A 51,257-nucleotide genomic window follows, 5' to 3' on the forward strand; every position below is an offset into this window, starting at 1 on the left:
CCCGCGGCGATCGACGCCCCGGCCGGGATATCCGCGACGGCCTCCGCCGCGGTCATGATCTTGCTGGACATACACTCACTCCTTGCTCAGGGGTGTCAAGAACGGTTGCGGGCCTGTCAGGCCAGCCCGAGGATCTCGATCGCGGTCTCACGCATGTCGACCTTGCGGACCTTGCCGGTGACCGTCATGGGGAACTCGTCCACGACGTGGACGAACTTCGGGATCTTGTGGCGGGCGAGCTTGCCGGTGGCGAACTCACGGACCTCGTCGGCGGTCAGATCGTCCCGACCCGGCTTGAGCCGGACCCACGCCATGAGCTCCTCGCCGTACTTGGGGTCGGGAACGCCGATCACCTGGGCGTCGAGGATGGCCGGGTGGGTGTAGAGGAACTCCTCCACCTCGCGCGGGTAGATGTTCTCGCCGCCGCGGATGACCATGTCCTTGATCCGGCCGGTGATCCTGACGTACCCGTCGTCGTCCATCTCCCCGATGTCACCGGTGCGCATCCATCCGGCCTCGTCGATCGCCTCGGCGGTCTTGTCCGGCTGGTCCCAGTAGCCCAGCATGACGCTGTAGCCCTTGGTGCAGAACTCGCCGGCCTCGCCGCGCGGGAGGGTCTCGCCGGTGCCCGGATCGATGATCTTGATCTCCAGGTGCGGGCCGACCCGACCCACGGTGGAGACGCGGCGGTCGAGCGAGTCGTCGGACCGGGTCTGCGTCGAGACCGGCGAGGTCTCGGTCATGCCGTAGCAGATCGACACCTCCTCCATGTGCATCTTCTCGATCACCTGACGCATGGTCGACTCGGGGCACGGCGAGCCCGCCATGATCCCGGTGCGCAACGTCGACAGGTCGTAGGAGTCGAAGTCCTTCAGTGCGAGCTCGGCGATGAACATCGTGGGCACCCCGTAGAGGCTGGTGCACTTCTCCTCCACCACCGCGCGCAGCGACGCGACCGGGTCGAATGCCGGGCCGGGGATCACCATGGCGGAGCCGTGCGTGGTGCACGCCAGGTTGCCCATCACCATGCCGAAGCAGTGGTAGAAGGGCACCGGGATGCACACCCGGTCGACCTCCGAGTAGTTGACCAGCTCGCCCACGAAGAACCCGTTGTTGAGGATGTTCGAGTGCGAGAGCGTCGCGCCCTTGGGAAAGCCCGTGGTGCCCGAGGTGTACTGGATGTTGATCGGGTCCGACGACGACAACCCCGCCCGGATCTCCGCCAGCTCCTCGGCGTGGGTCGGCCCGGACATCATGGACTCCCACTCCTCGTCACCGAAGAGGACGACGAACTCCAGGTCCGGGCAGTTCGGCTGCACCTGGGCCAGCATGCCCGTGTAGTCGGAGTCCTTGAACTGGGGCGCCGCGACAACGGCCTTGAGCGCCGCCTGCTTCAGCACGAACTCCAGTTCGTGGACCCGGTAGGACGGGTTGATGTTGACCAGCACGGCGCCGAGCTCGGCGGTGGCGTACTGGATCATCACCCACTCCCAGCGGTTGGGCGACCAGATACCCACGCGGTCGCCCACCCGGATCCCCAGTCGGTGCAGACCGGACGCCAGCCGGCGCACGTCGGCGAGGAACTCGGCATAGGTCCACCGGCGACCGGCCTGCACGTCGACCAGGGCGTCCCGATCCCCGAACCGCTCGACCGTGGCCGCGAGATTGTCGGGGATCGTCTGCGTGAGCAGGGGGATGTCTGTCTCCCCGCGCGTGTGGGACACCGCGGGATCGAGTGGGGTGGAATCGAGACTTGAGGTGGTCATCTCGGTGCTCCTCGGGGGCGGGGCCGGATCAGGCCCGGGGGGTTGTCACTTCGGTGGCGGCGGCCGCGCGACGCATCGTCGCCTCGGCCTGGCGGAAGACCGGACCGTCGACCATGCGACCGTCCAGCTGGAACACGCCCTGGTTGTGTTCCGCAGCGGCGAGGACCTTGCGGGCCCAGGCCACCTCGTCGTCGTCGGGCGCGTAGGCCTCGCGCACCACCGCCACCTGGGACGGATGGATGCACGCCGTGCCCACATATCCCTGGGCGACGGCGTCGAGCGCCTCGGCACGCTGACCTTCGACGTCGGCGATGTCGAGGTGGACCGAGTCCACCGCCCACCGCCCGAACGCGGCCGCGGCGAGCGCGACCCGGGCGCGGGCGTGGCGGGGGACGTCACGGTACTCCCCCGCCACCCGCGGCCCGCCCTCCTCGGCGACGGAGAACCGGCTGGTCGACCCGCCCATCGCGGCGAGCAGATCCTCGGCTCCCCACATCAACCCGGCGCAGCCCGGCGCAGAGGCGATCTCCTCCGCGCGGACCACGCCGAGCGGGGTCTCCACCAGCGCCAACACCGCGGCGCCGGTCGCCGAGTACAGGTCGGTGACCTGCGCTGCGGACTCGGCCTTCGCGAGCATCACGCACCGGTAGCCGGTGGCGGTGAAGGCCTCCAGGTCCGCAGCGTGGTCGGAGGTGTCGACCGGATTGACGCGCACGATCGTGCGGTCGGGATCCAGGTCCGAGGACCGCAGCGCATCACGCGCGGCGGCCCGGTTCGCCGGCGCGACGGCGTCCTCGAGGTCCACGGTCACCACGTCCGCCCGCTCGGCGGCCTTGGCGTACCGCTCCGGGCGGTCCGCCGGGCAGAACAACACCGCCGGGCCGGGCGGGATCCATGCGGGCGCGCCGCTCATGCCGATCCCTCCCCGGTGGGGCGCTTGCGGACCAGCGTCTTGCGAACAGCCTTGGCGACGATGTCGCCGTGCTGGTTGCGACCGATGTGCTCGAGGGTGACGATGCCCTCGCCCGGCCGCGACCTCGACTCGCGCTTGTCGGTGCAGATGGTCTCCGCGTACAGCGTGTCCCCGTGTAGGACCGGCTTGGGGAAGTTGACCTCGGAGAATCCGAGATTCGCCACGATCGTGCCCTGGGTCAGCTGGGCGACCGACAGGCCGACCAGCGTGGACAGGGTGTGCATCGAGTTCATGAGACGCTCGCCGCCGAAGCCCGGCTGCTCGGCCGACCACGCCGCGTCCAGGTGCAGGGCCTGCGTGTTCATGGTGAGCGTGGTGAACAGGACGTTGTCCGCCTCGGTCATCGTCCGGCCGGGCCGGTGGAGGTAGGCGGTGCCCACCTCGTACTCCTCGAACCACAGGCCGCGCTGGACGACCTCCTTGCGCTGCTGCGCAGTGTTGTCCGACATGATTACAGCCCCAGTCCGCGCGCGATGAGCATGAGCTGTACCTCGGTGGTGCCCTCACCGATCTCGAGGATCTTCGAGTCGCGGTAGTGGCGGGCGACCGGGTACTCGTTCATGAAGCCGTAGCCGCCGTGGACCTGCGTGGCGTCGCGGGCGTTGTCCATCGCGGCCTCGGAGGCGACCATCTTGGCGATCGCGGCCTCCTTCTTGAACGGCTTGCCGGCCAACATGAGCCGCGCGGCCTCGTAGTAGGCACAGCGCGCGGTGTGGGCGCGGGCCTCCATACGGGCGATCTTGAACGCGATCGACTGGAACGAGCCGATCTTCTGGCCCATGGATTCGCGCTCGCGCGCGTACTTGACCGACTCGTCCACGCAGCCCTGCGCGGCACCCGTGGCCACGGCGGCGATGGCGATCCGGCCCTCGTCGAGGATCGACAGGAAGTTCGCGTAGCCGCGCCCCTCCTCGCCCAGCAGGTTCTCCACCGGCACCCGAGCGTCGGCGAAGGTCAGCGGGTGGGTGTCGGACGAGTTCCAGCCGACCTTGTCGTACGCCGGCTCGGCAATGAAGCCGGGAGTCTCGGACGGGACGATGATCGTCGAGATGGCCTTCTTGCCGTTCTCGCGCGTCCCCGTGACGGCGGTGACGGTGACCAGCGAGGTGATCTCGGTGCCCGAGTTGGTGATGAACTGCTTGTTGCCGTTGATCACCCATTGGTCGCCGTCCCGCTTGGCGGTGGTCTTGGTGGCACCGGCATCCGAGCCGGCACCGGGCTCGGTGAGCCCGAAGCCCGCGAGCTTGCGTCCCGCGGCCAGGTCCGGTAGCCACTTCTGCTTCTGCTCTTCGTTTCCGAAGTGGAAGATCGGCATCGCACCCAGGCCGACACCGGCCTCGAGGGTCATCGCGGTGGACTGGTCGACACGACCGAGCTCCTCGAGTGCCAGCGAGAGGGCGAAGTAGTCGCCGCCCATGCCGCCGTACTCCTCCGGGAAGGGCAGACCGAACAGGCCCATCTGACCCATCTGGGCCACGACCTCGTAGGGGAAGGTGTGATCGCGGTCGTGTTCCGCCGAGGCCGGGGCGACCACCTTGTCGGCGAAGTCGGCGACCGTCGACTTGAGATCTGCGTAGTGCTCTTCCAACTCAGGCATCGGATTCTCCTTCGGATTCCTCGGTGGAGGGGTGGGGCTCGACGGTCGCGAGCAGATGATCGGCGGGCACCTGCTCGCCTTGGCGGACGTGGACGCGGGCCACGCCGTCGATCGGCGCGGTGAGCGAGTGCTCCATCTTCATGGCCTCGACGGCCAGGATGTTCTGGCCGGCGGTGACCTCGGCCCCGTCCTCCACGAAGCAGGCGATCACCGAACCCGGCATGGGGCTGAGGATCTGACCGTCGGCGGCGCCGGCGTCGTGGATCCGGGAGTCGATGAGCGGCAGCAGGCGCAGGTCCCAGGTCCCGCCGTCGCCCGCCACCCAGTACGTGTCGGGGCTCTTGGGATCCGTGGACCGCACGATCGTCCAGCGCTGCTGGGTGCTGTCGACGGTGAGCCGGAGCGAGGCCCCGTCCCGGGCGACCCGCGCCCGGTGGCGCGACGAGACCGTAGGCTCCTCGGCGGAGCCGATCGTCGCGTCGGTGATGGTCACCTCGGCGTCGTCGGGCGTCCCCTTGAGTCCGACCGTGACCGGATCGGTCCCCGGCCCGGTGTCCAGCCGCGTCCACACCTCGGCGCGGCCTCCGACCCGCCAGCCGTTGGGCACGTCCCACGGACCTCGGCGGTCGGCGGGCACCCTGGCCCAGCGCTCCTCGGTGCGGTGCATGGCCACGGCCACCAGCGCGCCCTCCGGCGCGGGGGCGGCGGAGTAGTCGTCGACACTACGGTCGAGCAGCCCGGTGTCCAGGTCACCGGCCACGACCTCGGGGCGGGAGAGCAGGAAGCGGCAGAAGTCGACGTTGGTGCGCAGGCCCAGCACGTGGGTGCCGGCCAACGCCGCGTCGAGTCGTGCCAGCGCCTCGGCGCGGTCGGCGCCGTGGGCGATGACCTTGCCGAGCATGGGGTCGTAGTCACTGCCGACGACGGTGCCCACGCGCAGACCGGAGTCCACGCGGATCCCGCTGCCCGACGGCTCCTCGAGGCCGAGCACGGTGCCGCCGGTGGGCAGGAAGCCCTTGGCCGGGTCCTCGGCGTAGACCCGGGCCTCGATCGCGTGGCCTGTGAGGGTGATGTCCTCCTGGCGCAGCGTCAACTCCTCGCCCGCGGCGATGCGGACCTGCCAGTCGACCAGATCCACGCCGGTGACCATTTCGGTGACCGGGTGCTCCACCTGCAGGCGGGTGTTCATCTCCATGAAGAAGAACTCGTCCGGGGCGTGAGCGGAGACGATGAACTCGACCGTGCCGGCGCCGACGTAGCCGACCGAGCGGGCCGCGTCGCAGGCCGCCTGACCGATGCGCTGGCGGGTGGCCTCGTCGAGCAGCGCGCTGGGCGCCTCCTCGATGACCTTCTGGTGGCGCCGCTGGAGCGAGCACTCGCGCTCTCCCAGGTGGACGATGTTGCCGTGGGTATCGGCCAGGACCTGCACCTCGATGTGGCGAGGGGTGTCCACGAACCGCTCGAGGAACAGCGTGTCGTCGCCGAACGCGTTAGCCGACTCGCGCCGCGCCGAGTCCAGGGCCGCAGGCAGGTCAGCCGGGTCCTCGACCCGCCGCATGCCTTTACCTCCGCCGCCGGCGGACGGCTTGACGAGAACGGGGTAGCCGACCTCGGCCGCGCCGGCGACCAGCTCGTCGTCGGTCAGTCCCGGCCGGGAGATGCCGGGCACGGTGGGCACGTCGCGGGCGGTCACCGCGGCCTTGGCGGTGATCTTGTCACCCATCGTCTCGATCGCCGAGGCGGGCGGTCCGACGAAGATCAGACCCGCCTCCTCCAGCGCGCGGGCGAACTTCGCGTTCTCCGACAGGAAGCCGTAACCAGGGTGAACGGCCTGCGCGCCGGTCTCGCGGCACGCGGCGATGACCTTGTCGATGTCGAGGTAGGACTGCGACGCCTGCGCCGGGCCCAGCCGGACCGCGGCATCCGCCATGCGCACGTGCAGCGCGTCGGCGTCGGCATCGGAGTACACGGCGACCGAGCGGATACCCGCGGCGCGGAGTGAACGGATCACGCGGCACGCGATCTCACCGCGGTTGGCCACCAGGACGGTGTCGAGCTTCTGAGGCAGTTTTTCTGACATTGGTCTGCTCACATCCTGAAGACGCCGTTGTTGACCGGCTCGAGGGGGGCGTTGGCGGCCGCGGCGAGCGACAGGCCGAGGACGGTTCGGGTGTCGGCGGGGTCGATGATCCCGTCGTCCCAGAGGCGGGCCGTGGAGTAGTACGCGGTGGACTGCTCCTCGAACTGCTCGCGGATCGGGGCCGTGAACTCCGTCTGTTGCTCGTCGGTCCACTCCCCTCCCGACTTGGTGACCTGTGCCGCGCGCACCGAGGCCAGGGTGTCGGCCGCCTGCGGACCACCCATCACGGCGATCTTCGCGTTGGGCCACATCCACAGGAAGCGAGGCGAGTAGGCGCGGCCGCACATCGAGTAGTTGCCGGCGCCGAACGAGCCGCCCACGACGATCGTGAACTTGGGCACCCGGGCGCACGCCACGGCGGTGACCATCTTGGCGCCGTTCTTGGCGATCCCGCCCGCCTCGTACTGGCGGCCCACCATGAAGCCGGTGATGTTCTGCAGGAAGACCAGCGGGATCTTGCGACGATCGCACAGCTCGATGAAGTGCGCCCCCTTGAGGGCGGACTCGGAGAAGATCACGCCGTTGTTGCCGATGATCCCGACCGGGTGACCGTGGATCCGCGCGAACGCCGTGACCATCGAGCTGCCGTAGTTCTCCTTGAACTCGGTGTACTCGCCGCCGTCCACGATCGTTCCGATGATGTCGCGCACGTCGTACGGGGTGCGCGAGTCGGTCGGGACGAGGTCGTAGAGGTCCGTCTGCGGGCGGGCCGGCTCACGCGGCTCGAGGACGTCCCAGTCCGGGGCGGGCGCGGGTGGGCAGGTCGCGACGATCTCCCGGACTTTCATGAGCGCGTCGTAGTCGTCGTCGGCCAGGTGGTCCACCACACCGGAGGTCTTGGCGTGGAGATCGCCGCCACCCAGCTCCTCGGCGGTGACCTCCTCTCCCGTCGCGGCCTTGACCAGCGGCGGGCCGGCCAGGAAGATCGTGCCCTGATTGCGCACGATCACGGCCTCATCACTCATCGCCGGCACGTACGCGCCACCGGCGGTGCACGAGCCCATGACCGCCGCGATCTGCGGGATGCCCTTGGCGGACATCGTGGCCTGGTTGTAGAAGATGCGGCCGAAATGGTCGCGGTCCGGGAAGACCTCGTCCTGCTGGAGCAGCATCGCGCCGCCCGAGTCCACGAGGTAGATGCACGGCAGGTTGTTGGCCAGCGCCACCTCCTGGCCGCGCAGGTGCTTCTTCACCGTCATGGGGTAATAGGTGCCGCCCGAGACCGTCGCGTCGTTGGCGATGATCAGGCACTCGCGGCCGGAGACCCGGCCGATGCCGGCCACGACACCCGCGGCGGGGGCCTTGCCGCCGTACATCTCCTCCGCCGCGAGCGGCGAGAGCTCGAGGAACGGACTGCCGGGGTCGAGTAGGACGTCGACACGCTGACGGGCGAGGAGCTTGCCCCGCTCGAGGTGTCGGGCCCGGGCCTTCTCGCCACCGCCGAGCGCGGCGCGGTCGAGGCGGGCACGCAGGTCGGAGAGGAGCTCCTCGTGCGCCTGGCGATTGGTGGTCGCGGAAGTCATCTGCGCCGCTCCCTTTCAGTTAAGTCGGATTAACTGAAAACGACGATAGTGCCGCGCCTCACAAATGTCCAGAGCGGATTCGCACACACCGCCCGCCGGACCGCGGTGAACCCCTCGACGAATTCGAGCCGGACCGGGGGCGGCCGGACCCCGACGATGCCGTTCCCGCAGGCCAGAAGCTTAGGCTTGGCTCACATAGCACAGCCTTACTTTGGTTGCAAGTCGGACCGATCCGGTGTTGACTCTGATCCACACATCCGACGCGACGCGAGGAGCGATCGTCATGGCCACTCTCACCGGAATCAGCACCTGCACCGTGACCGCGTGCTCGTTCAACAGCGAGCAGAACTGCAACGCGGGAGCCATCACGGTCGCCGGCGCGCCCGATCACGCCGAATGCGGCACCTTCATCTCGCTGGACGTCCGCGGTGGTCTTCCCACCGCCGCCGCCCACGTGGGCGCCTGCCAGCGGGTCGAGTGCGCGCACAACAAGGACCTGCTCTGCTCCGCCGAGTCGGTCACCATCGGCTCCGGCGCCGACACGGCCGACTGCCTCACCTACACCCCGGCCTGACCGGCGCGGCGCGTCCGGCCCCCCGGCCCCTCCACCCACGAAACCGGCTCCCGACCTCGCGAGGTCGGGAGCCGGTCGTGCGTGTGCCGTCGGAAACCGACGACGACGAGCGCCGCGTCAGCTGGCGCGAGCGACGTACTGTCCCATCTCCCGGACCACGTCCCCCGCATTCTCCGCACGGGCCAGGAACGGGAGGTGGATGACGTCGGCGTCAACGCCCAGAGCGGTGATCAGGTGGAGCCCTTCGGCGTCCACCCCGAGCACGTAGGGCGGGCTGTCCGGATCGCCGGCGCCGGCGAGGGCGGCCAGCTCGCCGCCGAAACGAGCCCGGATCTCATCCGCCAGGCCGGCCGATTCGACCGCGAGCGGATCGGACGGCACCGCGTCGAGCAGCCGCGCGTCGACCGTGCCCGCGTGGCCGAGGCGCTTCACGTCCACGTCACCGAGCTGGATCTCGATCTCCACCACCCAGCCCTCTCCCTGGCGCGCCGCCCGGGCGATGCCGAAGGCGTAGAGGCTGGCGACGTGAACCCTGGCCTCGACGATCGGGGCGTACTCGTCGATCATCACCACGACCTCGACGGACTCACCCGGCGCGACCATCAGGCCCGACCAGGGCGCGGGCGTCCCGGTCACGACGATCGCGCCTTCGCCGATCCAACGATGTCCCGCCGAGACCATGACGTCCGAGCGGTTCTTGCTCCCGCGCACGGCGACCGTGGCGATGCCGGTGCCATCCAGGAGTCGGCGCGCGCCCGCGGTGATCGGGCTCGACGTGATCGGGTGCACTGTCATGAATCGTCCTCCACAGCCGGGTCACACCTCACCGTCGATGACGGCGCCGCGGAAGCGCATTAGGTGACCCTCGCCTTACTTAGGTACCCCTAAACTGCCTGATCGACCCTGAGGATGTCAATAGTGAGTTCCCGCACGGCGCACGAGCACCCTTAAGGTGGGGTCGTGATCGACGCCACTGTCAGCGCTTCCGGCAACGACACCTGTCGGGTGCATGCCTTCCACGACGATGCCCTCGGCTACGACGACGCGACCGCCGTGGCCGAGCGGATCCGCACCGGCGAACTCCATCCGGTCGAGGCGATGCAGGCGGCCATCGACCGAATCGACTCCGTGGAGCCCGCCCTCGGCACGCTGGCGTTCAGCGACGTCGGCCGGGCCCTCCAGCGGGCCCGGGCGTTCGGCGAGCACGCGCGTGGCCCAGAGGGGATCCCCCGGCTCGCCGGCGTGCCGAGCGCGTTCAAGGACAACGTCGCTGCCGCCGGGATGCCCACCACCATGGGCTCCGACGCGGTGCGTGCGTCCCCGGCAGACTCGGACGGCCCGGTCGTGCGCGAATTGAGTGCGACCGGGGTGATCCCGGTCGGGATGACCACCACCCCGCCGTTCGGCTGGACGGCGGCGACCGAACGCCAGGGTGGACGCGTCACCCGCAATCCGTGGGATGTCCGTCGCACGCCCGGAGGCTCATCGGGAGGCTCGGCCGCGCTCGTGGCCGCGGGCGCGCTGCCGATCGCGCACGCCAACGACGGGGGCGGTTCCGTGCGGATTCCCGCGGCGGCGACCGGACTGGTCGGATTCAAGCCCAGCCAGGGCCGCCACTCTCACGAGCCCTACTCCAAGAACATGCCCATCCCGATCGTGTCGCAGTCGGTCGTGACGAGATCCGTGCGCGACACGGTGAGCTTCTGGGCCGCGTTCGAGTCCCGGCGGCCGGCGACGAAGGTCGCACCGATGGGGCAGATCGCGCCCGCTCCCGACCGGCGGCTGCGGATAGGGATGGTCGAGCAGAGCCCCGCGGGCGGCCCCACCGACGCCGCCACCCTCACCGTGCTGCGCCTGGCCGCCCAGCGCCTCGAGGAACTCGGACATCGCGTGGACCTGATCGAGGCGCCCGTCCCGTCGACGTTCGAGAACGACTTCAAGGCCTACTGGAGCCTGCTCGCCCTGGCCACGTCCACACAGGGTGCCTCGCTCTTCGGCGAGGGCTTTGACCGCGCCGAACTCGACGCCTTCACCGTGGGTCTCGCGGCCCAGGCGCTCAGGCGTCTGCACCGGATCCCAGGTGTGCTGCTGCGTCTGAACCGGATGCGGCGGCGCCACGACGCGATGTTCGGCGACCGCGACCTGATCCTCAATCCGGTGGTCAACCACGAGACGCCGGAAGTCGGCTACCTGGACGCCGACCAGGATTTCGACCAGCACATGGAACGGGTCGCGAACTGGGTCACGTTCACTCCGGCCCAGAACGTCGCGGGATCACCGGCCATCTCCCTACCTGCCGGGGCCGCGCCGGACGGGATGCCGATCGGCGTGCAGCTCAGCGCCCGTATCGGTCACGATCGCACCCTCCTCGAGATCGCCTCCGAGTACGAGGCCGCCTTCCCGTTCGCCCGGATCTGGGAGTAGCGCTCAGCCCTCGAGCAGCTGGGTCACCCTGGGCCCGACCCGCTGGCGCAGGATCACCTCGGTGCGGGTCCGCAGCACGCCGGGCGTCGAGATGATCGCGCTGAACACCTCTTCGAGGTGCGCGTGGTCGCGCGCGACCACGCGGCAGACGATGTCGAACTCGCCGGCCACGCTCATCACCTCGAGCACCTCACGCACCCGCGCCAGGCCATCACACGTCTCCTGCAGCTTGGCCTGCGCCATCTGGATATGGACGAGCGCGCCGAGCGGATAGCCGAGCGCGGAAGCGTCGAGGGCCGGCGCCCAGGAGGCGAGCACGCCGCGCGACTCGAGCTTGTCGAGCCGAGCCTGTGCGGTGCCGCGGGCCACGCCGAGGCGACGCGAGAACTCGCGTACGCCGACGCGGGGGTCCGCCATGACGATCGAGAGCAGCCGTCGGTCCGTGTCGTCAAGGTTGGGTGAGAGGTCCATGTGTCCAGAGTAGAGGATGAACTACTGGACATGGTGTTCAATCTAATTCTCGTTCGGGCACGCTCGATGTACAGGCTGCCCGGCTACCCGCTGGCCACGTGACGGAGTTCACAAGACGGCCTAGCCTGGAGGCCCTGATCACAAATTCCCAAGGCTAGGTGTGAATCATGACCTCCCTTCTCGGCTCCCCCAACGGCACGCACGACGACCTGCCGCGGACCGGCCAGGCGGACGCCGGCTCCTTCTCCCTCTCGGACCGCTACACCCGCGAGAGCGGTACCGTCTACCTCACCGGGATCCAGGCCCTGGTCCGCACCGTCCGTGACCGCGCGCGCCTGGACCGTAGACAGAACCTGCTCACCGCGAGTCTGGTGAGCGGTTACGAGGGCTCGCCGCTGGCGGGCTACGACCTCGAACTGGCCAGGCGCGGCGCATTCCTCGACCCGTACGACGTCGTGCACCGCCCCGCCCTCAACGAGGAGGCCGGCGCAACCGCGGTGATGGGCTCGCAGATCGCCCGTCGCACCGGCACCCTTCGCTCGACCGCCCACACCGGCGGCGCTCCCCTGGACGGCGTCGTGGGCTACTGGTACGGCAAGTCCCCCGGACTCGACCGCGCCTCGGACGCCATCCGACACGCCAACCTCATCGGCACCGATCCGAACGGCGGTGCCGTCGCCCTGGTCGGCGACGACCCCGGGGCCAAGTCCTCGACCGTCCCGTGCGCCTCCGAACTGGCATTGGCCGACCTCTACCTACCCACGTTGTACCCGGCCGACTCGCAGGACGTCCTGGACTTCGGCGTCCACGCCGCCATCCTCTCCCGGGTCTCCGGCCTGTGGTCCGCCATGAAGATCTCGTCGCACGTCGCGGACGCCTCGTCCACCGCCCTCGTGGACCCGGATCGGATCCTGCCCGTCTACGGCGACCTCGGCGTGAGTCCACACGTCCCGTCCGGCCAGCTGCTCGGTTCGAGCCTGATGGAACTAGAGCAGAACCAGCTCACCATCCGGATCCCCCGCGCCCTCGAGTACGCACGACTCAACAAGCTCAACCGCATAGTGCAGCGCACCGCCGACGACCGGATCGGCATCGTCGCCGCCGGCAAGAGCTACCTCGACGTCCGGGAGTCCCTACGTCGGCTCGGCCTCGATGATTCGGAACTCGCGCGCCGCGGCATCCGGATCCTCAAACTGGGCATGGTCTACCCGGTCGAGCGCACCGTGCTCGACGAGTTCATGACCGGTCTCGACGAGGTGATCGTGGTCGAGGAGAAGCGCGATTTCATCGAGACCATGATCCGCGAGATCCACTTCCGCCGCCCCGACGTCGCCAAAGTCGTGGGCAAGTCCCACGAGGACGGATCCACCCTGTTCAGCCGATTCGGCGAACTCGACGTTGACGCCGTGACCCGGGGCCTGGCACAACGGCTCGGCAAGGTCCACGGCATCGGGTCCGCACAGGCGTGGCTCGACGGCCCGGGCCGCGGCCGCTCGCGCATCACACTGCCACTCGCCACCACCCGGTCCCCCTACTTCTGCTCCGGTTGTCCGCACAACAGCTCCACCAAGGTCGCCGACGGCACCCTGGTCGGCGGCGGCATCGGGTGCCACGCGATGGTGCTGACGATGGACGAGTCGCAGGTCGGCAAGGTCACGGGCGTCACCCAGATGGGCGGCGAGGGCATCCAGTGGACGGGCATGTCACCGTTCCTCGAAGAGCGCCACATGGTGCAGAACGTCGGCGACGGCACGTTCATGCACTCCGGATCGCTCGCTCTGCGCGCGACTGTGGCCGCGGGAGACAACATCACCTACAAGTTGCTCTACAACGGCACGGTCGCCATGACCGGCGGCCAGGACCCGGTCGGCGAGATGTCGCTCCCGGAGATCCTCCGCCTGCTCCAGGCCGAGAAGGTCGCCAAGATCGTCGTGACGACGGACAACGTCAAGGCCACCAGGGCACAGGGCGTCCCGCGAGGCGTCGACGTGCGCGACCGGGTGGACACCCTCGAGATCCAGCAGGAGCTCGCGGCCGTCCCCGGCGTCACGGTGCTGGTCCACGATCAGTACTGCGCCGCCGAGAAGCGTCGCCACCGCAAGCGCGGCGACTACCCCACCCCCGCCGAGAAGGTCGTGATCAACGAGCGCATCTGTGAGGGCTGCGGCGACTGCGGCAAGAAATCCAACTGCCTGTCCGTCCACCCGGTCCAGACCGAGTTCGGCCGCAAGACCCAGATCGACCAGTCCACCTGCAACTTCGACTTCTCTTGTCTACAGGGCGACTGCCCCGCGTTCGTCACCGTCGTGCCGGGCGCCAGGACCGAGCGGGTCGCCACGGCCCCCGCGCTCGGTGCCGGCGACATCCCAGAGCCGGTCCGGTCCGAGGTGGATCCCGACCGTGGATTCTCGCTACGCCTCACCGGGATCGGCGGGACCGGCATCGTCACGGTCTCCGCGGTCCTGGCCACCGCCGCCGTGCTCGACGGGAACTCGGCACGCACTCTCGACATGACCGGGCTCGCCCAGAAGGGCGGCGCCGTGGTCTCCGACGTCCGCGTGAGCCGCACCCCGCTGGAGCAGCCACCCAAGATCGGCGCGGGCGACTGCGACCTCTACCTCTGTTGTGACGGAATCGTCGGCGCGGACAACGCCCACCTCAAGGTCGCGAACCCGGATCGCACCACCGCGGTCGTCTCCACCACGCAGATCCCGACCGGGAAGATGGTCATCGACACCGCGGTGCACTTCCCCACCGATTCGGACATCCAGGCCGTGATCGACCGCGCCTCCCGCCGTGGCCTCTACCTCGACCCCGGCGAACTGACCGAGAAGCTGTTCGGTTCCACGCAGACGTCCAACATGCTCATGGTGGGCGCCGCGTACCAGAGTGGCGCGCTGCCCGTCTCCGCCGAGGCCATCGAGCAGGCCATCGAGCTCAACGGGGTGGCCGTGGAGCAGAACCTGCAGGCGTTCCGCCGTGGCCGTCAGGCCGTCGCGGATCCCGCCGCGGTGTCCGCGCTCGTCGCCGAGCTGCACCAGCCGGTGTCAACGGCGACCGTCGACCGGCACGTGGCCTCCCCCGCCTGCGAGCGTCTACTCGCAGGGCTCGGGGCCGATGCCTCGGACGAACTGCGCGCCGCCGTGACGCTGCGGGTGGACGAGCTCATCGCCTTCCAGGACGAGACCTACGCGGCCGACTATGTGCGACGCGTCGAGCAGATCCGCGCGGCCGAGGCCTTGAAGGATGAGCGCACCGCAGGTGGCCCGCGCGCCGCCGGTGACACGGCGGGTGAGCAGCTCACTCTCGCGGTGGCCAAACACCTCCACAAACTCATGGCCTACAAGGACGAGTACGAGGTCGCCCGCCTCGCCGTGGACCCGGAGTTCGCCCAGCAGATCGCCGAGGACTGGGGCGAGGGCGCGGTGGCCAGGCTCAAGCTGCATCCGCCGACACTGCGCGCGATGGGCATGAAGAAGAAGATCTCGATCGGCCCCAGGGCCATGCCGGCCATGAAGGCGCTCGCGAAGATGAAGCGTCTGCGCGGCACGCCGCTGGATGTGTTCGGCTACGCCGGTGTCCGCCGGGTCGAGCGCGAGCTGCTGGCCGAGTACCGCGGCCTCGTCGACGAGCTCACCGCCGAGCTGCGTCGCGTGGGCCCGGTCGGCAAGGACGCCACGTGGACCGGGACCGCGATCGCGCTCGCCGAGCTGCCGGACATGGTCCGCGGCTACGAGCACGTCAAGCTGGACAACGTGACCCGATACCGGGAGGAGCTCGCCGCCCTGCGCGCGCAGCTCGACGCCTGACGCCCCCTCACGCAGCCCGCGATCCGAGAACCCCTCGGCGCGCGGGCTGCGTCGTCCGCCCAGGGGATTCAGCTCCAGCTGCGATCCGCCCGTCAGTTCCTGGGCAGGACAGCGGCGACGAGCACGGTCGCGACCGCCGTGAGCCCGAGGACCATCCCGACCGTCCCGGCCCACCCCCCAGCCGCGAGGAACGTCCCGCCCAGGAACCCGAAGACCGACGATCCGCCGTAGTAGCCCAGGTTATAGAGCGACGTGGACTGCGCCCGCCCGGCGACCGCCGAGGACCCCGCCCAGCCCGCGGCCACGGCGTGGGACGCGAAGAACCCGGCCGTCAGCACGACGACCCCCGGCACTATCACCCAGAGACTCGGCACGAGGGTCAGTGCCACCCCGCCCGCCATCAGCAGGTTTCCGCCGATGAGCACCGGTTTGCGTCCCAGCCTGGAGGCGAGGACTCCGGCGCGTGGGGACGACACCGTCCCGGCGAGGTAGGCGAGGAAGATCAGGCCGGTGAGCCAGAGGGGCAGCGCGTACGGCGGCGCGGACAGGTGGAACCCCAGGTAGTTGTACATGGCGACGAACCCGCCCATGGTGAGCGTCGCCTGCAGGTAGATCACGATCAGCGCCGGCGAGCGCAGGTTGCCGACGAGCCGGCCGACCGCCTCGCGGACCGTGGCGCGTCGCGGGGTGAAGTTGCGAGCGGGTGGGGCCGTGACGAGGAAGACCGCGACCGCGGCCACGGCGATCGCCAGCACCGCGAGCATGCCGATCTGCCAGCCAAGCCACTCCCCGAGCGGCGCCGCGACGATCCGGCCGGTCAACCCCCCGATGGTCGTCCCGGCGACGTACGTGCCCGCGGCCACCGCCGAGACGCCGGGCCGGATCTCCTCGCTGAGGTACGCCACCGCGAGAGCGGGAACACCGCCGAGCATCGCGCCCTCGAAGAACCTCATGACCAGGATCAAGGGGAAGCTCGGCATGACCAGTGCGAGCACCGCGAACACACAGGCCAGAGTGATCGCGACGAGCATCGCCGGACGCCGGCCGACCGCGTCGCCGACGTATGACCACGGGATGACCCCGACGGCCAGCCCCAGTGTCGCGGCCGAGATCATGAGCGACGCGGCGTCCGCGCTCACCCCCTCGTCGGCGGCGATGAGCGGCAACAGTCCCTGCGGCGAGTACAACTGGGCGAACGTCGCGATCCCGATGCACAGCAGCGCCAGCTGCATCTGCCGGAACGCCGGGCTCCCCGGGGCGATCCCGGATCCGAAGTCACTGGCACTGTCCACCGGCCCACTGTACGACCGGCCGCGTCGTGGCCGGCCCCGGGAGTCAGGCGGGGGTGGACCCACCGGCCGTGTGTGCGACCAGGTCCTCGAGCGTCTCGGCCGCATCGATCACCGCGACAAACCGTTCCTCCTCGCGGTGAGCGCGCTCGCAGAACCCCACGACCTCGGCCACGGCGGCGAACGGGATCACCGCGACGCCATCCCGGTCGGCGGCCACGACGTCGCCCGGCCGCACGGTCACACCGGCGAGGTCGACGGGGCCGTTGAGCTCGGCCACCTCGAGGCGGTACCGCGCAGCCCGCGGGACCGAACCCACGCTCCACACGGGCAGCCGCACCTGCATGATCGACGCGGTGTCGCGCACGGGCCCGTCGACCAGGCAGCCCGCGATCCCGGCCTTGGCAGCCCACTTGGCCGACAGCGCCCCGACGACCGCGGCATCGGTGGAACCGCCGCAGTCCATCACCGCGACGTCCCCGGGCCGCCCGAGTCCGTAGAGGTCGCGGTCGCCGAAGACCCGGCCACGGCCAGCCTCCCGGTTGGTGGAGACGTCGCCGTCGAGCCGGCGGTAGCGGAGGGTGACGACCTGTCCGACGACGACGAGGTCCGGATCCAGTGGTCGGAGGCGTTCGGTCGGGACACACCCACCCACGCCCAGCTCGTCGAGTGCGTCAGCGACGGCGGACGACACATCAGGCACGGACCGGAGCCTCGGCAGAAGATCGGCGGGGGCCCTCGGGATACTCGTCGTCGTCATCAGGGCCTCGTCCAGTCGACCGGTGAGGCGGCGACGCACGTCGGGCACGCCGCTCACGCCCCGATGCGTCGTGCGGTCGGCAGGGTGGGCCTCCGCCGGGCCTCGAACGCGGCGATGTCGGCGGCGTACTGGAGGGTGAGGTCGATGTCGTCGGTGCCGTCGAGCAGGCGCTGCCGATGGGTGGGATCGACGGTGAAGCCGAAGGTGAGATCACCCACGCGCACGAGTTGCTCGCGCAGGTCCACGGTCACCTCGGTGCCGGGACGCTCGTCGATCTCCTTCCAGACCTGCTCGATCTCTCCGCTGCCGAGCTCGACGAGCAGGAGGCCGTTCTTGAACGAGTTGCCGGTGAAGATGTCGCCGAACCGGGGCGCGAGGACCACGCGGAAGCCGTAGGCCTGCAGCGCCCAGACCGCCCACTCCCGGGAGGAGCCGCAGCCGAAGTTCTCACCGGCCACCAGAACAGTAGAACTGGTGAAGCGCTGCTGGTTGAGGACGAACTCGGGACTCTCGCGCCAGTCGGCGAACAGCGCGTCGTCCAGGCCCGACTTGTCGACGCCCGAGCAGAACCGGACGGGGATGATCTGGTCGGTGTCGACGTCGGCGACCTTCATCGGCGCCGCGACACCCGTGTGCTGGTGGAACTGCTCCATTGCCCTAGACCTCCAGGTGGGTCGGTGCGACCAGCCGGCCCGCGACAGCACAGGCGGCGGCGACGGCGGGTGAGACGAGGTGGGTCTTGATGCCGGGGCCTTGACGACCCTCGAAGTTGCGGTTGTTGGTCGAGGCCGTGCGCTTGCGGGGCGCGTACTTGTCCTCGTTGAGACCCACGCACAGCGAGCAACCGGAGTGGCGCAGGCTGACGCCCGCCGAGTGGAACACGGAGTCCAGGCCCTCGTCGATCGCCTGCCGACGCACCTGCTCGGAACCGGGGACCAGCACCACCTCGACCCCCTCGGCGACCGAACGGCCGTCGAACACGGCGGCTGCGGCGCGCAGGTCCTCGATTCGGCCGTTGGTGCAGGAGCCGATAAACACGGTGTCGATCTCGATGTCCGACATCCGGGTTCCCGGCTCGAGCTCCATGTACTCCAGTGCACGCTCGGCGGCCGCGCGCTCAGCGGCGTCCGTGAACTCCGTCGGGTCCGGCACGAGACCGGCCAGCGAGACGGTCTGCGCCGGGGTGGTACCCCAGGACACGCGAGGCACCATCTGTGAGGCGTCGAGGAAGACCTCCTTGTCGAACACCGCGTCCGGGTCGGAGTGGAAGGTCTTCCAGTACCCCACCTCGGCGTCGAACTCCTCGCCCTGCGGGACGTGGGCGCGGCCGCGAAGGTACTCGTACGTCTTCTCGTCGGGCGCGACCAGGCCCGCGCGGGCGCCGGCCTCGATCGTCATGTTGCAGATGGTCATGCGGGACTCCATCGACAGCGCGCGGATGGCCTCCCCCTGGTACTCGATGACGTAACCCTGGCCGCCGGTGGTGCCGATGGCCGCGATGATCTCGAGGATGAGGTCCTTACTGCTGACGCCGGGGGGCAGCTCGCCGTCGACCACGACGCGCATGTTGCGCATCTTCTGCATCCACAGCGTCTGGGTGGCCAGGACGTGCTCGACCTGACTGGTGCCGATACCGAAGGCGAGGACGCCGAACGCGCCGTTCGTGCTGGTGTGGGAGTCGCAGCACACCAGTGTCATCCCCGGCTGGGCCAGGCCGAGCTCGGGGGCGATCACGTGCGCGATCCCGCGCTGCCTGTCGCCCGGCGCATAGAGCTCGATCCCGAAGTCGGCGCAATTGCGCTTCATGTACTCGATCTGGCGCGCACCCTCGACAATCGTGGAGGTGCGGAGCTCGTCGTCGGTCGCGTTCTGGTGGTCGATCGTGCCGAGGCAGAGCTCCGGGCGGCGGACCTCGCGACCCGCGTCGCGCAGGTTCGAGAACGCGACCGGGGTGTTGACCTCGTGGATCAGCTGCATATCCACATAGACCAGATCAGGGCCGTCCTCCGCGGACGCCACCGTGTGCTGTCTCCAGATCTTGTCCGCCAGTGTCTCGGCCATCAGATCTCCCCTTCGCCGTGGTGCTGTGTGACCCAGACCATAGTATGGTTTCTGCCAGGTGATAAGCGGCGGCAGTAGTTTTGCTACCAGTTGCTCAATATTGACGACTTCATCGCGCTCCTGTGCCGCGGGAGCACCAGCCATTCGAAGAGAGAAGTGAACCAATGGCAGACCTCGACAAGCTCGACCTGGACCTGTTGCGTCTCATCATCGAGGAGCCGCGCGCCGGAGTGCGCGAGTACTCCCGCCGGCTGGGAATCGCACGGAACACGGCCACGTCCCGGATCTCCAAGCTCGAGAAGGCGGGCGTGATCGTGGGCTGGCGCCCGCAGATGGACCTCGCCCCCCTCGGCTACGGAGTCACCTCATTCGTCCACGTCCACATCGCGCAGGCGTTCCTCGAGGAGACCCTCGACCGCCTCGCCCTCATCCCGGAGCTGATCGAGGCCAACACGGTCTCCGGAGAGGGCGACCTCCTCTGCCGACTGGTCGCCCGCAACAACTCCCACTTCGAAGAGGTCCTCCAGAAGGTCCAGCGCCTCGAAGGCGTTCGGAGGGTCCGGTCCGAGATCGTCCTCAACCGGCGGATCTGGCCCCGGGTCGTCCCGCTGGTCGACAAGGTCCGCGACGACATGTGACCCACCTGGTACCGAACCGACAACGGACACTGATCCATATGCTCTATCGAGCCCAGCGCCTGCGCCGACATTTGACCAGTTGGTCTCGAATCGCCCGACCCCGCTTGATGGTGTGACCCACAACACTTTAACTGGCTTGCGTGCAGCAGCTCACCGTGCCGAACGCTAAGGAGCCACAATGTCGTTGACCCAGCAGGAAGGGAAGGACAGGTCGATGCCGGAGACCGCTCCCACCGAGACCGCCCCCACGCCTCCGGACTCTCCGCCGACGAATTCCCGGTGGAGCGTCATGGGGATGCCCATGTGGATCTTCCTCCCCCTGTTCCTGGCCCTCACGGTGGCCGTCTACACGGACACCTTCCCCTCCACCCTGGTCAGTGGCTTTGCGCTCGCGACAGCCCTCGGGCTCATGCTCATGTGGATCGGCCAGCAGGTGCCCCTCCTCAAGGACTTCGGGCTCCCGATCATTCTCCCGCTGTTCGTCCCCGCCATCCTGGTGTGGCAGGGATGGATCCCGGAGAGCACGGTCGCCGCGATGGACGCATTCACCGATGAGCAGGGCGCCTGGGACTTCATCCTTGTCGCGATCATCGCCGGGGCGATGCTCGGCATGCCCCGGCAGCTCATCATCAAGGCCGGCGTGCGGTTCGCCGTTCCCGTCATCGGCACTATCCTCGGTGTCCTCGGCGTGGTCGGCGTCATCGGCGCCGCGCTCGGCTACGGGTTCGGCCAGGCCATCTTCTTCGTCGCCGGCCCGGTGATGGCCGGCGGCCTGCCCATCGGCGCCATCCCGATGTCGGAGATGTACGCGGAGGCATCCGGCGGATCCGCAGCCGAGTACCTGACCCTTCTCATCTCCGCCGTCCTCATCGCCAACGTCGTGTGTGTGGTGTTCGCCGCGGTGCTCAACGGCATCGGCAAGCGGTCCACGTCCCTCTGGTTCTCCGGCAACGGTCAGCTCCTGCGCGTCAATGACGCGGAGGCCGAGGACCTCAAGATCCCCGAGAAGCCGTCCGGCTCATCGTTCATCGCGCTCGGGCAGGGCCTGCTCATCGCAGGCACGCTCTACGTGGTGGCGTCCATGCTCAGCACCCTCGTCCCGGGCATCCACACCTACGCCTGGCTCACCATCATCGCCGCCGTCATCAAGATCGCCGGATTCGTGCCGGAGCGGATCGAGGAGGCTGCATCCCAGTGGGGTGACTTCGCCACCCGTACGCTCGTCCCCGCGCTCCTGGCTTCGGTCTCCATTGCCGCGATCGACATCGCGGGCGTCGTCGAGGGCTTCACCGACCCGGTCTTCATCGCACTGATCTTCATCACAGTCGGAGTGTCCGGTGTGATCGCCGGCCTGCTCGGGTACCTCGTGAGGTTTTACGTGGTCGAGTCGGCGATCGTGCCGGGCTTCGTCATGGCGGACACGGGCGGTTCCGGTGACGTGGCTGTGCTCTCCGCCGCCGAGCGGATGCACCTGCTCCCGTTCGCCACCGTCGCGACCCGGCTCGGTGGTGCGTTCCTGCTCATCGTCGTCTCGTTCCTCGTCCCCATCCTCGGGACCGGCGTCTTCTGACCGCACCGCCCACACCCCGGCGCTCACCCGCCGCCGTCGATGAACTCCCGCCGAAGCGCGGGAGTTCCTCGCGCGCAGATCGCGATCGGAAGCTCAGATCGTTCCGCCCCTTCGTCTGAAGTGCATTGCGCGATCCGCTCCTCGAATCCGAATCAAGGGGCGGATCGGCACATCACGAGAACAGGGCAACCACCCGCACCTGCCGGCGCGGGCCCCGGGGCGTCAGGCCCGCAGGGCCGCCGACGCCATCGCCGTCAGGACGCGGCGCAGCTCGGCCTCGGCCATGGCCGGCAGCCGCGGACTGGAGTTGAGCAGACCGAACACCGCGTGGACGTGAGCACGCGCGGCGACCACCGGCAGGCCCGGCCGCAGCCGCACCAGGGCTTCCACCCACATCTCGGCGTACTCACGCTGCAGTCGGCGCACCTCGTGCCGGGGGCCGGCCGGCAGCGAGGCCAGGTCCCGGAACTGCACGCTGATGAGATCGGGTTCGGTGGCCACGAAGTCCACGTGGACCGCGAGCAGCGCGTCGAGCACCTCGGCGGGTGTCCCGCCTCGCTCGACCGCCGCCCGACCCCCGTCTCGCAGACGGACGGAGATGTCCAGCAGCATCTCGGCGAGCACGTCCTCCTTGGAAGAGAAGTACCGGTACATGCCCGGGCCGGAGATGCCCACCTCGGCGCCGATGTCGTCCAGCCGAACGCCGTGGAACCCGCGGCGGGCCATGAGCCGGGCGGCGGCAACGAGGATCTCTGCCCGCCGCCGCACCTTGGCCTGGGCGCGCGGGGTCAACGGAGCAGTGCCGCCCCGCTGATCCCGCGCGCCGGTGCCGGTCATATCAGTGGAAGAAGTGCCGGGCGCCGGTGAAGTACATCGTGATGCCGGCCTTCTCGGCGGCCTCGATCACCTCGGCGTCGCGCACCGAACCACCCGGCTGCACCACGGCGCGCACGCCGGCCTCGGCGAGCACCTCGAGCCCGTCGGCGAACGGGAAGAACGCGTCCGAGGCGGCCACCGCACCCGAGACCCGCTCCCCCGCGCGCTGCACGGCCAGGCGTGCCGAGTCGACGCGGTTGACCTGCCCCATGCCCACGCCGACGGTCGCGCCGGACTGGGCGAGGAGGATGGCGTTGGACTTGACGGCCCGGCAGGCGCGCCACGCGAACAGCAGGTCGCGCAGGGTCTGTTCGTCGGCGTCCCCGCCGCATGCCTTGGTCCAGCCGGACACCACGTCGCCCGGGGCGTCCAGGGAGTCGCGCTGCTGCACGAGCACGCCGCCGGAGATCTGCTTGCGTTCGACCTCGCCCTCGACCGGGGCCTGCGCCTCGAGGATGCGGATGTTCTTCTTGCGCTGCAGGATCTCCACGGCACCGTCCGCGTAGGACGGGGCGATGATCACCTCGGTGAAGATCTCGGCCACCTGCTCGGCCATCTCTACGCTGACCTCGCGATTCGCGGCGATCACGCCACCGAACGCGCTCACGGGGTCGCACTCGTGGGCGGCGCGGTGCGCGGCGGCGATGTCCGCGTCGATCGCGATTCCACACGGGTTGGCGTGCTTGATGATCGCCACACACGGCTCGGCGTGGTCGAATGCCGAGCGCCACGCGGCGTCGCCGTCGACGTAGTTGTTGTAGCTCATCTCCTTGCCGTGCAGCTGACGGGCCTGCGCGAGGCCCGGCGCGGCGGCGGCGTCGGTGTAGAGGGCGGCACTCTGGTGCGGGTTCTCGCCGTAGCGCAGCGTGGCGGCCAGGTCGAGGCTCTGCCCCTGCCAGACCGGGTAGCCGGAATCGGCCTCTTCCCCGGCGTCGGAGGTCTGCTCGGTCATCCAGGTGGCCACCGCGACGTCGTAGGCGCCGGTGTGGCGGAACGCGGCCGCGGCGAGGCTACGACGCTGGGTGAGGCTGAAACCACCGGCGGCGACGGCCTCGAGGGCCTCGCCGTAGCCGGCCGGGTCGACGAGGACGGCCACCGACGGGTGGTTCTTGGCCGCCGCGCGCACCATGGAGGGCCCGCCGATGTCGATCTGCTCGACGCAGGCGTCGTAGTCCGCCCCGGAGGCGACCGTGTCGGTGAAGGGATAAAGGTTGACGACGACGAGTTCGAACGGCTTCACATCCAGGTCCGCGATCTGCTCGAGATGCTCGGGCTTTCTCGTGTCCGCCAAGATGCCGGCATGGACGCGTGGGTGCAGGGTCTTGACCCGGCCCTCGAGACACTCCGGGAACCCGGTCAGCGAGTCGACGGGGGTCACGTCGATGCCGGCATCGGAGATCCGCTGCGCGGTGGACCCGGTGGAGACGATCTCGACGCCCGCGTCCGCCAGACCGCGGGCGAGCTCGGTGAGCCCGGTCTTGTCGTAGACGCTGATGAGGGCGCGGCGTACGGGCCTGCGGGAGTTGTCCGGCTGGGAGGTCACGATATGTACACCTTTCGACCTTCGATATGGAGGCGACCGCGGGCGGCGGCCGTGAGGACATCGACGAGCATCTCGCGCTCGCGGACCTTGATGCGTTCGTGGAGGGTGGTCTCGGTGTCGTCCGGGCGGACGTCGACGGTGCGCTGGTCGATCACAGGACCGGTGTCCACGCCGGCGTCGACCAGGTGAGCGGTGCACCCGGTCACGGACACCCCGTAGGCGAGCGCGTCCCGCACCGCATGGGCTCCGGGGAACGACGGCAGCAGCGCCGGATGGGTGTTGATGACCCGGCCGGTAAACTCGTCGAGGAACGCCTGTCCGAGGATGCGCATGAAGCCGGCGGAGACCACCCAGTCGGGCGTGAAATCCCGCACGGCGTCCGTTAACGCGCGGTTCCAGGCTGCGCGGTCCTCGTGGTCGCCAGGTCTGACGACCGCGGTCGCGAGCCCGGCGGTGGCGGCACGGGCCACCGCCTCGCAGTCGCGGTCGGAGACCAGCGCGGTCACGCGGTAGGCGCAGCTCGGGTGCGCTGCGGAGTCGATCACGCTCTGGGCGAGGGTCCCCGCGCCGGACGCCAACAGCACGACCTCCCCGGGTGGGACGGACTCGCCACTGTCCACGCTCTCCAGCTCCTGCCCGTCGATCAATCCGCCCGGGAGATCGCCCGGGCCACCCGTCGGAGTCTAGTCGCCCGCCTTGGGGCCATCGTCAGGGAGATCGGCAGACCCGGCGTCGGGGACGTCGACGGTCCCCTCGTCGGCGGAGTCGGCGCTGCCCGCTGTCCCCGCGTCCTCCCCGCCCGCCTCGTCCGACGGGTCCGCATCGGCGTCCACGGTGAGGCCACCGTCGGAGGCGGCGTCGTCGTCACTCACGGGGTCGTCGTCGCCCGCGGCGGCGTCATCGTCTGGGCCATCGTCACTTGGTACATCGTCGTCGCGCGCGACGTCGTCGTCGCCCGAGGCATGGTTCTCATCGTCTGCGCCGGCGTCGGCGTCCCCCGAGGCATGGTCCTCATCGCCAGCGCCGGCGTCTTCGGCGGCATGGTCGGCCGCTTCATCGTCGGCTGCCGCGTCGCTGGCTACGGAGTCCTCGTCCACAGGACCGCCGGCGGTCCCGCCGTCCAGATCATCAGCGCGATCGTCGGTGACCTCGTCCGTGGTGACGCCGCCCGTCGCACCCACCCGGCGTCGCCGGCGTGCCAACTCGCTCTCCGCACGCTCGCGGCGCCGGGTCAGACCGGCCAGGGACAACGCGATGGTCGTCGACCCGATGATCCCGAACAGCAGGAGCGCCATGCCGGCCGCGATCAGGGAACCTGTACCCACCGAGCCCAACACGCCGAGGTCCCCGCCCGCCACGACCGGAGTCAGCACGGTCACGACCGCGGCGATCGCCGCCGCCAGCCACGTCGCCTTGACCGCATCGGCCGTGGTCCGGAACCAGTGCGCCACCGACCGCGCCAGCAGAGCGGCCGTGAGGACCGTCACCAGCAGCAGCCCCTGCACGATCCAGTGCGGATTCGTGGTGGGCAGCGCCGCCGCCAAGGGCACCTCCGGCATCGGTCCCCGGGACACCGCGAACACGCTGTACGAGGCCTCCCCCAGATGCGCCTCGCCGCCGACCAGCAGCGCGGCTCCGGCCATCACGACGTTCGGCAGGTACGCGATCGAGATCCCCGTGAGCGCTGCCGTACCGGCCAGCCCCTTGCCGATCCCCATGCTCGCCTCGACCGGCTCCCACGCGAAGAGGATGCCGACCAGCACCAGGAACGCCGAGATCGCCCACATCGCCGCCACGAACGCCGCTCCCAGGTGGACACCCCCGCGCACCCACAGGGGCAGTTCCTCACGCAGATCACGCCGGAAGAACAGCCACACCCCGAGCCCGGAACCGACGATGCCCACCACCGCGGTCCACGTCAGCGCCAGAGGCAGCGACGACTCCCGGACCGCGAAGTCGGACGCCGCCGACCCCACTAGCAACGAGGCCAGTCCGGTCAGAAGCAGGCCCGCCACCGTCGCACCGACGATCGCCGCACCGGCCTCCCGTGCGCCCGGCTGTTCGACATCCGCCAGCACCGCCCGCGTCTGGCGCGCCAACACCACCGCATAGATCAGTGGCGGCAGCAGCGGCAGGAAACCCAACTCCACGGCGTCGATCGTCAGCGGCACCCGGTTGACCACCAGCCACTCCACGGCGACCACCGCGAACAGCGAATCGAACCCCGTGGCGCTGAACAGCAGCACCCCCAACGTGAGCACCACCAGGATGAGGACGGTGACGACAACGGGCAGTGCCGCGGCCGCAGCAGCCCACAGCAGCGACCCGGCCCCTGCCGGGGACCGTCGCACTGCGGGGCGGATGACACGTTGAGGACTCACGCCGTCAACCGTAGATACCCGCCTGCGACAGGACGCCCCCGGCACGCCGCGACCCCCGCCATCCTCTTGGATGACGGGGGTCGTGGTGAGCGCGGAACGCCCTACAACTGCAGGTGATCCACCACCGCGTGTGACCTATCGGATCACAGCGAGTCGAGGAGCTCCTTGGCGAGAGCAGCCGTCTCGGACGGCGTCTTGCCGACCTTCACGCCCGCGGCCTCCAGGGCCTCCTTCTTGGCCTGCGCGGTGCCCGAGGAGCCGGAGACGATGGCGCCGGCGTGGCCCATGGTCTTGCCCTCGGGGGCCGTGAAGCCGGCGACGTAGCCGACGACCGGCTTGGTCACGTTGGCCTTGATGTACTCGGCGGCACGCTCCTCGGCGTCGCCACCGATCTCGCCGATCATCACGATGACCTTGGTCTCCGGGTCGTTCTCGAAGGCCTCGATGCAGTCGATGTGCGTGGTGCCGATAATCGGGTCGCCGCCGATACCGATGGCGGTCGAGAAACCGTAGTCGGACAGCTCGTACATCATCTGGTAGGTCAGGGTGCCCGACTTCGACACGAGGCCGACCGGACCCTTGCCGGTGATGTTGGCCGGGGTGATGCCGACCAGCGACTCGCCCGGCGTGATGATGCCCGGGCAGTTGGGGCCGAGGATCCGGGTCTTGGAGCCCTTGGACACGTTGTAGTTGTGTGCCTCTGCGGTGTCCAGGACCGGGGCGCCCTCGGTGATGACCACGGCGAGCGGGATCTCCGCGTCCACGGCCTCGATCATGGCGTCCTTGGTGAACGGCGGCGGCACGAAGAGGATCGTGACGTCGGCACCGGTGGCCTCCATGGCCTCGGAGACGGTGCCGAAGACCGGCAGCTCGACGTCGTTACCGGAGGCGTCCTTGTGGGACACGGTGGTGCCGGCCTTGCGGGCGTTGACGCCGCCGACGACCTGGGTGCCGGCCGCGAGCATGCGGGCGGTGTGCTTGGAGCCCTCGCCGCCGGTGATGCCCTGGACGATGACCTTGCTGTCCTTGTTGAGGAAGATCGACATATCTTCTGGTTCCTTCTCTTCCTACTTGGAGGCGAGCTCGGCGGCCTTGTCGGCGCCGGAGTCCATGTTGTCGGCCAGGGTCACGAGTGGGTGGTTCGCCTCCGCGAGGATCTTGCGACCCTCCTCGACGTTGTTGCCGTCGAGACGCACGACGAGCGGCTTGTTGGCGTCGTCGCCCAGGATCTCCAGGGCCTTGACGATGCCGTTCGCGACCGCGTCACAGGCTGTGATGCCGCCGAAGACGTTCACGAACACGCTCTTGACCTGCTCGTCACCGAGGATGACGTCGAGACCGTTGGCCATGACCTCGGCCGAGGCACCGCCACCGATGTCGAGGAAGTTGGCGGGCTTGACGCCCCCGTGGTTCTCACCGGCGTAGGCGACGACGTCCAGGGTCGACATGACCAGACCGGCACCGTTACCGATGATGCCGACCTCACCGTCGAGCTTGACGTAGTTGAGGTCGTTCTCGGCGGCCTTCTGCTCGAGCGGATCAGTGGTGCCCGCATCGGCGAAGTCGGCGAAGCTCTCCTTGTGACGGAACTCGGCGTTCGCGTCCAGGGTGACCTTGCCGTCGAGTGCGAGGATCTCGTCGTTCGGGGTGCGCACGAGCGGGTTGACCTCGACCAGCGACGCGTCCTCCTTGACGAAGACCTCGTACAGCTTGGCGATGGTCACCGCCGCGGCGTCCAGCACCTCCTCGGGGAGGTGGCCGGCCTTGGCGATCTCGCGGGCCTTGGCCACATCGACGCCGACTGTGGGGTCGATGTTGATCTTCGCGAGACGGTCCGGCGACTCCTCGGCGACCTGCTCGATCTCGACGCCGCCCTCGACCGAGCACATGGCCAGGTAGTTGCGGTTGGCACGATCGACGAGGAAGGAGATGTAGTACTCCTCCGCGATGTCGCTGGCCTCGGCGACGAGGAGCTTCTTGACGATGTGGCCCTTGATGTCCAGGCCCAGGATGTCCTCGGCCCGGGCGCGGGCCTCCTTGGCATCCTCTGCCAGCTTCACGCCGCCGGCCTTGCCACGGCCACCGACCTTTACCTGTGCCTTGACGACGACAGGCTTGCCGATCTCGGCCGCAACCTTCTCGGCCTCCTCCGCGGTGTCTGCGACGCGCCCCGGGGTGGTGGGCACGTCATGCTTCGCGAAAAGAGCCTTTGCCTGGTATTCAAAGAGATCCATCAGCTCACCATCTTGACGTGTAGATTCGCCCGGCGCTGTTTTAAAGCCGAGTCATCCCTCATCCTAAGCGCCTGGTGTGTCGCCCGTCGCACCCCGGGGGTGACAGAGTGCGGTGGATCACAGGGCCGGGTGCGCCAGCGGCACCCACCGTCGGCCCTCCTTGCCCGTAGACCCATCCGGACCCCACGGGCACCGTGAGTCACAGCTATGTGACTCACCCCTCATCCCCGGGTGCCGGACCACCTTGCGGCACCGTTGCCTATCCGTTACCTTGGACGACGTCTTAATCACGAAACGGTTACGGCGCGAAAACAGTCACGGCACGGCCTGAAGGGAATCAACAACGGTGAACGAGTCGCAACACGGAAAGCAAGCGACTCCTGTCGTCATTTCACCCGCAGGGTCCCGCCGTCCCGGCCGCCACCGTGTGCCTGCTCCCCCGACCGCACTGCGCGGTCGGGCCGCCGTTCTCGCCGTCGCCGCAGGTGCCGCGGTCTCGGCCGCCTCCGCCGGCTCGGCGATGACCACCACCAACACGCACGCCACCGAGGCCGGGGACATCGCCCTCCTGGCCAACGGAGAGCAGGCGCCTGCGACGTCGAGCTCCTCCGCTCCGTCGTCCGCCGCCACGCCGACCCCGTCGGCCCCCGCACCCGTGGTCGTCCCCGCCTCCGCGTCCACCGGCGGCACGGACAACATCCAGTCGGCCATGCTCTTCGCGGGCACCGAGATCAACGCCCAGCGCGAGATCGACGAGGAGATGGCCCGCCGCCCCAAGGTCGTCCTCCCGACCGTCGGCACCTTCACCTCGCCGTTCGCGATGCGCTGGGGCACTCACCACGGGGGCATCGACATCGCCAATTCCCCGGGCACCTCGATCGTGGCGGCCACTGACGGCGTCGTGATCGAATCCGGCCCGGCCCAGGGTTACGGCAACTGGATCCGGATCAAGGCCGACGACGGCACCATCACCACCTACGGACACATGCAGACTCTCGACGTCGCCAAGGGCGAGCGCGTGATGGCTGGCCAAAAGATCGCCGGGATGGGCTCGCTCGGCTTCTCCACCGGTTCGCACCTGCACTTCGAGGTCGAGATCGACGGGCAGAAGGTCGACCCCGTGCCTTGGCTTCTCCAGCACGGTCTCGACGTCATGGGCGGCGCCAGCTCCGAGATGTCACTCGGCTCACTGGGCGGCAACTGAGCAGGCCACCCACACGAGCTCGCACAGGCGCGGGGCCGACCTTCCTGGTCGGCCCCGCGTTCTTCTAGAGCTTCTGCATCGGAACGCCACCGATGAGCATCAGCCTTACCTTGCCGGACGCCCCGAAGTCGATCGTCGCCGTGGCCCGCGGGCCGCTCCCGTCGCACGAGAGGACCTTGCCGAGCCCGTATTTGTCGTGCGTCACCCGGTCACCCGGCGCGAGTTCAAGAGCAGGAGCCGAGGCGCGGGCCCGCGGAATACCGGATGCCCGCTCAGCGGACCGGCCGCTCCGACTTCCGCCGGAGCCGTAGCCGCCTGAGCCGTAGCCACCCGAGCCGTAGCCGCCGGAACCGGAACCGCTGCCGAAGCGACGCCGGGACACCGACGAGTCGTCATCGCCGAAGCCGGTACCGCCGGCGGGCTCCTCGCGTTGCCACTCGATCGCCTCGGAGGGAATCTCCTCGAGGAAGCGCGACCCCGGATTGGTCATGGGCTGCCCCCACGACGAGCGCATCATGGCGCGGGACAGGTACAGCTTCTTGCGCGCGCGGGTGATCCCCACGTAGGCCAGCCGCCGCTCCTCCGACAGCTCCGCCGGGTCGCCGAGCGCCCGCATGTGCGGGAACAGCCCGTCCTCCATGCCGATGAGGAACACCACCGGGAACTCGAGCCCCTTGGCCGTATGGAGCGTCATCAGCGTGACCTGACCTTGCTCGTCGTCGGGGATCTCGTCGGCATCGGCCACCAACGACACCCGCTCGAGGAACGCCGCCAATGAACCGGGCGGGGCGAGCCCCTCGTCCAGCTCGGCGCCGACATCCGCGCCGGCGTCGGGACCGAAACCCTGCTCCCGCGCCGACAACTGCAACGCGGCCTCGGACGAGAACTCGCGGCCCACGCCCACCAGCTCGTTGAGGTTGTCCAGACGCGCGGCGTCCTGCGGGTCGTTGGAGGCCTCCAGCTCCGACCGGTAGCCGGTCTTCGCGAGGACCGTCTCGACGAGCTCGCCCACATCCGGGACCGAACCCTCTCCACCTGCGTGATCCTCACCATCCAGTCGGCCACGCAGCTCGTCGATCAGCGCGACGAAGCCGGCGATCGCCTTGACCGACCGCGTGGGCAGCAGCGACACCCTGCCCTCGGCCGCATCGCGCAGCGCCTCACCGAAGCCGATCCCCCGCTGCTCGGCGTGGACCACCACACAGGCCTCCGCACGGTCGCCGATTCCGCGGCGCGGGGTGTTGAGGATTCGCCGCAGCGCCACCGCATCGTCGGGGTTCGAGATCACCTTGAGGTAGGCGACGATGTCACGCACCTCCTTGCGCTCGTAGAACCGGGTGCCGCCCACGACCTTGTAGGGCAGCCCCAGCCGTACGAACACATCCTCGATGACGCGCGAGGAGTTGTTGGTCCGGTAGAACACGGCCATGTCGGAGTACGAGGCGACGCCCGAATCCACCATCCGGTCGATCTCCCCGGCGATGAACCGGGCCTCGTCGTGCTCGTTGTCCGCGACGTAGCCCACCAGCAGATCGCCCGTACCCTCATCGGTCCACAGGTTCTTCTCGCGGCGGCCCGGGTTACGCGAGATCACCGCGTTGGCGGCCGACAGGATGGTCTGTGTGGACCGGTAATTCTGCTCCAACAGGATCGACCGCGCATCCGGATAGTCGTGCTCGAAATCCTCGATGTTCCGGATGGTCGCCCCGCGGAACGCGTAGATCGACTGGTCCGCATCACCCACGACACAGAGCTCCGCCGGGGGGACGCCCACCTCGTCCGCCTCATCCCCCGCCACTCCACCCACGAGGGTGCGCACCAGGACGTACTGCGCGTGGTTGGTGTCCTGGTACTCGTCCACCATGACGTGCCGGAACCGCCGCCGATAGTACGCGGCCACCTCCGGGTGCGCGCGGAGCAGGGCGACGGTCTCACCGATCAGGTCGTCGAAATCGAACGCGTTGGCCGACTGCAGTCGCGCCTGGTACTCGGTATAGACCGCCGCCACCGTCTGGCCGGTGCGGTCCGAGTCCTCGAGCGCACGGTCCATGGCCTCGGACGGATCGCGCAGCTCGTTCTTGTGGCCCGAGATGACCGACGCCAGCATCCGCGGCGTGAACTTCTTGACCTCGAGCTGCTGCTCCTTGGCGATCATTCCCAGCAGGCGGCGCGAATCATCCGAGTCGTAGATCGTGAAGTTGGAGTTGCGGGTACCCAGCAGCGCCGACTGGGCACGCAGGATCCGCACACAGATCGAGTGGAAGGTCGCCACCCACATGCGCTCCGCATGCGGACCGACCAGCGCGGAGACCCGCTCCCGCATCTCGGCTGCGGCCTTGTTGGTGAACGTGATCGCGAGGATCTGGCCGGGGTGCGCACCGCCCTCCGCGAGGAGATACGCGATGCGCCGGGTGAGCACACTGGTCTTGCCCGATCCGGCACCGGCCACGATCAACAGCGGGCCGCCGCGGTGGGTCACCGCGGCGGCCTGCGGCGGATTGAGGCCGGCCAGGAGGGTCGAGGTGTGCGGGGCGGGAGCAGGTGCGGTGTCGGTCATCGTGGGTCCAATCTACCCACCGGGTCCGACACCCGGTCCGCCCGACGGATCAGGCCCGGCTCAGCCGGCGTTCACCGTTGACCGGCCCCCATGAACTCCTCCACCTGCGCCGCCGTCGCGGTGAGCTTCGGGTCGTTGTCGAGGTAGTAGCGGGTCTCCCGCACGATGAGCCCCGACAGCACCAACAGTCCGATGAGGTTCGGGATCGCCATGAGGCCGTTCATCACGTCGGCGAAGTTCCACACCACCTCGAGCTCGGTGACCGCACCGATGAACACCACGCAGGTGAAGACCAGGCGATACGGGACCACGCCCCGCGCACCGACCAACCGCTCCATGCACCGCTCGCCGTAGTACGACCAGCCGAGGATGGTGGAGAAGGCGAAGAACGCGATGGACACCGCCACCAACTTGTCGCCCTCCGGCATCGCCTGGGAGAAGGCGTCGGCGGTCATGGTGCCGGCGCGATCCCCACCCTGCCGCCACGTTCCCGAGGTGACCAACACGAGGCCGGTGAAGGTGACGACGATGATCGTGTCGATGAACGTCTGCGTCATCGACACCAGTCCCTGCCTGGTGGGGTGGGAGGTCTTGGCCGCGGCGGCCGCGATCGCCGCCGAGCCCATGCCGGACTCGTTGGAGAAGATGCCGCGGGCGACACCCATCTGGATGGCGTACAGGATCGCCGAGCCGGCGAAGCCGCCGACGGCGGAGGTGCCGGTGAAGGCGTCGGAGAAGATCTGCCCGAAGGCGCCGGGGATCTGTTCGGCATTGACGACCAGCACGATCAGGCCGCCGACGATGTACAGCACGATCATCAGCGGCACGAACCCGGCGGTGACCCGGCCGATCGACTTGATACCCCCGAGCAGGACCGCACCGGTGAGGACGAACAGGATGATGCCGGTGGTCACGTGCGGGACCCCGAACGAGTTCTCCATCTGCGTGGCCACGGCGTTGCCCTGCGTCATGTTGCCGATGCCGAAACTGGCCAGCACCGCGAACACCGCGAACACGATCGACATGACGAGCCCGATCCGGCCGCCGGTCCGTCCGAAGACCTCCGTGAATCCCCGGTGCAGGTAGTACTGCGGGCCGCCGGACTGCTCGCCGCGCGCGTCGGTGACGCGGTAGCGCACGCCGAGGAACGCCTCGGAGTACTTGGAGGCCATGCCCAGCAGGGCGGTCACCCACATCCAGAACAGCGCGCCCGGCCCGCCGAGCGCGATGGCCGTGGCCACGCCCACGATGTTGCCCACGCCCACCGTCGCGGCGAGCGCGGTGGTCAGCGCCTGGTACTGGGAGATGTCGCCGGCACCGCCGTCGTCCTTGCGTTTGATCAGGCCCAGCCGAAGCGCGGGTCCGAGCTCGCGGAACTGCAGCATCCGCAACCTGATCGTGAGGAACAGGCCCGTGCCGAGCAACAGCGGGATGAGGACGAAGGGGCCCCAGATCACCGATCCGATGTCGGCGAGGAGCGTACTGAAATTTTCCACGGGGGAACAGTAGACGCCCGCGCACCGGTTCCGGGGCGCAGTGGGATAATTCCTCCCATGAGCACCGACCCCGCCGGGACCGACGATCCCCTGTCCGAGGCCGAGATCCAGGAGCTACGCCTGGAGATCGATCGCCTCGACGCCCTGATCCTCGACTCGATCCAGCGCCGCAGCGAGATCTCCAGGCGCATCGGCCGCACCCGGATGCAGTCGGGCGGCACCAAGCTCGTCCACACGCGCGAACTCAAGGTCTACCAGCGCTTCTCTGCTCTCGGCCAGGAGGGTCAGACTCTCGCGGGGATGCTGCTGCGGCTGGGCCGCGGCCGGCTCGGCCAGTAGCCGGCGCCGGCCCGCGGAACGGCCCGGCCCTCGATCAGGCCGGCCCGCGCCGCCCGGCCGTCGAGGCGAACCCGAGCCACGTGTGGTGGTTGCCCGCCCAGCACCAGCCGACTTTGGGCGCGCCCTTGTTCTCCCGCCCGTCGCGCCCGGTCCCGCCGCTGATCCACAGCGCGGGGGTCCGCGAGTCGAGGCCTCCGGCGGCCTTGCGCTTGCGGGAGCCGATGCACATGAAGCACGCGCCGGGCTCGAGTGTCCCGGGTTGCTGGAGCAGCCAGCTGACGCCCTCGGAGATGGTCAACGGCGTGCGGCCGCGCGCGGTCAGTTCGGGATGCGCGTCAGCCGGGGTCCACCCGAGCATGTCGTCGCCTCGGGTCACGTCGTCGACGAGGTAGAGCGGGGCGTCGGGCAGGGCGATGTCGTCCGTGGGGGTGAAGTCCGCCAGGTCCGACATGTCGACGACGACGAAGCCCGCCTTCCCCTCACGGCGCATGAGTTCGGCGAGCCGGGCGGTCGGAACGAGCGACGGATGGACGGCCAGCACCGTCCGCGCCGCCCGGCCGTCCTGATCGGACCGGTCGCCGGCGTCGAGCAGTCCCGCCGCGTGGGCCCGCAGTTGATCGTCGGAGAGCCCGGCCAGCGTCGGGACGCCCAACTCGATGAGTCTCTCGGTCTGGCCGGTGATCGTGAGAGGGGACGGGGAGACGGCGGGATGAACTATGGGGGGCACGTCTGTGGAACGAGCGGTACGAGGGTGGTATTCCCGACTAGCCTCAGACGTATGACGGACATCAGCACGACCGATCAGTGGACAGCTGTAGAGGAACTCGTCGCCTCCATCGGTGAGGTGTCACTGCGGGAGCTGTTCGCCGAGGATCCGGAGCGTGGTCGCCGGCTGTCGATCACTGCGGGTGACCTGCACATCGATCTGTCCAAGAACCTGGTCACCGACGAGATCCTCACCGCCCTGACGGAGTTGGCCGACGTCGCCCGGTTGCCGGCGCAGCGAGCCGCGATGTTCCGGGGGGACCACATCAACACGACCGAGGACAGGGCGGTCCTGCATACCGCGCTCCGGCTCCCGGCCGGGGCCGACCTCGTCGTCGACGGCCGGGACGTGGTCTCGGACGTCCACGCGGTCCTCGACCGCATGGCCGCCTTCGCCGGTCGCGTGCGCTCCGGCGACTGGCGCGGCCACACCGGCCAGCGCATCGACACGGTCATCAACATCGGCATCGGCGGCTCCGACCTGGGCCCGGTGATGGTCGACAAGGCCCTGCGGCACCTCCAGACCGACGGCATCCGTGCCCACTACGTCTCGAACGTCGACCCGGCCGACCTGTCGGCGACCCTCGCCGTGGTGGACCCCGCCACCACCCTGGTCGTGGTGGCCTCCAAGACCTTCACCACCCAGGAGACCATGGCCAACGCGCACGCCGCGCGGCGGCACTTCGTCGAGGCGCTGGGGTCGGAGGACGCGATCGCCTCGCACTTCGTCGCCGTCTCGACCGCCGCCGACGAGGTCGCGGCGTTCGGGATCGACGCGGGCCACATGTTCGAGTTCTGGGACTGGGTCGGCGGACGATACTCGGTATCGTCAGCGATCGGGCTGTCGGTGATGCTCACGGCGGGGGCGCCGGCGTTCATCGAGCTCCTCGAGGGTTTCCACACCATGGACCTGCATTTCGCCACCGAGGCGCCCGAGCACAACGCGCCGGTCCTCATGGCCCTGCTCGGTATCTGGTACACGTGCTTCCTCGGCGCGCAGTCCAAGGCCGTCATCCCCTACGTGCAGGACCTGGCGCGGTTCCCGGCGTACCTCCAGCAGCTCACCATGGAGTCGCTGGGCAAGTCCGTCCGGCTCGACGGCTCGGACGTGTCGTACCCGACCGGCGAGGTCTACTGGGGCGAGGCGGGCACCAACGGGCAGCACGCCTTCTTCCAGCTGCTGCACCAGGGGACCCAGCTCGTGCCCGTGGACTTCATCGGGGTCGCGATTCCGAGTGAGGATCTGGACGCCTATCCGTCCGGCAGGTCGGGACCGGTCTCGATGCATGACCTGCTGATGGCCAACATGTTCGCGCAGGCACGTGTCCTGGCCTTCGGCAAGACGGAAGAGGAGGCTCTCGCAGACGGCGTCGATCCCACGCTGGCACCGCACAAGGTCATGCCCGGCAACCGGCCCAGCACCACGATCCTCGCGCCGTCGCTCTCCCCCGGCGTCGTGGGTCAGCTCATCGCCCTGTACGAGCACATGGTGTTCTCGCAGGCGGCGATCCTGGGCATCAACGCGTTCGACCAGTGGGGCGTCGAGCTCGGCAAGGAGCAGGCCGGGACGCTGCTGACGGCGTTGACCGCCGAATCACACCCGGACCCGGCATTCGACTCGTCCACGGACTCCCTGGTGGAGATCTATCGCGAGGCGCGCGGGCGACGCTAGGCCGGCGGCCCTCCTCGGCGGCGCCCAGCGCCCGGCGCCCGGCGCCGGGGGTACGCCGTTCTGACAGGCGGCGCGGCGCGGGCCGGTCAGACGAAGCGGCGGCTGATCTTCTCAGGAAGTGCTGTCAGCAGCGGGCCGAGTGCCTTCCACGGCTTGGCCGGCACGAGTGCGCGGACCGGCTCGGCGTCGATGGTCTCGACCAGAGCGTCCACCCCCTCGTCGAACTCGGTCATGAGAGCGGTCTTGACCGAACGGTTGATGTCGGTACGGATGTACCCGGGCAGGATGTCGGACACCGTGATGTGGCTTCCCGCGCTGTCGAGCTCGGCGTACAACCCCTGGGCGAGCGACGACACGAAGGCCTTGGACGCCCCGTAGGTGTTCTGCGCCTTGGGCATCCCCCGGAGGGCGCTCACCGACGAGATGAACACCAGGTGCCCCTCGCCGCGCTGCCGCAACAGCGCCGTGGCCGCCTCGGCCTGGTTGAGCGTGCCGACCACGTTGACCATGGCGGTCTCGCGGTTCGCGTGGGCCTTGCCCGTCCCGATGGACGCCCCTTTGCCCAGGCCGGCGTTGAGGACGAACCGGTCGATGCCACCCAACTCGTCGTCGAGCTCACCGAAGACCCGCTCGACGGCGTCGCCGCCGACCACGTCCAGCTCCCGCACCGCCACGCGGATCGCCGGATTCGCCGCGACCAACTCGGCACGCAGCTCCTCCAGACGGTCCAGGCGCCGAGCGCACAGAGCGAGGTTCTTGCCCCGGGCGGCCCATCGGCGGGCCATGCCCTCGCCGAGTCCGGAACTGGCTCCGGTGATCAGGATGGTGGTGCGATCGGTCACGTGTTCTCCTCCGTCGGGTCAGCGCCCAGTGTGGCACGGCGGGGCTGGCACGACGGACAGCTGTACGCGATGCGATCCAGCGAGTCGGACGGCTCGGCGGGATCCGCGCGACCTCCCAGTCGGTACGTCTCCACGAGCGTCCCGCACCGCCTGCACGGCCGGCCGTCGCGCCCGTACACCCACAGCTCGCGGCCGCGCCTGGTGTCGCCGGTGGTGACCCGGAGCGTGCGATCGGCGTTGGCGACGAGCATCCGCCGCGCGAGGGTGACGACGGCGGGCAGATCCGGCACGGCCCCGACGGGGTCGCGTGGATCGATGCCGCGGAGGAAGCACAACTCGGCGCGGTAGATCGTGCCGATGCCGGCGAGATTGTGCTGGTCGAGCAGCGCCTCGCCGACGGTCCGCGTGGGCCGCTCCTCCAGCCGCCGCACGACCTCGGCGGTGCTCGCGCGCGGATCCCAGTCGTCGCCGAGGAGGTCGGGGCCGAGGTGCGCGATGGCCTCGTCCGCCTCGTCGGGGGTCAACGCACGGAGGAACCCGAGCTCGGTGCCGACCACCTCCACGTCCCCGGCGCGCAGGACGAGCCGGGCGGTGTGTGTGGGGAACCGCCACCGCTCGCCTGCGCGGAGCACGAGCACGCGCCCTTCCATCTTGAGGTGGATGTGGAGGGTCACGGGGTCGCGGCCGGACCGGTCGGGGCCGACGACGACGAAGAGGTGCTTACCCCGGGACCGGACCTCCTGCACGGTGCGGCCGGCCAGATCCATCGCCGCGAATCGCGGTACCCGGAGCTCGGCCCGATCCAGGGTGCGGCCGGCCAGCGCCCGGTGGGCCCCTGCGGCCGCCCGGTGGACGGTGTCGCCTTCAGGCACCGCTCACCAACCCGGCCGACCGCAGGCCACGGCGCCCCGGGCCTCGACCTGAACCGTCACATGCGCGAGACCGTGCCTGTCCCGGAGGATCCGTTGAGCCGACTCGAGCATCCGGGCATGGTCAGCGCCCACGTCCACGACGAGGTGGACGGTGGCGACGTCCATGCCGGAGGTCAGGGTCCACAGGTGGAGGTCGTGGACCTCGACGACGCCGTCGAGGTGGCGGAGGTCGGCATCCACCGCCGCTGGGTCCACGCCGTCCGGGGCGTGTTGCGCGAGCACCGCCAACACCTGCCGACCGAGTGCCACCGCCCGGACGACGATGAACACGGCGATCGCGACCGCCACGACCAGATCCCAGACCGGCGACCCGGTGATCCGGATGAGGATCGCCGCGGCGATCACCCCGACGGACCCCGCCGCATCCGCCAGCACCTCGAGGTAGGCGCCGCGCACGGCCAGACTCTCGGACTGGCCGCTGCGCAGGAGGAAGAGCGAGATGAGGTTGACGACCAGCCCCAGCACGCCGACGAGCAGCATGGTGCCCGTCGCGACGGAGGCTTCCGAGCCGATCCTTCCGACGGCCTCGACCAGCACGTACACGCCCATCCCCAGCATGATGAGCACCGCCAACCCGGACGCGAAGATCTCGACACGGTAATGGCCGAAGGTGCGCCGACCCGTCGAGTCGGGGCGCGCCGCGATGACCGTGGCCACGAGTGCGGCACCCAACGCCACCACGTCGGCACCCATGTGTCCGGCGTCGGAGAGCAGGGCCAACGACCCGGAAACCAGACCCGCGACCAACTCGACCACGAAGAACGTGGCGGTCAGGACGAACGCCAGTCCCAAACGCGCCCGGTGGCGGGCCCCGGCATGTCCGGTTCCGTGTGCATGTCCTGCGCCCATGTCGACCACCTCCTCAGTCCTGGAAACCAGGGAACATATGCATCAATGCGCATACTCTAACGCATGTGGTGGGCGTCCCGCCATGGCGGAGGTCACCGCCGGATGCGCAGCCCCTTGGGGGTGATGCCGAATCCGGCCGACTGAAAGGCCGCCGCATAGGGCGAGACGTGCACCGTGTCACCGCCGAGGGTCGTGATGGTCAGCTGGCCCACTGCCCCGGAACCGACCGAGGCGGCCAGCGCTGTAGCCGCGAGGGGGACCGCGTCGTCGCGGTCGTCGAACACGAGTACCGTTCGACCGCCGCGCTCGACGAACAACACGCACAGGCCGTCGACCAGCACCACGAGCGCGCCCGCCTTCCGGCCCGGCCTGTGACGGGCGGCGGTGGCGGTGGCGGTCCCGGGGTCGGCCCCGGCAGTCGCGCTCACAACGGCGGGCCACGGCAGCGCGGCGCCGTAGGGATTCGCGGGGTCCGTCGCGGCCAACACCCGGACGGCCGGTGCGTCGGTTCCCGAGGGCCAGGTGGTGTCGTCGGCGGTGTCGTCGAGTGTGCGCAGTCGGTCGACGGTATTGCCGGCGGCGAACTGGGCGGCGCCGAGCCCCTCGACGAAGTATCCGCGCCGGCACCGGCCGGCGTCCTCCATCTGCGCGAGCACCTTGTAGACGGCCGCGAACCCGCCCGGGATCTCCTCCGCTTCGACCGCGCCACGGGTCACCACGCCGTGCCGTGCCAGAAGTGTCTCGGCCCACGCGTGGGCCCGCAGGGTGGCGTCGGTGACCGGCTCGGGGACGAGTGACCATCGCCCGGCCAGCGCGGGTGGGGTGCGCATGCCCGCGGACATCCCTCCGGACAGCTGTGCCATCGAGGTCCGGCCCAGCCGAGCCCGACGTGGCCGGGCCGCCGATCGTGACGCACGGTGCGCGGTGCCCGTGCCCGACGGTCCACCGCCGGCCAGCACGGCACGCAGCGGCGCCAGGGTGTCGTTGGTGACCACGCCGTCCCACACCAGGTCCCACAGCGCATCGCGGACGGCCCCCTCGGTCACGGCGACGTCTGTCACCGCGCCCTCGATCGCCGGCCCCTCGGTCGTCGCCGCCCCGCCCTCCTCGTTCGGGGCCCCGGCGGGCGGTGCCGCCGGGTTCTTGACCGCGGCGACAACATCCCGGAAGAAGAGCGCCCCGCCCTGCAGTGCATCGACGACCGCGAGGTGCACCGCCCCTTCCGGCTGAGGTCGGTCCAGAGGCAGAGTGACGCCGGCGGTGTCCGTCGGATGCAGCGAGACCCAGCCGTCGCGGGTGCCCGCCCGACCGCGCCCGCACCAGATGATCTCGCCTCCGGCCAGGAGCTCATCGAGCATCGCCGGAGAATAGTCGCGCACCCGGCGGGCCAGGATCAACGGCTCCAGCGCCGATGCGGGGACGGCCACGCCCTCGAGCTGTTCGATCACCGCGAGTACGCCGTCGACCCCCGACTCGCTGCCCGAGTCGACGTCCGCGCCCGCGTCGGCTCCGCCGCCCGCGCCCATCCCCTGCCAGCCGGGCAGGAACCGGCCCAGCGTCGAGTGGGAGACCGGCTCGATCTGACTCCGCAGCGCCGCCAGGGAGCGACGGCGAACGTGGCGGAGTACCTCGGTGTCGCACCACTCGGGCCCCGATGCACCCGGCCGGAACTCGCCGGCGAGCAGATCGCCGGAGGCCGTCAGGCGATCGAGCACCCCGCGGGCCACGGCCACGCCAAGGCCGAAACGTCCGGCCACCGCATCAGCCGTGAACGGGCCGTGGGTACGCGCATAGCGGCGCACGAGTTCGCCGAGCGGATCCTCGACGTCACCGAGGAACGCCGAGAGGACCCCGGGCGGCGGGGGTACACCGAGGCCGTCGCGGAGGCGGGCCACGTCCTCCACCCCCGCCCACCACGTGCGCCCCGCATGCTCGACGGTCACAGCGCGCCCGGCGGAGGCCAGCGTGTCGATCCAGCCGGGCACGGCGCCCGCGTCCGTCGACCGTGCGGCGATCTCGTCGACGGTGAGAGGGCCGAGCAACCTCAGCAGATCCGCCACCGCCTCGGCGTCCCGCGCGGCCCGCGCGGGCTCGAGATGCTGCAGTCTGCGTTCGACCGCGTCCAGGACCTCCTCGTCGAGCAGTTCCCGCAACTCGACGCGACCGAGCAGTTGGCCGAGCAGCGTGAGATCGATACTCAGCGCTGCGGCCCGCTTCTCGGCCAGCGGGGAGTCGCCCTCGTAGACGAACGCCCCGACGTAGTCGAAGAGCAGGGACTGCGCGAACGGCGACGCCGACGGGGTATCCACCTCGACGATCCGGACGGTCCGAGACGCGATCTCACCGAGCAGCTGCTCCAGCGCCGGCACATCGTAGACGTCCTGCAGGCACTCCCGGACCGCCTCGAGGATCATCGGGAAATCCGGGAACCGGCGGGCCACGTCGAGCAGCTGCGCCGACTTCTGACGCTGCTGCCACAGCGGCGCCCGCCGCACCGGGTCCAGCCTCGGGAACAGCAGGGCGCGGGCCGAGCATTCGCGGAACCGCGAGGCGAACAGCGCCGACCCCCCGACATGCCGCGTCACGAGATCGACCGCCTCCTCGGCGTCGATCGCGAACGTCTCCGCCCCGGGGCGGGCGCCCACCTCGTCGTCGTCACCCATGTCCGGGACCCGCAGGATGATGCCGTCATCGGACACCACCGGTACGGCGTCGAACCCGTGCGCGGCGGACAGCCGCGCACGTACCGCCTCCGCCCACGGCCAGTGCACCCGCGCGCCGAACGGCGAGTGCAGCACCACGCGCCAGTCCCCCACCTCGTCGCGGAAGCGCTCGACCACCAGCGTCGTGTCACTCGGGACGTGCCCGGTGGACTCCCGCTGCTCGGCGAGGTAGCGGCGCAGGTTGGTGGCCGCATTGATGTCCAGCCCCGCGGCGGACAGTCGAGCGGTGACCGCGGAGTCGTCGCCACCGGCGACCTCCCGCAGGAACCCACCCAACGCGCGCCCGAGCTCGGCGGGGCGCCCCTGGTCGTCCCCGAGCCAGAACGGCAGCCGGCCGGTCCCGCCCGGCGCCGGGGAGACCAGCACGCGGTCGTGGGTGATCTCCTCGACCCGCCAGCTGGAGGCGCCGAGCGCGAACACATCACCCACCCGCGACTCGTAGACCATCTCCTCGTCCAGCTCGCCGACGCGGGCGGCCTTCTCCCCCACCATGAACACGCCGAACAGACCGCGATCCGGGATGGTCCCGCCGGAGGTGACCGCCAGGCGCTGGGCTCCGGGCCGCCCGGTGAGCGTCCCCGCGTCGCGGTCCCAGACCAGCCGCGGCCGCAGCTCGGCGAAGTCCGCGGACGGGTACTTGCCGGCCAGCATGTCCAGGGTCGCCTCGAACGCCGACCGCGGCAGGCCCGCGAACGGTGCGGTCCGGCGCACGGCGGAGAACCACTCCTCGACGTCTATCGACTCGAGGGCGCACGCGGCCACGGTCTGCTGCGCCAACACGTCCAGCGGATTGGCGATGACCGACAGTTCCTCGATGGCGCCGGCCAGCATCCGCTCGACCGTCACCGCGCTGTGGACCAGGTCCGCACGGTGTTTGGGGAACACGGCGGCGCGGGAGACCTCACCCACCTGGTGTCCCGCGCGCCCGATGCGCTGCAGCCCCGACGCCACCGACGGCGGCGACTCGACCTGCACCACCAGGTCCACCGCGCCCATGTCGATACCCAGTTCCAGCGACGACGTGGCCACCACCGCGCGCAGCCGCCCCGACTTGAGGGCGTCCTCGATCATCGCGCGGCGCTCCTTGGACACCGACCCGTGGTGCGCCATCGCCAGTTCCGGCGGCGCACCGCGCGTGACCTCGGAGGGCACCATGATCTGCGCCGGCGGCCGCGCGGGTGGTTCCGGCAGCGATCCCGGGTCCGTGTCCTCGGCGTGGATCTCGTTGAGCCGCGCCGTGAGCCGCTCCGCCAGGCGCCGGGAGTTGACGAACACGATCGTCGAACGGTGCGCGGTGACCAGATCCACCACCTGCCGCTCGACATGCGGCCAGATCGACCCCTGACCCGCGGTGCCGGGTGGTGCGGTGACCTCCGGCGCGGCTGCGGACAGGTCCGTCATGTCCTCGACCGGTACACGCACGGTGAGTTCGAAGCGCTTGTCCGACCTCGGCGCGACGACGGTCACCGGCCGCTCTCCGGCGAGGAAGCGCGCGACCTCCTCGTGTGGGCGCACCGTGGCGGACAGCCCCACGCGCTGTGCGGGCGTCTGAAGCAGCTCGTCGAGCCGCTCCAGGCTCAGCGCCAGATGGGCGCCACGCTTAGTCCCGGCCACCGCGTGGATCTCGTCGATGATCACCGTGTCGACCCCTGTCAGGGTCTCGCGGGCGGCCGAGGTGAGCAGCAGGAACAGTGATTCCGGCGTGGTGACCAGCACGTGCGGCGGCCGGGTGCGCTGGCGGCGACGCTCCTCGGGCGGGGTGTCCCCGGTCCGGATCCCGACGGTGATTCCGGCGGTCTCGACGCCTTGTGCGGCGGCCTCGCGGGCGATCCCCGCGAGCGGGGCGCGGAGGTTGCGCTCCACGTCCACCGCGAGGGCCTTCAGCGGCGAGATGTACAGGACGCGCGTGCCGGACGGGCGCCCGTCCCCCGCCGCGTCCGCACCGAGCAACAACCGGTCCAGCGCGGCGAGGAACGCCGAGAGGGTCTTCCCGGAACCGGTGGGAGCGACGACGAGCGTGTGCGAACCACCGCCGAGCGCGGACCACGCCCCCTCCTGCGCGGGGGTGGGCGCGCCGAACACGCCCCGGAACCACGAGGCGGTGGCCGGGTGGAACCGGTCCAGTACGTCGGACATGAACTCATGATGGCGTACGACTACGACACGGGCCTGCCGGCCGCCCTGCTCCGTAGAGTGTGGGCATGCGCGATCTGGACGACAACGACCTCGCCTACTACCTCGCCACCGGTATCGGGGACATCGTCCGGGGCACCCGTGCCGGCGGCCTGTTGCACGGTCGCTCGCTCGCGCGGGTCGCCAACGAGGTCGCCCAGTGCTGGACCGACGAGGTGCTGTCCGTGCACCGACCGGACGACGGCACGCTCTCCGAGGGCGTATCCGATGATCGGTCCCGCCTCGACAAGTCCCGCGTGTGGATCATCGACGTGGTCGACGGGACCAAGGAGTTCTCCACCGGCCGCGCTGACTGGTCGGTGCACGTCGCGCTGGTCGTGGACGGCCAACCGACCCTCGGTTCCGTGGGTCTGCCCGACGGCCGCCGTGTGTTCCGCTCCGACGTGGTCGACCACGTCGACGGCCCCCGGTCCGGAAACATGGTGATCAGCCGGAACAACCCTCCGGCGGGTGTCACCGCGGTCGCCGACTCCCTGGGTCTGACGGTGCGGCCGATGGGGTCGGCCGGCGCCAAGATGTTGTCCGTCCTCCTGGGCGACGCGGACGTCTACCTGCATGCCGGGGGTCAGAACGAGTGGGATCAGGCGGCGCCGGTCGCCGTCGCCCTCGCCTCGGGGCTGCACGCATCCCGCCTCGACGGCACCCCGATCCGGTTCAACAAATCCGACACCTACTCGCCCGACATCCTCGTGTGCCGTCCGGACATGACCGAACAGGTCCTCGCGGCCGCCGCCTCGATGCAGCCCTGAACCGCCGCCCCGAGCAGGTGGCGACAGTGCAGGTCGTGGCCGGATCAGTAGACTGCCCCTCATGACCGTCCCCACCCCGTACGAGGATCTGCTGCGCCTGGTCCTGGAACAGGGAACCCCCAAGTCCGACCGCACGGGCACGGGTACCCGCAGCCTGTTCGGACATCAGCTGCGCTACGACCTCACGCAAGGCTTCCCCCTCATCACCACAAAGCGCGTCCACTTCAAGTCGGTCGCGTATGAACTCCTGTGGTTCCTGCGTGGTGACTCCAACGTCGGCTTCCTGCGGGACAACGGCGTGAGCATCTGGGACGAGTGGGCGGACGCCGAGGGCGATCTCGGCCCGGTCTACGGCGTGCAGTGGCGCTCCTGGCCCACCCCGGACGGGAAGCACATCGACCAGATCACCTCGGCCGTCGACCTCCTGCGCACGGACCCGGACTCGCGGCGCAACATCGTGTCGGCGTGGAACGTCAGCGAGCTCGCGAACATGGCACTGCCGCCGTGCCACCTGCTGTTCCAGTTCTATGTGGCCGACGGCAGGTTGAGCTGCCAGCTCTACCAGCGCAGCGCCGACCTGTTCCTCGGCGTGCCGTTCAACATCGCGTCCTACTCCCTGCTGACCCACATGGTCGCGCAGCAGGTGGGACTCGAGGTCGGCGAGTTCATCTGGACGGGCGGCGACTGTCACATCTATGACAATCACGTCGAGCAGGTCCGCACGCAGCTCTCGCGCGACCCGCTGCCCTACCCGCAGCTCGTCCTGCGCAAGGCGGACTCGATCCTCGACTACCGCTTCGAGAACTTCGAGGTGGTGGGCTACGAGCACCATCCGGGTATCAAGGCCCCGGTCGCGGTCTGACCGCGGCCGCAGCGGGGAGCGACGCGACATGACGGTGCGGATGGTGTGGGCGCAGGCCCGCGGCGGGGTGATCGGCGACGGCCGCGATATGCCGTGGCACATTCCCGAGGACCTGGCCTTCTTCAAGCAGGCCACGCTCGGCCGGCCGGTGGTGATGGGCCGCGCCACGTGGGATTCGCTGCCGGAGCGCTTCCGTCCGCTGCCCGGCCGCCGGAACATCGTGTGCACGCGGGACCCCGCGTGGTCGGCCGAGGGGGCCGAGCGGGCGGGGTCGGTGTCCGAGGCACTGGAGATGGCCGGTCCCGACGCCGCCGTGATGGGCGGCGGCCAGGTCTACGCCGCCGCGCTCGGCTCGGCCGACGAGTGCCTGGTCACCGAGATCGATGCCGACGCCCCCGGCTCCGTACTAGCGCCCGACCTGACCGGCGCGCAGGGCCACAGCGCGTGGGAGCAGGTCGAGGTGGGCGAGTGGGTCACCGATCCACGTAACCGCGTCGACGGGTACGACGACGACAACGCCGAGAACCCCATCCGGCATCGACATACGGTGTGGCGCCGCCAGCGGTCCTGACCCGGCCGTGCGCTAGAACCACTTCCACGCCTTGGGGATTTTCTCCCCCGCGGCGAGGATCTTGATCTTCACCCCTGCCATGAAACCGTTGATCTCGAAATCGAGATGCGGACCACCGTGGATCTCGTATTTGCCCTCATCGATCTTGAGCTCCGACCAGGTGCGGTTACCGGTGATCGAGACCGACACCCCCGGCGGGAGCAGGATCTTCGCGTTGGCACCCCACAGATCCAGTTGGACGTGGGTGCGCGGCCGATCCACGACCGCCTCGCGGGCGTCGAGGTAGATCTCCCCCATCCATGAGGTGAGCCGGTAGTCGTCAGGCAGGAGCCACCGCCCCTCACGCTTGAGGGTGTCGAACACCGAGGTCTTCTTCTTGCTCTCGTCGACGGTGATCGCCGAACCCGGCCGCGTCGCCGGGGGTTGTGTGGACGCGGTGCGCGCCGGAGGCTGCAGGCCGTCGGGGTAGCCCGGCTCGGCGGGCAGGCCGCTGAGCGCGACGTCGAGTTCAGCGGGGCAGGTCGCGGCCCAGATCTTGGCCGCACGGTCCGAGAATTCCGAGAGCGAGAGTTCCCCGCGTCCCACCATCGCCTCGAGGCGGCGCTGCGCCACCGTCCGCGGGTCATGAAAGGAGTCGTCGTGCGCGCGTGAGGTCATGCCCCGACAATAGTGGTGTGATCCGATACCGCGCGTGCGGACACAGGTCAGCCGGTCGGCCGGACCGTCAGGCGAGAGAGAGGAAGAGTTTCTCCAGCTCGTCGAGGGTGACGCCGTTCTCGTCCGGCTCGCCCTCACGGATGACGCACTCCTGGATGTTCTCGCTGATGATCTTGAATCCAGCACGGTCGAGCGCCTTGGACACCGCGGCGAGCTGGGTGACGATGTCCTTGCAGGACTTCTCCTGTTCCACCATGTCGATCACAGCGTTGAGCTGGCCGCGTGCACGCCGCAGTCTGTTGAGTACCTGCTGTCGGGGATCGAGCGTCGCCATTTTCGCACCTCTTCGGAAATTCCGGGCGGCACGGGATCGCCGCCGGTCTCGGGTCGGAGCCGGCGGAGACGCGAGACCCCCGTGGGCCCACCGGCAGGACCAGTGTACCCACGGGGGTATATCTGCGCGACCAGCGCGAGAGGTGTCGCCCGGCCCGGACGGGCCGGTCGCCGGGTCAGTCGTCGTGGACGATGATGCCGCGGACCATCCCGTCGCCGCCGGCCTCCATCATCTCGTAGCCCTCGTTGACCTGGTCGAGGGTGAAGCGGTGGGTGACGAGCTCGTCCAACTTGATCTGCTTCTCGTCCCACAGCCTCAGGAGGTTGGGGATGTCGTAGAACGCGTTGGCGGAGCCGAACAGCGAGCCCTTGATGACCTTCTCGTACTGGGAGACGAACAGGCCGGTCAGGTTGATGGACTGGTTGTCGAGTCCACCCATCGACGTGAGGACCACGACGCCACGCTTGCCCACCATGTCGACGGCGTCGGAGGTGACCTTGGCATCGGCGACACCGATCGTGATGATGGCCTTCTCCGCCATGAGGCCCCACGTCAGGCCGGGGAGCTCGGCCTTGGCCTCGTCCGCGTCGGTGTAGAAATGGGTGGCCCCGAACTCCATCGCCTTGGCCCGCTTCGACTCGTCGGTGTCGATGGCGATGATGAAGCGCGCGCCGGCGTGCTTGGCGCCCTGCACGGCATTGATACCGATGCCGCCGATCCCGAACACGACGACCGTGTCGCCGGCCTTGACCTCGGCCGAGTAGACGGACGAACCCCAGCCCGTGGTGACGCCACAGCCGACCAGGGCGGCCACCTCGAAGGGGATCCAGTCCTGGATCTTGACCACCGAGTTCATATTGGCCACGGTGTACTGCGAGAACGTGCCGAGGGTACACATGGCACCAGCGGTCTCACCGTTGTCGAGTGCGAACGGGTAGCGACCGTCGGCCATCACGCCGAAGGTGCCGTTGAGGCCGCCGTCGCACAGGTTGGACATGCCGCGCGCGCAGGCGGGGCACTTGCCACAGGCGGGGATGAAGGACCCCACGACATGGTCGCCGGGCTGGACGTGGGTGACGCCCTCGCCCACGGCCTCGACCACGCCGGCGCCCTCGTGGCCCACGACGATCGGGAGCCGGCCGGGCAGGTCACCGGTACGCATGTGCAGGTCGGAGTGGCACAGGCCGGCGACCTTCCACTTGACGAGCACCTCGCCGTAGTGGGGGCCGTCGAGTTCGGCCTCGACGATCTCGAACGGCTTGCCCAGCTCGCGGGCGATGACAGCCTTGGTCTTCATGCGGCTCCCTTTCGGACCTGCCGGATATCCCCCCGGCACTGAAACGTGTTCTCGTCACGATAACCCCTAATCGGCACGGAGTGTCATGCTTCCTAGAACACGTTCCAGCGCTCGGCGGAACAGCCGTGGTCAGACCTCGGTGAGCCCCTCGCGAGTGGTCGGCGGCCGGATCAGGGCTGTGCGTCGCCCTGCTGGGCCTGGGCCTCTTCGACGGCCGTGCGGACCTCGTCCATATCCAGCCCCTTGATCTGGGCGACGAGATCGTCGAGCGCCTGCTCCGGGATGGCGCCGGAGTGGCGGAACACGGCGATGCCCTCACGGAACGCCATGAGCGTGGGGATCGACTGGATCTGCAGCATCGCACCGAGCTGCTGCTCGGCGTCGGTGTCGACCTTGGCGAAGGTGATCTCCGGGTTCTTGCCCGACACCTTCTCGTACACCGGCCCGAACGCCTTGCACGGGCCGCACCACTCTGCCCAGAAGTCCACCAGGACGATGTCGTTCTCGGTGACGGTCTGCTCGAACTCGGCGGTCGTGATGTCGACGGTGGTCATGGGAATGCCTCCTTGCGGGACGGGGCGACTCTCGTCCCGTCATGCCGTGGCCGCCAGCCTACGGACAGCCCGCGTCCGCGACGACCTTCCGGCGCTGACAGTCCCAACACCGCCCGTTCGGGGTTATTCCCCGGGCGCACCCACGATCTCGGTGAGGAACCACTCGAGCTGGTCGAGGAACACCGCGTTGTCGTCTCCGGCCACCATGTGGCCCGCCTCGGGGACCTCCATCGTGTAGGCGTGCGGGAGCAACTCGAGCAGGTGCCGGACCGTGTCGTCGCTGACGATGTCGGAGGCGGAGCCACGGATGAGAAGGGTCGGCTGCTGGATCTTCGGCACGAGGGTCTCGAAGAAGGCGTTGCCGATCTCGGCGTTGTCCGCGGAGGCGTTGCCGGCGAACCGCGGGTCCCAGTGCCAGTGCCAACGCCCGTCCTCGCGGAGCCGGAGGTTCTTGCGCAGGCCGTCGGTGTTGGGCGGGCGCTTGCGGTGCGGTTGGTACGCGGCGATCGCATCGGCCGCCTCGTCGAGGCTGGCGAAACCGTCGAAGCCGGAGCGCATGAACTCCCCGATCCGCTGGACGCCGGCCGCCTCGATCCTCGGGGTGACGTCGACGAGCACCAGGGCCCTCGCGACGTCGGCGCCGGAACCGAGCGACAGCATGGCCGTCATCCCTCCGAGCGAGGCCCCGACGATGACCGGTCGCCGTGCGACGAACCGGTCGGCGATGATCGCCTCGAGGTCCTCGGCCATGCGGTGGATGTCGTAGTCGCCCTCGGGGTCCCAGTCGCTGTCGCCGTGACCGCGCGCGTCCATCGCGGTGACCCGGTAGCCCTCCCCGGCCAGCCGCCGGGCCGCCCGCGCCCAGGCGTGGCGGGTCTGTGCGCCGCCGTGGAGCATGAGGATGTCGTCGATCGCGGCGCCGTCGGGCGCGGCCGGCTCCCAGACCTCGCCGACCAGCGTCACCCCGGCGTCTCGGGCGACGGTGAATCTCCGTGGTTCGACCGCCGTGTCGGTACCTGTCATGCGTACGCCTCCCGGTCCGCTGCCCACCCCGTCGGTGGAACGTGTTCCACTCAAGAGTTCTACCACGGCCGCTCGGCTGTCAGCCCGGTGGCGAGGGCCTCGGCCACCGCCAGGACCGTGTAGTACGGCCCGCATCGCGGCAGGGTCGGCAGTACCGACGCGTCGGCGACGTAGAGCCCGTCGACGCCCATGACGCGACCGGTGTGATCGACGACCTCACCGATCCGGGCCGACCCGGAGAGGTGTTGGGACGTCGACGGCACCGGCTCCGCCTCCCCCAGCCCGAGCCGGTCGGCGACGATCGCGGCCGCGGCGGACAGCGAAGCGGCGTCCCGCGGATCGTCCGGGAGGAAGACCGTGCCGTCCGCGGCGATCCGGCCGTATCCGAGGGGGTTCATGAGAGCGACCCCCACGCGCAGTGGCATCGGATCGACTCCCGGGATGAGTTGGTGCAGCGGGACGGCGTACGGCCGCACCTCGATCTCGGGCGCCTCGGGCCCGGCCGGTCCGGGCGCCTCGTCGAGTCCGAGGCGGATGACGTGGGAGAGCAGTGGCACCAGGGCGGCATCGCCGGGTCCAGTGCCTCGATGGGCAGTGACTCCGTGATCGAACGACACGTCCGCGGCCACCCCGGCCGGCAGGTCCAGCAGGACCTCCGGATGCTCCTGGACGCGCTCTCCCACCGGGTGCCCCGTCGACTCCCCCAATCCCGAGTTCCGGAGGAGGACGGCTGAACCGATCGTCCCGGCGCACAGGACCACCAGGTCGGTGGCGACCACCTCGCCGGCGGCGTTGTCGTCGTCGCCTCCCCCGGCGCTGTCGCTCGCAGCGGCGAGGACGACGCCGTCGCACCTCCCGCCCACCGCGCCGTCGGCCCAGCTCAGCCGCGCCACGCGCGCCCCGGTCCGCACTCTCACCCCCGCGCCGGGCGGATCCCAGGCGTCGAACGCCGTCACGCGCCGTGCACCCCGGCGCGCCTGGGCGACGGCCGAGACCCGCCCCGGGAACG

At 69.7% G+C, this 51,257-nt stretch carries 42 protein-coding genes; 11 read left to right on the plus strand and 31 right to left on the minus strand.

Annotated features, from left to right (window positions below; translation table 11 throughout):
• Positions 1-116 precede the first annotated feature (116 nt).
• From K3888_RS16660 to K3888_RS16685, 6 genes are read right to left on the minus strand one after another with little or no spacing between them, the layout of a single operon-like run.
• Positions 117-1,766: an AMP-binding protein gene (locus K3888_RS16660; protein ID WP_230931408.1), complete on the minus strand. Its 1,650-nt coding sequence runs from the start codon at positions 1,764-1,766 to the stop codon at positions 117-119.
• Between the two features lie 28 nt (positions 1,767-1,794).
• Positions 1,795-2,679 carry an HpcH/HpaI aldolase/citrate lyase family protein gene (locus K3888_RS16665; protein ID WP_230931409.1) on the minus strand — a complete coding sequence of 295 codons (885 nt, stop codon included), beginning with the start codon at positions 2,677-2,679 and terminating at the stop codon, positions 1,795-1,797.
• Positions 2,676-3,188, minus strand: a complete 513-nt coding sequence (locus tag K3888_RS16670) for a MaoC family dehydratase (RefSeq protein WP_230931410.1) — start codon at positions 3,186-3,188, stop codon at positions 2,676-2,678. The genes K3888_RS16665 and K3888_RS16670 overlap by 4 nt, the downstream gene beginning before the upstream one ends.
• A 2-nt stretch (positions 3,189-3,190) precedes the next feature.
• The gene (locus K3888_RS16675) at positions 3,191-4,336 is read right to left on the minus strand and encodes an acyl-CoA dehydrogenase family protein (RefSeq protein WP_230931411.1); all 1,146 of its coding nucleotides are present in this window, start codon (positions 4,334-4,336) and stop codon (positions 3,191-3,193) included.
• The gene (locus K3888_RS16680; protein WP_230931412.1) at positions 4,329-6,416 is read right to left on the minus strand and encodes an acetyl/propionyl/methylcrotonyl-CoA carboxylase subunit alpha; all 2,088 of its coding nucleotides are present in this window, start codon (positions 6,414-6,416) and stop codon (positions 4,329-4,331) included. Before K3888_RS16680 ends, K3888_RS16675 begins: the two co-directional genes overlap by 8 nt.
• An 8-nt stretch (positions 6,417-6,424) precedes the next feature.
• On the minus strand, positions 6,425-7,999 hold the full coding sequence (locus K3888_RS16685) for a carboxyl transferase domain-containing protein (RefSeq protein ID WP_230931413.1): 1,575 nt from the start codon (positions 7,997-7,999) through the stop codon (positions 6,425-6,427).
• A gap of 283 nt (positions 8,000-8,282) precedes the next feature.
• Between K3888_RS16685 and K3888_RS16690 the strand changes: the two genes are divergently transcribed.
• Positions 8,283-8,573 carry a DUF1540 domain-containing protein gene (locus K3888_RS16690; protein WP_230931414.1) on the plus strand — a complete coding sequence of 97 codons (291 nt, stop codon included), beginning with the start codon at positions 8,283-8,285 and terminating at the stop codon, positions 8,571-8,573.
• 117 nt (positions 8,574-8,690) lie between these two features.
• Here K3888_RS16690 and K3888_RS16695 read toward each other — a convergent pair whose 3' ends face one another.
• The gene (locus tag K3888_RS16695; protein WP_230931415.1) at positions 8,691-9,368 is read right to left on the minus strand and encodes a hypothetical protein; all 678 of its coding nucleotides are present in this window, start codon (positions 9,366-9,368) and stop codon (positions 8,691-8,693) included.
• Positions 9,369-9,533: 165 nt separating this feature from the next.
• Here K3888_RS16695 and K3888_RS16700 point away from each other — a divergent pair, with 165 nt between their 5' ends.
• Positions 9,534-10,997: an amidase gene (locus tag K3888_RS16700; protein ID WP_230931416.1), complete on the plus strand. Its 1,464-nt coding sequence runs from the start codon at positions 9,534-9,536 to the stop codon at positions 10,995-10,997.
• Positions 10,998-11,000: 3 nt separating this feature from the next.
• Here K3888_RS16700 and K3888_RS16705 read toward each other — a convergent pair whose 3' ends face one another.
• Positions 11,001-11,468: an Lrp/AsnC family transcriptional regulator gene (locus K3888_RS16705; RefSeq protein WP_230931417.1), complete on the minus strand. Its 468-nt coding sequence runs from the start codon at positions 11,466-11,468 to the stop codon at positions 11,001-11,003.
• Between the two features lie 167 nt (positions 11,469-11,635).
• Between K3888_RS16705 and K3888_RS16710 the strand changes: the two genes are divergently transcribed.
• On the plus strand, positions 11,636-15,277 hold the full coding sequence (locus K3888_RS16710) for an indolepyruvate ferredoxin oxidoreductase family protein (RefSeq protein ID WP_230931418.1): 3,642 nt from the start codon (positions 11,636-11,638) through the stop codon (positions 15,275-15,277).
• A 92-nt stretch (positions 15,278-15,369) separates the two neighbouring features.
• Here the strand turns inward: K3888_RS16710 and K3888_RS16715 are convergent, their stop codons facing one another.
• The 4 genes from K3888_RS16715 to leuC are packed head-to-tail and all read right to left on the minus strand — an operon-like array spanning position 15,370 to position 19,387.
• Positions 15,370-16,569, minus strand: a complete 1,200-nt coding sequence (locus K3888_RS16715; RefSeq protein ID WP_230931419.1) for an MFS transporter — start codon at positions 16,567-16,569, stop codon at positions 15,370-15,372.
• Between the two features lie 43 nt (positions 16,570-16,612).
• Entirely contained in the window at positions 16,613-17,383 is a 771-nt protein-coding gene (locus tag K3888_RS16720; protein WP_230931420.1) for an RraA family protein, read from the minus strand.
• Positions 17,380-17,979: a 3-isopropylmalate dehydratase small subunit gene (leuD, locus tag K3888_RS16725; RefSeq protein WP_230931421.1), complete on the minus strand. Its 600-nt coding sequence runs from the start codon at positions 17,977-17,979 to the stop codon at positions 17,380-17,382. The genes K3888_RS16720 and leuD overlap by 4 nt, the downstream gene beginning before the upstream one ends.
• A 4-nt stretch (positions 17,980-17,983) precedes the next feature.
• Positions 17,984-19,387, minus strand: coding sequence for a 3-isopropylmalate dehydratase large subunit (gene leuC / locus K3888_RS16730; RefSeq protein ID WP_230931422.1), 1,404 nt, complete (start codon positions 19,385-19,387; stop codon positions 17,984-17,986).
• A gap of 164 nt (positions 19,388-19,551) precedes the next feature.
• On the opposite strand from leuC, the gene K3888_RS16735 reads away from it, so the two are divergent.
• Together K3888_RS16735 and K3888_RS16740 are read left to right on the plus strand one after the other, a co-directional pair.
• Positions 19,552-20,025, plus strand: a complete 474-nt coding sequence (locus tag K3888_RS16735) for an Lrp/AsnC family transcriptional regulator (protein ID WP_230931423.1) — start codon at positions 19,552-19,554, stop codon at positions 20,023-20,025.
• A gap of 178 nt (positions 20,026-20,203) precedes the next feature.
• Positions 20,204-21,595 carry a 2-hydroxycarboxylate transporter family protein gene (locus tag K3888_RS16740; RefSeq protein ID WP_230931424.1) on the plus strand — a complete coding sequence of 464 codons (1,392 nt, stop codon included), beginning with the start codon at positions 20,204-20,206 and terminating at the stop codon, positions 21,593-21,595.
• Between the two features lie 222 nt (positions 21,596-21,817).
• Here the strand turns inward: K3888_RS16740 and K3888_RS16745 are convergent, their stop codons facing one another.
• The 6 genes from K3888_RS16745 to sucC all read right to left on the minus strand — a co-directional run bounded on the left by K3888_RS16745 (position 21,818) and on the right by sucC (position 28,629).
• Positions 21,818-22,432 carry a TetR/AcrR family transcriptional regulator gene (locus K3888_RS16745; protein ID WP_230931425.1) on the minus strand — a complete coding sequence of 205 codons (615 nt, stop codon included), beginning with the start codon at positions 22,430-22,432 and terminating at the stop codon, positions 21,818-21,820.
• 1 nt (position 22,433) lies between these two features.
• The gene (purH, locus tag K3888_RS16750) at positions 22,434-24,014 is read right to left on the minus strand and encodes a bifunctional phosphoribosylaminoimidazolecarboxamide formyltransferase/IMP cyclohydrolase (RefSeq protein WP_230931426.1); all 1,581 of its coding nucleotides are present in this window, start codon (positions 24,012-24,014) and stop codon (positions 22,434-22,436) included.
• Complete coding sequence (gene purN / locus K3888_RS16755; protein WP_230931427.1) at positions 24,011-24,634, minus strand: phosphoribosylglycinamide formyltransferase; 624 nt, start codon at positions 24,632-24,634, stop codon at positions 24,011-24,013. The genes purH and purN overlap by 4 nt, the downstream gene beginning before the upstream one ends.
• A 63-nt stretch (positions 24,635-24,697) precedes the next feature.
• Positions 24,698-26,395: a cell division protein PerM gene (locus K3888_RS16760; protein ID WP_230931428.1), complete on the minus strand. Its 1,698-nt coding sequence runs from the start codon at positions 26,393-26,395 to the stop codon at positions 24,698-24,700.
• 143 nt (positions 26,396-26,538) lie between these two features.
• Positions 26,539-27,441, minus strand: coding sequence for a succinate--CoA ligase subunit alpha (sucD, locus tag K3888_RS16765; RefSeq protein ID WP_230931429.1), 903 nt, complete (start codon positions 27,439-27,441; stop codon positions 26,539-26,541).
• 21 nt (positions 27,442-27,462) lie between these two features.
• Complete coding sequence (sucC, locus tag K3888_RS16770; protein WP_230931430.1) at positions 27,463-28,629, minus strand: ADP-forming succinate--CoA ligase subunit beta; 1,167 nt, start codon at positions 28,627-28,629, stop codon at positions 27,463-27,465.
• A gap of 427 nt (positions 28,630-29,056) precedes the next feature.
• On the opposite strand from sucC, the gene K3888_RS16775 reads away from it, so the two are divergent.
• The gene (locus K3888_RS16775) at positions 29,057-29,833 is read left to right on the plus strand and encodes a M23 family metallopeptidase (protein WP_230931431.1); all 777 of its coding nucleotides are present in this window, start codon (positions 29,057-29,059) and stop codon (positions 29,831-29,833) included.
• 64 nt (positions 29,834-29,897) lie between these two features.
• Here K3888_RS16775 and K3888_RS16780 read toward each other — a convergent pair whose 3' ends face one another.
• Together K3888_RS16780 and K3888_RS16785 are read right to left on the minus strand one after the other, a co-directional pair.
• Positions 29,898-32,390: a UvrD-helicase domain-containing protein gene (locus tag K3888_RS16780; RefSeq protein ID WP_230931432.1), complete on the minus strand. Its 2,493-nt coding sequence runs from the start codon at positions 32,388-32,390 to the stop codon at positions 29,898-29,900.
• A gap of 71 nt (positions 32,391-32,461) precedes the next feature.
• A complete protein-coding gene (locus K3888_RS16785; RefSeq protein ID WP_230931433.1) occupies positions 32,462-33,886 on the minus strand; it encodes an alanine/glycine:cation symporter family protein in 1,425 nt (474 codons plus the stop codon).
• Between the two features lie 57 nt (positions 33,887-33,943).
• Between K3888_RS16785 and K3888_RS16790 the strand changes: the two genes are divergently transcribed.
• Positions 33,944-34,225, plus strand: a complete 282-nt coding sequence (locus K3888_RS16790) for a chorismate mutase (RefSeq protein ID WP_230931434.1) — start codon at positions 33,944-33,946, stop codon at positions 34,223-34,225.
• A 34-nt stretch (positions 34,226-34,259) separates the two neighbouring features.
• On the opposite strand, the gene K3888_RS16795 is transcribed toward K3888_RS16790, so the two are convergent.
• Positions 34,260-34,952 carry a DUF5701 family protein gene (locus K3888_RS16795; protein ID WP_230931435.1) on the minus strand — a complete coding sequence of 231 codons (693 nt, stop codon included), beginning with the start codon at positions 34,950-34,952 and terminating at the stop codon, positions 34,260-34,262.
• Positions 34,953-35,003: 51 nt separating this feature from the next.
• Here K3888_RS16795 and pgi point away from each other — a divergent pair, with 51 nt between their 5' ends.
• Entirely contained in the window at positions 35,004-36,662 is a 1,659-nt protein-coding gene (pgi, locus tag K3888_RS16800; protein ID WP_230931436.1) for a glucose-6-phosphate isomerase, read from the plus strand.
• Positions 36,663-36,748: 86 nt separating this feature from the next.
• On the opposite strand, the gene K3888_RS16805 is transcribed toward pgi, so the two are convergent.
• The 4 genes from K3888_RS16805 to K3888_RS16820 form a co-directional block, all read right to left on the minus strand.
• Complete coding sequence (locus tag K3888_RS16805) at positions 36,749-37,504, minus strand: SDR family oxidoreductase (protein WP_230931437.1); 756 nt, start codon at positions 37,502-37,504, stop codon at positions 36,749-36,751.
• Entirely contained in the window at positions 37,501-38,376 is an 876-nt protein-coding gene (locus K3888_RS16810) for a DNA-formamidopyrimidine glycosylase family protein (RefSeq protein WP_230931438.1), read from the minus strand. The genes K3888_RS16805 and K3888_RS16810 overlap by 4 nt, the downstream gene beginning before the upstream one ends.
• Positions 38,377-38,379: 3 nt before the next feature.
• Positions 38,380-39,285 (minus strand): cation diffusion facilitator family transporter, encoded by a 906-nt coding sequence (locus K3888_RS16815; RefSeq protein ID WP_230931439.1) that lies wholly within the window; start codon positions 39,283-39,285, stop codon positions 38,380-38,382.
• Between the two features lie 92 nt (positions 39,286-39,377).
• Positions 39,378-44,144: an ATP-dependent helicase gene (locus tag K3888_RS16820; protein ID WP_230931440.1), complete on the minus strand. Its 4,767-nt coding sequence runs from the start codon at positions 44,142-44,144 to the stop codon at positions 39,378-39,380.
• Between the two features lie 65 nt (positions 44,145-44,209).
• On the opposite strand from K3888_RS16820, the gene K3888_RS16825 reads away from it, so the two are divergent.
• The 3 genes from K3888_RS16825 (at position 44,210) to K3888_RS16835 (ending at position 46,383) form a co-directional block, all read left to right on the plus strand.
• Positions 44,210-44,950: a 3'(2'),5'-bisphosphate nucleotidase CysQ gene (locus tag K3888_RS16825; RefSeq protein WP_230931441.1), complete on the plus strand. Its 741-nt coding sequence runs from the start codon at positions 44,210-44,212 to the stop codon at positions 44,948-44,950.
• Positions 44,951-45,011: 61 nt separating this feature from the next.
• On the plus strand, positions 45,012-45,812 hold the full coding sequence (locus K3888_RS16830) for a thymidylate synthase (RefSeq protein ID WP_230931442.1): 801 nt from the start codon (positions 45,012-45,014) through the stop codon (positions 45,810-45,812).
• Between the two features lie 28 nt (positions 45,813-45,840).
• Positions 45,841-46,383, plus strand: a complete 543-nt coding sequence (locus tag K3888_RS16835; protein ID WP_230931443.1) for a dihydrofolate reductase — start codon at positions 45,841-45,843, stop codon at positions 46,381-46,383.
• Positions 46,384-46,395: 12 nt separating this feature from the next.
• On the opposite strand, the gene K3888_RS16840 is transcribed toward K3888_RS16835, so the two are convergent.
• The 6 genes from K3888_RS16840 to mftG form a co-directional block, all read right to left on the minus strand.
• Positions 46,396-47,040, minus strand: a complete 645-nt coding sequence (locus K3888_RS16840) for a DUF1707 SHOCT-like domain-containing protein (RefSeq protein WP_230931444.1) — start codon at positions 47,038-47,040, stop codon at positions 46,396-46,398.
• Between the two features lie 67 nt (positions 47,041-47,107).
• Positions 47,108-47,374, minus strand: a complete 267-nt coding sequence (locus tag K3888_RS16845; RefSeq protein ID WP_230931445.1) for a metal-sensitive transcriptional regulator — start codon at positions 47,372-47,374, stop codon at positions 47,108-47,110.
• Positions 47,375-47,549: 175 nt separating this feature from the next.
• Positions 47,550-48,671 (minus strand): NDMA-dependent alcohol dehydrogenase, encoded by a 1,122-nt coding sequence (locus tag K3888_RS16850; protein WP_230931446.1) that lies wholly within the window; start codon positions 48,669-48,671, stop codon positions 47,550-47,552.
• 170 nt (positions 48,672-48,841) lie between these two features.
• Entirely contained in the window at positions 48,842-49,225 is a 384-nt protein-coding gene (gene trxA, locus K3888_RS16855) for a thioredoxin (RefSeq protein WP_230931447.1), read from the minus strand.
• A 123-nt stretch (positions 49,226-49,348) separates the two neighbouring features.
• A complete protein-coding gene (locus K3888_RS16860) occupies positions 49,349-50,248 on the minus strand; it encodes an alpha/beta fold hydrolase (protein WP_230931448.1) in 900 nt (299 codons plus the stop codon).
• Between the two features lie 59 nt (positions 50,249-50,307).
• Positions 50,308-51,257: mycofactocin system GMC family oxidoreductase MftG (gene mftG / locus K3888_RS16865; RefSeq protein ID WP_269075317.1), on the minus strand; the 950-nt coding region annotated here is incomplete at its 5' end.

This window comes from Dietzia aurantiaca, from assembly GCF_021033825.1.
GTDB classification, from domain to species: Bacteria; Actinomycetota; Actinomycetes; order Mycobacteriales; family Mycobacteriaceae; genus Dietzia; species Dietzia aurantiaca.

What these genes read in the sequence shown, in the direction of transcription:
- K3888_RS16660 (WP_230931408.1), bottom strand. Translation starts at nt 1,766, where the DNA reads ATGACCACCTCAAGTCTCGATTCCACCCCACTCGATCCCGCGGTGTCC.
- K3888_RS16665 (WP_230931409.1), bottom strand. Translation starts at nt 2,679, where the DNA reads ATGAGCGGCGCGCCCGCATGGATCCCGCCCGGCCCGGCGGTGTTGTTC.
- K3888_RS16670 (WP_230931410.1), bottom strand. Translation starts at nt 3,188, where the DNA reads ATGTCGGACAACACTGCGCAGCAGCGCAAGGAGGTCGTCCAGCGCGGC.
- K3888_RS16675 (WP_230931411.1), bottom strand. Translation starts at nt 4,336, where the DNA reads ATGCCTGAGTTGGAAGAGCACTACGCAGATCTCAAGTCGACGGTCGCC.
- K3888_RS16680 (WP_230931412.1), bottom strand. Translation starts at nt 6,416, where the DNA reads ATGTCAGAAAAACTGCCTCAGAAGCTCGACACCGTCCTGGTGGCCAAC.
- K3888_RS16685 (WP_230931413.1), bottom strand. Translation starts at nt 7,999, where the DNA reads ATGACTTCCGCGACCACCAATCGCCAGGCGCACGAGGAGCTCCTCTCC.
- K3888_RS16690 (WP_230931414.1), top strand. Translation starts at nt 8,283, where the DNA reads ATGGCCACTCTCACCGGAATCAGCACCTGCACCGTGACCGCGTGCTCG.
- K3888_RS16695 (WP_230931415.1), bottom strand. Translation starts at nt 9,368, where the DNA reads ATGACAGTGCACCCGATCACGTCGAGCCCGATCACCGCGGGCGCGCGC.
- K3888_RS16705 (WP_230931417.1), bottom strand. Translation starts at nt 11,468, where the DNA reads ATGGACCTCTCACCCAACCTTGACGACACGGACCGACGGCTGCTCTCG.
- K3888_RS16710 (WP_230931418.1), top strand. Translation starts at nt 11,636, where the DNA reads ATGACCTCCCTTCTCGGCTCCCCCAACGGCACGCACGACGACCTGCCG.
- leuD (WP_230931421.1), bottom strand. Translation starts at nt 17,979, where the DNA reads ATGGAGCAGTTCCACCAGCACACGGGTGTCGCGGCGCCGATGAAGGTC.
- leuC (WP_230931422.1), bottom strand. Translation starts at nt 19,387, where the DNA reads ATGGCCGAGACACTGGCGGACAAGATCTGGAGACAGCACACGGTGGCG.
- K3888_RS16735 (WP_230931423.1), top strand. Translation starts at nt 19,552, where the DNA reads ATGGCAGACCTCGACAAGCTCGACCTGGACCTGTTGCGTCTCATCATC.
- K3888_RS16740 (WP_230931424.1), top strand. Translation starts at nt 20,204, where the DNA reads ATGTCGTTGACCCAGCAGGAAGGGAAGGACAGGTCGATGCCGGAGACC.
- K3888_RS16745 (WP_230931425.1), bottom strand. Translation starts at nt 22,432, where the DNA reads ATGACCGGCACCGGCGCGCGGGATCAGCGGGGCGGCACTGCTCCGTTG.
- sucD (WP_230931429.1), bottom strand. Translation starts at nt 27,441, where the DNA reads ATGTCGATCTTCCTCAACAAGGACAGCAAGGTCATCGTCCAGGGCATC.
- sucC (WP_230931430.1), bottom strand. Translation starts at nt 28,629, where the DNA reads ATGGATCTCTTTGAATACCAGGCAAAGGCTCTTTTCGCGAAGCATGAC.
- K3888_RS16780 (WP_230931432.1), bottom strand. Translation starts at nt 32,390, where the DNA reads ATGACCGACACCGCACCTGCTCCCGCCCCGCACACCTCGACCCTCCTG.
- K3888_RS16790 (WP_230931434.1), top strand. Translation starts at nt 33,944, where the DNA reads ATGAGCACCGACCCCGCCGGGACCGACGATCCCCTGTCCGAGGCCGAG.
- pgi (WP_230931436.1), top strand. Translation starts at nt 35,004, where the DNA reads ATGACGGACATCAGCACGACCGATCAGTGGACAGCTGTAGAGGAACTC.
- K3888_RS16815 (WP_230931439.1), bottom strand. Translation starts at nt 39,285, where the DNA reads ATGGGCGCAGGACATGCACACGGAACCGGACATGCCGGGGCCCGCCAC.
- K3888_RS16820 (WP_230931440.1), bottom strand. Translation starts at nt 44,144, where the DNA reads ATGTCCGACGTACTGGACCGGTTCCACCCGGCCACCGCCTCGTGGTTC.
- K3888_RS16825 (WP_230931441.1), top strand. Translation starts at nt 44,210, where the DNA reads ATGCGCGATCTGGACGACAACGACCTCGCCTACTACCTCGCCACCGGT.
- K3888_RS16830 (WP_230931442.1), top strand. Translation starts at nt 45,012, where the DNA reads ATGACCGTCCCCACCCCGTACGAGGATCTGCTGCGCCTGGTCCTGGAA.
- K3888_RS16835 (WP_230931443.1), top strand. Translation starts at nt 45,841, where the DNA reads ATGACGGTGCGGATGGTGTGGGCGCAGGCCCGCGGCGGGGTGATCGGC.
- K3888_RS16840 (WP_230931444.1), bottom strand. Translation starts at nt 47,040, where the DNA reads ATGACCTCACGCGCGCACGACGACTCCTTTCATGACCCGCGGACGGTG.
- K3888_RS16845 (WP_230931445.1), bottom strand. Translation starts at nt 47,374, where the DNA reads ATGGCGACGCTCGATCCCCGACAGCAGGTACTCAACAGACTGCGGCGT.
- K3888_RS16850 (WP_230931446.1), bottom strand. Translation starts at nt 48,671, where the DNA reads ATGAAGACCAAGGCTGTCATCGCCCGCGAGCTGGGCAAGCCGTTCGAG.
- trxA (WP_230931447.1), bottom strand. Translation starts at nt 49,225, where the DNA reads ATGACCACCGTCGACATCACGACCGCCGAGTTCGAGCAGACCGTCACC.
- K3888_RS16860 (WP_230931448.1), bottom strand. Translation starts at nt 50,248, where the DNA reads ATGACAGGTACCGACACGGCGGTCGAACCACGGAGATTCACCGTCGCC.